This is a genomic window from Vibrio sp. HA2012, from assembly GCF_002812955.1.
GTDB lineage: Bacteria > Pseudomonadota > Gammaproteobacteria > Enterobacterales > Vibrionaceae > Vibrio.
In genome coordinates this window covers 1-52,271 of sequence record NZ_PFXK01000013.1, presented here as the reverse complement: position 1 = coordinate 52,271, position 52,271 = coordinate 1, and the positions used below count along the sequence as shown (strand labels likewise).

The 52,271-nt window shown below is 47.3% G+C and carries 50 protein-coding genes, 1 tRNA gene, 1 rRNA gene and 1 riboswitch; of the genes, 19 read left to right on the top strand and 33 right to left on the bottom strand.

What is annotated here, in order from left to right:
• Nucleotides 1-484 precede the first annotated feature (484 nt).
• Complete coding sequence (locus tag CSW98_RS17080; RefSeq protein ID WP_100801687.1) at nt 485-934, top strand: RNA recognition motif domain-containing protein; 450 nt, start codon at nt 485-487, stop codon at nt 932-934.
• Here the strand turns inward: CSW98_RS17080 and murI are convergent.
• A complete protein-coding gene (murI, locus tag CSW98_RS17075) occupies nt 903-1,697 on the bottom strand; it encodes a glutamate racemase (RefSeq protein ID WP_100801686.1) in 795 nt (264 codons plus the stop codon). The two genes, CSW98_RS17080 and murI, sit on opposite strands and share 32 nt — an antisense overlap.
• A gap of 125 nt (nt 1,698-1,822) precedes the next feature.
• On the bottom strand, nt 1,823-3,640 hold the full coding sequence (locus CSW98_RS17070) for a TonB-dependent receptor domain-containing protein (RefSeq protein WP_100801685.1): 1,818 nt from the start codon (nt 3,638-3,640) through the stop codon (nt 1,823-1,825).
• Nucleotides 3,641-3,660: 20 nt separating this feature from the next.
• Nucleotides 3,661-3,873: riboswitch (cobalamin riboswitch) on the bottom strand.
• Between the two features lie 129 nt (nt 3,874-4,002).
• On the opposite strand from CSW98_RS17070, the gene trmA reads away from it, so the two are divergent.
• Nucleotides 4,003-5,115, top strand: coding sequence for a tRNA (uridine(54)-C5)-methyltransferase TrmA (gene trmA / locus CSW98_RS17065; protein WP_100801684.1), 1,113 nt, complete (start codon nt 4,003-4,005; stop codon nt 5,113-5,115).
• Nucleotides 5,116-5,201: 86 nt separating this feature from the next.
• Here trmA and CSW98_RS17060 read toward each other — a convergent pair whose 3' ends face one another.
• The 3 genes from CSW98_RS17060 to lexA are packed head-to-tail and all read right to left on the bottom strand — an operon-like array spanning nt 5,202 to nt 6,887.
• Complete coding sequence (locus CSW98_RS17060; RefSeq protein WP_100801683.1) at nt 5,202-5,609, bottom strand: YijD family membrane protein; 408 nt, start codon at nt 5,607-5,609, stop codon at nt 5,202-5,204.
• Nucleotides 5,610-5,623: 14 nt separating this feature from the next.
• On the bottom strand, nt 5,624-6,241 hold the full coding sequence (gene fabR / locus CSW98_RS17055) for an HTH-type transcriptional repressor FabR (protein ID WP_100801682.1): 618 nt from the start codon (nt 6,239-6,241) through the stop codon (nt 5,624-5,626).
• 22 nt (nt 6,242-6,263) lie between these two features.
• Nucleotides 6,264-6,887, bottom strand: coding sequence for a transcriptional repressor LexA (lexA, locus tag CSW98_RS17050; protein WP_100801681.1), 624 nt, complete (start codon nt 6,885-6,887; stop codon nt 6,264-6,266).
• A 246-nt stretch (nt 6,888-7,133) separates the two neighbouring features.
• On the opposite strand from lexA, the gene plsB reads away from it, so the two are divergent.
• Nucleotides 7,134-9,578, top strand: a complete 2,445-nt coding sequence (plsB, locus tag CSW98_RS17045) for a glycerol-3-phosphate 1-O-acyltransferase PlsB (protein WP_100801690.1) — start codon at nt 7,134-7,136, stop codon at nt 9,576-9,578.
• A 64-nt stretch (nt 9,579-9,642) separates the two neighbouring features.
• Here the strand turns inward: plsB and ubiA are convergent, their stop codons facing one another.
• Nucleotides 9,643-10,497: a 4-hydroxybenzoate octaprenyltransferase gene (ubiA, locus tag CSW98_RS17040; protein WP_100801680.1), complete on the bottom strand. Its 855-nt coding sequence runs from the start codon at nt 10,495-10,497 to the stop codon at nt 9,643-9,645.
• On the bottom strand, nt 10,484-11,053 hold the full coding sequence (locus CSW98_RS17035; RefSeq protein ID WP_100801679.1) for a chorismate lyase: 570 nt from the start codon (nt 11,051-11,053) through the stop codon (nt 10,484-10,486). Before CSW98_RS17035 ends, ubiA begins: the two co-directional genes overlap by 14 nt.
• A 48-nt stretch (nt 11,054-11,101) precedes the next feature.
• On the opposite strand from CSW98_RS17035, the gene CSW98_RS17580 reads away from it, so the two are divergent.
• Together CSW98_RS17580 and CSW98_RS17030 are read left to right on the top strand one after the other, a co-directional pair.
• On the top strand, nt 11,102-11,239 hold the full coding sequence (locus CSW98_RS17580) for a hypothetical protein (RefSeq protein ID WP_157810404.1): 138 nt from the start codon (nt 11,102-11,104) through the stop codon (nt 11,237-11,239).
• Nucleotides 11,240-11,257: 18 nt separating this feature from the next.
• Complete coding sequence (locus CSW98_RS17030; RefSeq protein ID WP_100801678.1) at nt 11,258-11,677, top strand: flagellar basal body-associated protein FliL; 420 nt, start codon at nt 11,258-11,260, stop codon at nt 11,675-11,677.
• A gap of 49 nt (nt 11,678-11,726) precedes the next feature.
• On the opposite strand, the gene glpG is transcribed toward CSW98_RS17030, so the two are convergent.
• The 5 genes from glpG to ftsY all read right to left on the bottom strand — a co-directional run bounded on the left by glpG (nt 11,727) and on the right by ftsY (nt 16,888).
• The gene (glpG, locus tag CSW98_RS17025; RefSeq protein WP_100801677.1) at nt 11,727-12,548 is read right to left on the bottom strand and encodes a rhomboid family intramembrane serine protease GlpG; all 822 of its coding nucleotides are present in this window, start codon (nt 12,546-12,548) and stop codon (nt 11,727-11,729) included.
• Nucleotides 12,549-13,011: 463 nt separating this feature from the next.
• On the bottom strand, nt 13,012-13,869 hold the full coding sequence (gene rpoH / locus CSW98_RS17020; RefSeq protein WP_100801676.1) for an RNA polymerase sigma factor RpoH: 858 nt from the start codon (nt 13,867-13,869) through the stop codon (nt 13,012-13,014).
• 195 nt (nt 13,870-14,064) lie between these two features.
• On the bottom strand, nt 14,065-15,009 hold the full coding sequence (ftsX, locus tag CSW98_RS17015; RefSeq protein ID WP_443083673.1) for a permease-like cell division protein FtsX: 945 nt from the start codon (nt 15,007-15,009) through the stop codon (nt 14,065-14,067).
• Nucleotides 14,999-15,673: a cell division ATP-binding protein FtsE gene (gene ftsE, locus CSW98_RS17010; protein ID WP_100801674.1), complete on the bottom strand. Its 675-nt coding sequence runs from the start codon at nt 15,671-15,673 to the stop codon at nt 14,999-15,001. Before ftsE ends, ftsX begins: the two co-directional genes overlap by 11 nt.
• Before the next feature lie 33 nt (nt 15,674-15,706).
• Nucleotides 15,707-16,888, bottom strand: coding sequence for a signal recognition particle-docking protein FtsY (gene ftsY / locus CSW98_RS17005; RefSeq protein ID WP_100801673.1), 1,182 nt, complete (start codon nt 16,886-16,888; stop codon nt 15,707-15,709).
• A 213-nt stretch (nt 16,889-17,101) separates the two neighbouring features.
• Here ftsY and rsmD point away from each other — a divergent pair, with 213 nt between their 5' ends.
• Nucleotides 17,102-17,698, top strand: coding sequence for a 16S rRNA (guanine(966)-N(2))-methyltransferase RsmD (rsmD, locus tag CSW98_RS17000; protein WP_100801672.1), 597 nt, complete (start codon nt 17,102-17,104; stop codon nt 17,696-17,698).
• A 52-nt stretch (nt 17,699-17,750) separates the two neighbouring features.
• Nucleotides 17,751-18,356 (top strand): YhgN family NAAT transporter, encoded by a 606-nt coding sequence (locus tag CSW98_RS16995; RefSeq protein ID WP_100801671.1) that lies wholly within the window; start codon nt 17,751-17,753, stop codon nt 18,354-18,356.
• A gap of 17 nt (nt 18,357-18,373) precedes the next feature.
• On the opposite strand, the gene CSW98_RS16990 is transcribed toward CSW98_RS16995, so the two are convergent.
• From CSW98_RS16990 to CSW98_RS16970, 5 genes are all read right to left on the bottom strand, one after another.
• Nucleotides 18,374-19,006, bottom strand: a complete 633-nt coding sequence (locus tag CSW98_RS16990) for a lysoplasmalogenase family protein (RefSeq protein WP_100801670.1) — start codon at nt 19,004-19,006, stop codon at nt 18,374-18,376.
• A 378-nt stretch (nt 19,007-19,384) separates the two neighbouring features.
• Entirely contained in the window at nt 19,385-19,750 is a 366-nt protein-coding gene (locus CSW98_RS16985) for a DUF4145 domain-containing protein (RefSeq protein WP_100801669.1), read from the bottom strand.
• 82 nt (nt 19,751-19,832) lie between these two features.
• A complete protein-coding gene (arsJ, locus tag CSW98_RS16980) occupies nt 19,833-21,056 on the bottom strand; it encodes an organoarsenical effux MFS transporter ArsJ (RefSeq protein WP_100801689.1) in 1,224 nt (407 codons plus the stop codon).
• A gap of 126 nt (nt 21,057-21,182) precedes the next feature.
• Nucleotides 21,183-21,689: a cyclin-dependent kinase inhibitor 3 family protein gene (locus tag CSW98_RS16975; RefSeq protein WP_100801668.1), complete on the bottom strand. Its 507-nt coding sequence runs from the start codon at nt 21,687-21,689 to the stop codon at nt 21,183-21,185.
• Nucleotides 21,690-21,722: 33 nt separating this feature from the next.
• Nucleotides 21,723-22,724 carry an ArsJ-associated glyceraldehyde-3-phosphate dehydrogenase gene (locus tag CSW98_RS16970; protein ID WP_100801667.1) on the bottom strand — a complete coding sequence of 334 codons (1,002 nt, stop codon included), beginning with the start codon at nt 22,722-22,724 and terminating at the stop codon, nt 21,723-21,725.
• Nucleotides 22,725-22,948: 224 nt separating this feature from the next.
• Here CSW98_RS16970 and CSW98_RS16965 point away from each other — a divergent pair, with 224 nt between their 5' ends.
• The gene (locus CSW98_RS16965) at nt 22,949-23,929 is read left to right on the top strand and encodes an alpha/beta fold hydrolase (protein WP_100801666.1); all 981 of its coding nucleotides are present in this window, start codon (nt 22,949-22,951) and stop codon (nt 23,927-23,929) included.
• A gap of 129 nt (nt 23,930-24,058) precedes the next feature.
• Nucleotides 24,059-24,877, top strand: coding sequence for a Cof-type HAD-IIB family hydrolase (locus CSW98_RS16960; RefSeq protein WP_100801665.1), 819 nt, complete (start codon nt 24,059-24,061; stop codon nt 24,875-24,877).
• Between the two features lie 81 nt (nt 24,878-24,958).
• Here CSW98_RS16960 and CSW98_RS16955 read toward each other — a convergent pair whose 3' ends face one another.
• Genes CSW98_RS16955 through hemC form a run of 4 tightly spaced genes read right to left on the bottom strand, consistent with a single transcriptional unit; the run spans nt 24,959 to nt 29,129 of the window.
• A complete protein-coding gene (locus CSW98_RS16955; protein ID WP_100801664.1) occupies nt 24,959-26,143 on the bottom strand; it encodes a heme biosynthesis protein HemY in 1,185 nt (394 codons plus the stop codon).
• The gene (locus CSW98_RS16950) at nt 26,140-27,366 is read right to left on the bottom strand and encodes a uroporphyrinogen-III C-methyltransferase (protein ID WP_100801663.1); all 1,227 of its coding nucleotides are present in this window, start codon (nt 27,364-27,366) and stop codon (nt 26,140-26,142) included. The genes CSW98_RS16955 and CSW98_RS16950 overlap by 4 nt, the downstream gene beginning before the upstream one ends.
• Nucleotides 27,353-28,114 carry a uroporphyrinogen-III synthase gene (locus CSW98_RS16945; RefSeq protein ID WP_100801662.1) on the bottom strand — a complete coding sequence of 254 codons (762 nt, stop codon included), beginning with the start codon at nt 28,112-28,114 and terminating at the stop codon, nt 27,353-27,355. Before CSW98_RS16945 ends, CSW98_RS16950 begins: the two co-directional genes overlap by 14 nt.
• A gap of 58 nt (nt 28,115-28,172) precedes the next feature.
• The gene (gene hemC / locus CSW98_RS16940) at nt 28,173-29,129 is read right to left on the bottom strand and encodes a hydroxymethylbilane synthase (RefSeq protein ID WP_100801661.1); all 957 of its coding nucleotides are present in this window, start codon (nt 29,127-29,129) and stop codon (nt 28,173-28,175) included.
• A 349-nt stretch (nt 29,130-29,478) separates the two neighbouring features.
• Between hemC and CSW98_RS16935 the strand changes: the two genes are divergently transcribed.
• Nucleotides 29,479-32,007: a class I adenylate cyclase gene (locus CSW98_RS16935; RefSeq protein ID WP_100801660.1), complete on the top strand. Its 2,529-nt coding sequence runs from the start codon at nt 29,479-29,481 to the stop codon at nt 32,005-32,007.
• A gap of 13 nt (nt 32,008-32,020) precedes the next feature.
• On the opposite strand, the gene cyaY is transcribed toward CSW98_RS16935, so the two are convergent.
• Nucleotides 32,021-32,335 carry an iron donor protein CyaY gene (gene cyaY / locus CSW98_RS16930; RefSeq protein WP_100801659.1) on the bottom strand — a complete coding sequence of 105 codons (315 nt, stop codon included), beginning with the start codon at nt 32,333-32,335 and terminating at the stop codon, nt 32,021-32,023.
• Between the two features lie 84 nt (nt 32,336-32,419).
• On the opposite strand from cyaY, the gene lptM reads away from it, so the two are divergent.
• From lptM to CSW98_RS16895, 7 genes are all read left to right on the top strand, one after another.
• Nucleotides 32,420-32,542, top strand: coding sequence for an LPS translocon maturation chaperone LptM (lptM, locus tag CSW98_RS17930; RefSeq protein WP_443083672.1), 123 nt, complete (start codon nt 32,420-32,422; stop codon nt 32,540-32,542).
• 26 nt (nt 32,543-32,568) lie between these two features.
• On the top strand, nt 32,569-33,822 hold the full coding sequence (gene lysA / locus CSW98_RS16920; RefSeq protein WP_100801657.1) for a diaminopimelate decarboxylase: 1,254 nt from the start codon (nt 32,569-32,571) through the stop codon (nt 33,820-33,822).
• A 9-nt stretch (nt 33,823-33,831) separates the two neighbouring features.
• The gene (dapF, locus tag CSW98_RS16915) at nt 33,832-34,662 is read left to right on the top strand and encodes a diaminopimelate epimerase (RefSeq protein WP_100801656.1); all 831 of its coding nucleotides are present in this window, start codon (nt 33,832-33,834) and stop codon (nt 34,660-34,662) included.
• A gap of 101 nt (nt 34,663-34,763) precedes the next feature.
• Nucleotides 34,764-35,429, top strand: coding sequence for a DUF484 family protein (locus CSW98_RS16910; RefSeq protein WP_100801688.1), 666 nt, complete (start codon nt 34,764-34,766; stop codon nt 35,427-35,429).
• A 4-nt stretch (nt 35,430-35,433) separates the two neighbouring features.
• Nucleotides 35,434-36,393 carry a tyrosine recombinase XerC gene (gene xerC, locus CSW98_RS16905; protein ID WP_100801655.1) on the top strand — a complete coding sequence of 320 codons (960 nt, stop codon included), beginning with the start codon at nt 35,434-35,436 and terminating at the stop codon, nt 36,391-36,393.
• Nucleotides 36,394-36,404: 11 nt separating this feature from the next.
• Complete coding sequence (gene yigB, locus CSW98_RS16900; protein ID WP_100801654.1) at nt 36,405-37,121, top strand: 5-amino-6-(5-phospho-D-ribitylamino)uracil phosphatase YigB; 717 nt, start codon at nt 36,405-36,407, stop codon at nt 37,119-37,121.
• A gap of 142 nt (nt 37,122-37,263) precedes the next feature.
• Complete coding sequence (locus CSW98_RS16895) at nt 37,264-39,771, top strand: bifunctional diguanylate cyclase/phosphodiesterase (RefSeq protein WP_100801653.1); 2,508 nt, start codon at nt 37,264-37,266, stop codon at nt 39,769-39,771.
• On the opposite strand, the gene cysQ is transcribed toward CSW98_RS16895, so the two are convergent.
• From cysQ to CSW98_RS16850, 9 genes are all read right to left on the bottom strand, one after another.
• Entirely contained in the window at nt 39,741-40,526 is a 786-nt protein-coding gene (cysQ, locus tag CSW98_RS16890; RefSeq protein WP_100801652.1) for a 3'(2'),5'-bisphosphate nucleotidase CysQ, read from the bottom strand. The genes CSW98_RS16895 and cysQ overlap by 31 nt on opposite strands.
• A gap of 21 nt (nt 40,527-40,547) precedes the next feature.
• Nucleotides 40,548-41,153 (bottom strand): adenylyl-sulfate kinase, encoded by a 606-nt coding sequence (gene cysC / locus CSW98_RS16885; protein WP_100801651.1) that lies wholly within the window; start codon nt 41,151-41,153, stop codon nt 40,548-40,550.
• Between the two features lie 19 nt (nt 41,154-41,172).
• Nucleotides 41,173-42,900 carry an SLC13 family permease gene (locus tag CSW98_RS16880; protein ID WP_100801650.1) on the bottom strand — a complete coding sequence of 576 codons (1,728 nt, stop codon included), beginning with the start codon at nt 42,898-42,900 and terminating at the stop codon, nt 41,173-41,175.
• 5 nt (nt 42,901-42,905) lie between these two features.
• Entirely contained in the window at nt 42,906-44,333 is a 1,428-nt protein-coding gene (cysN, locus tag CSW98_RS16875) for a sulfate adenylyltransferase subunit CysN (protein ID WP_100801649.1), read from the bottom strand.
• A gap of 23 nt (nt 44,334-44,356) precedes the next feature.
• Nucleotides 44,357-45,265: a sulfate adenylyltransferase subunit CysD gene (gene cysD / locus CSW98_RS16870; RefSeq protein ID WP_100801648.1), complete on the bottom strand. Its 909-nt coding sequence runs from the start codon at nt 45,263-45,265 to the stop codon at nt 44,357-44,359.
• 12 nt (nt 45,266-45,277) lie between these two features.
• Nucleotides 45,278-46,693 (bottom strand): siroheme synthase CysG, encoded by a 1,416-nt coding sequence (gene cysG, locus CSW98_RS16865; RefSeq protein WP_100801647.1) that lies wholly within the window; start codon nt 46,691-46,693, stop codon nt 45,278-45,280.
• A gap of 206 nt (nt 46,694-46,899) precedes the next feature.
• Nucleotides 46,900-47,661 carry a phosphoadenylyl-sulfate reductase gene (locus CSW98_RS16860; protein WP_100801646.1) on the bottom strand — a complete coding sequence of 254 codons (762 nt, stop codon included), beginning with the start codon at nt 47,659-47,661 and terminating at the stop codon, nt 46,900-46,902.
• Nucleotides 47,654-49,369, bottom strand: a complete 1,716-nt coding sequence (gene cysI / locus CSW98_RS16855) for an assimilatory sulfite reductase (NADPH) hemoprotein subunit (RefSeq protein WP_100801645.1) — start codon at nt 49,367-49,369, stop codon at nt 47,654-47,656. Before cysI ends, CSW98_RS16860 begins: the two co-directional genes overlap by 8 nt.
• Nucleotides 49,369-51,183: an assimilatory sulfite reductase (NADPH) flavoprotein subunit gene (locus CSW98_RS16850; RefSeq protein WP_100801644.1), complete on the bottom strand. Its 1,815-nt coding sequence runs from the start codon at nt 51,181-51,183 to the stop codon at nt 49,369-49,371. The genes cysI and CSW98_RS16850 overlap by 1 nt, the downstream gene beginning before the upstream one ends.
• A 179-nt stretch (nt 51,184-51,362) precedes the next feature.
• On the opposite strand from CSW98_RS16850, the gene CSW98_RS17665 reads away from it, so the two are divergent.
• Together CSW98_RS17665 and cowN are read left to right on the top strand one after the other, a co-directional pair.
• Nucleotides 51,363-51,533 (top strand): hypothetical protein, encoded by a 171-nt coding sequence (locus tag CSW98_RS17665; protein WP_198517363.1) that lies wholly within the window; start codon nt 51,363-51,365, stop codon nt 51,531-51,533.
• 170 nt (nt 51,534-51,703) lie between these two features.
• Nucleotides 51,704-51,913, top strand: a complete 210-nt coding sequence (gene cowN / locus CSW98_RS17925) for a N(2)-fixation sustaining protein CowN (protein WP_198517362.1) — start codon at nt 51,704-51,706, stop codon at nt 51,911-51,913.
• A gap of 61 nt (nt 51,914-51,974) precedes the next feature.
• Here the strand turns inward: cowN and CSW98_RS16840 are convergent.
• Nucleotides 51,975-52,065, bottom strand: a tRNA-Ser gene (locus CSW98_RS16840).
• A 125-nt stretch (nt 52,066-52,190) separates the two neighbouring features.
• Nucleotides 52,191-52,271, bottom strand: a 5S ribosomal RNA gene (gene rrf / locus CSW98_RS17920); the annotation flags it as partial.

Sequence of the window (52,271 nt, the reverse complement as noted above, 5' to 3'; positions counted from 1 at the left end):
TGATTACTCATTCAATTTGGTCACTCAGTTCATTGAAATCCAGTTGATTCTTTAGAATCATCTTCGATTGTCATCAACGAGTGCCCACACAGATTGATAGGTTTAAATTGTTAAAGAGCGCCTAGCTTTCTGCTTTTCGCATCGGCTAGGGGTGCGTATAATACGCTTCAATTTCTTTGAGTCAAGTAGTTTTTTTAACTTCCTTTTCTCATGTCCCGTTCACTTTATGTGACCTGCGCCTCACTCCGTGTCGGTGATGCGGCATTATAGGGAGGATCTTTTGGATCGCAAGATCTTTTTTTCAATTATTTTTTCATTCGTTGAAAAAAACAGCAACAAGCTGTTTTCTGGATAAAATTTCAACATTTGAAGGATGTCACATCAATAGGTTGGAAATCCTCCACTCTTATACGTAGTATTCATAGAGCTGTTAATTTGAATAACAGTTATTCTAATTTCACTTATATAGACGTTGTATTCTGATATGAACTCTAAAAATACTTATTTACTATTAATTATTCTTGCTGTCCTTGGTGCTGTGGGTCTTAGCCAGTTCCCAAATATTTCTCCAGCTCTGGCTTTTGTTCTTGGTTTAGCTATTTCAGCTTTTGTGCTTAAGCCGGCTCAGTCATCTCCTGCTGAAAAAACAGACAGTAAGCCTTCCACCAAAACCTTATATGTAGGTAACCTGCCATATAAAGCTAATGAGGGTAATGTACGTGAACTATTCTCTGAGTACGGAGAAGTCTTTGCTGTTCGGTTAATGAAAGATAAAAGGACAGGTAAACGCAGAGGGTTTGGATTTGTTGTCATGGCCAGTGCCGACGTTGAAACTGCCATATCCGCACTGAATGAAAAGGATTATATGCAAAGAACATTAAAGGTTCGTGTTGCCAATGACCCTAAACATCCGGAAATAGAAGCATCTCAATAGGATCAAATCCTAATTCTGTGGTATATCGGTTTAGTGTAGCCTTAGAGCCTAAGGCTGCACTGCAGTATATATTGTATCTTTTGTTTGCTTTTCTTTCTGTTGCTTCCGATATTAATGACTTTACTCTTCTTGCAATTGCTGCTCCAGAATCAACCAGCATGATTTTGTCATCAAATGCTGCTGATATTTCATCTTTGATCAGTGGAAAGTGAGTACACCCCAATACTGCAACATCTACTTTTTCTGCCAGTGGCGATAAGATCTGCTTAAGCTCACCAATATCGACCGGTTTTCCACATAATTTTTCTTCCGCTATATTCACCAGCCGGGTAGAGCCCAATAGTTCTACGGGTTTATCGGGAGAAAAATTATAGATCAGATGCCGGGTATATTCTCTTTTCACAGTAGCTGGTGTCGCTATAAGGCCTACCGCTTTATTCGATAGTAATGAGGCAGGCTTAATCGCCGGCACAACTCCAACAACAGGAATACTTAATATTTGTCTTAAACGAGGAAGAACAATAGTACTGGCAGTATTACAGGCAATCACGACCAAATCTACCCCCTGCGTCTGCACCATGTTCTGGATTAATAGCTCAACCCGATACAACAAAACATCAGGCTTCAACTCTCCATATGGATAAGCTTTATTATCAAATAGATAAATATAATCTAAATTTGGGAGTAACGCTTTTACCTCTTTAAATACGGAAAGGCCACCAACACCAGAATCGAAGATAAGTACTTTGGGAGTTTTAGGCATTTCCGACGTCACTGCTTATTGTGTTTAGATGAGTAGCAATAATCATACTCTAGAGATAAAAGTTAGCAAGATTTGCAGAAATAAGAGGGAAGGCCCTTCCCTCTGGATTTTGCTTTAAATGAATTCTAGAACTGGTAACTAACCGTAGCGTAATAACTACGTTCAGCGGTGTTATACTCTTTGGATACTACATAATCTTTATCAAGGAGGTTCTCAATTTTACCTCGAAGAGTAATATTATCTGTAACAAAGTAACCCGCTGAAATATCAACTAGAGAATAGCTACCTAATTTATCGTCATTGTCTGCATCATCATACGATTTACCTTGATAACGATAACTTGCATCTAATTGCCAGGCTTCCCCGAAGTAGCTAACTTGCCATTTGACTGACTCTTTAGATCGACGTACTAGTTGGTTGCCCGTTTCTCGGTCTTCTGGATCCATATACTCTAAGATTACGTTATGATCCAATACCCCAGTATTGAAGCTACCCGATAATTCTATACCGCGAATCCTTGCTTCTGAGACATTGTCAGGAATATTCCCCCAGACTATAAGGTTTTTAATCTCCTGTTGGTATAAAGCTGCACGAAATTGAATTATATCTAGATCAGCTTCGAATCCGAACTCTGCACTTTCAGACTCTTCTGGTTTTAAATCTGCGTTCCCCCCATAACAGCCATAGGATGGAAAACAGGTTACAGGATAATATAAATCATTAAGTGATGGAGCCTTAAACGCAGAACCGGCACTGGCTGTCAATCTGTAACCAGAAGCAGGAGCCCAGGCAAAACCAAGTTGCCAGGTATTATTCACACCATACTCTTCATTATCATCAGATCTGATATTTGCTTCTGCCTGTACAACATCTGTATCATAAAAGCCCATCAGATAATAACCGGTATTACTTTGATCTGTTTTCTCATAGGTGCTTGTTGATTCGGAGATATCACTTTTGTACCAATCTATCCCTCCACCAATGGAGTAAATATCATTAAACTTGTACAAATTTTGCCAGTTTATTGTCTGTCGATCTGTTTGAGTAGTACCGTCATTACCCGTGTCATAAGTCTTATCTCTATCAGTGTTCTCTGAGATCGTTAAACTTGATCTAACTTGCTCTCCTGTATACTCAGCACCAACCGAAAAGTTAGAGATGATCACATCTTTATTGGATTCTTCAGGACTATCAAATTCAACATGTCCATCGTGGTAATAAGCTGTTGCTCTCAAAGAAAATTTTGAGGTTATGTCACCACCTAGCTCTGCAACTATATCTCTGTTCTCGTAACCATCATCATCTTCTTGACCACTTGTACTACTCGCAGAAAAACCATCAGAATTTTCTTTATTTACTACCACTTTTCCCCATAACTTGTCAGAGATTTCCCCTGCAGAAGATACTTTACCCACCCGATAACTATTACTGCCTACTCCAACAGAGAATTCTGACAATTTCTGCCCTTTCTGATAGTCCGTAATAATATTGATAACTCCACCCACAGCATCAGCACCATAAACAGCCGCACGAGAGCCTCGTATATATTCTATACGTTCAATCCCTGTTAGTGGAATTGACCCAAAATTACCGGATCCAAGAGTAGCACTCCCCATACGTACGCCATTCAAAAGCATGAGTACATGACTGGAATTTGTGCCTCTGACATAAACACTCTTTGTTTGGCCAATACCACCACCACCTGATACCTGGATACCTGGCAAACGGCTAAGAACTTCCGTAAGTGACTTAGCCTGAATGGAATCTATTTCTTCTTTTGTAACAACTTCTACCGGTGTGATCACATTTTTAATTGACTGCTCAAACCGGTTCGCAGTAACAACTAAAGTCTCTACATCGTCTGACGACACACTTTGTGCTTGAGAAAAAGAGGTATAAGAAAGAAGCGATACCACGGCTATCGCTAGATATGATTTTTTCATTGTATGTTCCTAAATCGCGTAGTTTCCTTTATGCACTGGCAGGTATTCGGACTTAAGAGCACAATAAGTTACTTATCACCTGACATCTCACTTCCCGCTAAATAGCAGTGTGTAGGTTTCCCCGTAGATGCTCGTTCTCTTTTACCGCTGCGCGTCAGTTCCGGTATCTCACCGGATTCCCTTTAACAGACTTTCCTTTCGGAAAAACTGTGACCAGCGTCAAAGCGGATAGTAGACGGCTAGCCATCTAATGTCTAGTGCTATTATTGATACAAATGTAAGAAAGCCAGACAGGACTGGACAAGCATATTCAATTGACTAAAATCTGCGCTCCCTGTTTGAACATAAGTAAAGGCACTTTCATGGCGAATACAGATATCAATACCACTTCCTATCAGCAACAGCTGGAAGACAAGAAACAACGGCTGACTCAGATGTTCTTGCCATATTCTGTACCTACACTGGAAGTGTTTGAATCACCAGAACAACATTACCGTATGCGCGCTGAATTCCGGGTTTGGCATGAAAGTGATGAGCTGTACTACATCATGTTCAATCAGGAGACTCGCGAAAAATATCGGGTAGATCAATTTCCGGCAGCCAGCAAACTGATAAATGACCTGATGCCGGTACTGATGGAAAAAATGAAACATAATGATGCCCTGCGCCGTAAATTGTTTCAGGTGGATTTTCTGTCCACTCTCAGCGGAGAAGTGCTGGTATCTCTGCTTTATCACCGCCAGTTGGATGATATCTGGACCAAAGAAGCAAAAGCATTAAAAGCAGAATTAATCCAACAGGGATTTAAGCTGAATATCATCGGCCGGGCTCGTAAAATGAAGATAGTGCTGGATCGTGACTATGTCATAGAGAAGCTAAATGTTAACGGTGATACCTATATCTACCAACAGGTAGAGAACAGTTTTACTCAGCCAAATGGCACCGTAGCCCAGAAAATGCTGGAATGGGCTGTTGACTGCACTAAAAACAGCTCTGGAGATCTACTGGAGTTATATTGTGGGAACGGCAATTTCTCTCTTGCGCTGGCACAAAACTTTGAACGCGTACTGGCAACCGAACTGGCTAAACCATCAGTACATTCAGCTCAGTACAATATCGCTGCCAATAAGATTAATAACGTACAGATCATCCGCATGTCGGCTGAAGAATTTACTGAAGCGATGGAAGGAAAACGTGAATTCAATCGCCTGAAAGATGCAGGTATCGAGCTGAAAAGCTACAACTGCAACACTATCTTTGTTGATCCACCAAGAGCAGGAATGGATGAAGACACCTGTCGTATGGTTCAGGGGTATGAAAGGATCCTGTATATTTCCTGTAATCCAGAGACACTGAAGGATAATCTGAATATCCTGAGTGAAACCCATACCATAAGCCGCTTTGCCCTGTTTGACCAATTTCCCTACACCCACCATATGGAAGCAGGTGTGATGTTGGAGCGCAAACCGGAATAATCTATCTACTGACAGCAAAAATAAAGGCTTAGCATACTATTACTAAGCCTTTATTTTTATAAAATAGCCATTAACTGATCAGCAGGCTACTCTCCTTTCTTCTTTATATACCCCAGCTTTCTGCCGACCCATAGCAACAAAAGCAGAGTAATCATAATCGCAAAAAAGTTAGAGCCAATTTCTGGGTGCTGAGCCTTGAGAAAAGCGGAATGACCAAAGATACCGACAAAGAAACAAGCTAGCCCAATCATCGGAATATCCTCAGCGACCGGATTGCGCAGATAATCCTGATAAAGCATCTGCAAAGAAAGTACCAGTGCAATCACTGCAAAGATGGAAAAAGCCACGGCACTGTGCAGAAATGAAGAAAGAATAGCGTTACTGCACATCCCGGCAATAATGGCGAGAATAAGCGTTTTTCTTTCTGAACATCTCACCGTTTTAGAGCTGTGGTCAGAAGAAGAAAATGTTTCTGGGGAAGATTCGTGTGGCATAGTCAGATCCTGTCTTATTGTCTTTCGCGTTCTTTTCTGTACCAGTATGCACCTTTTGATATCATTCGTAACTGCATTACCAGTCTTTCTGTGAGCTCATCTCTTTCATCTTTATTCAGATCCAGCGCTTCAGCACCTGAGCTAAAGACTAAGATTACTGAAGCCTCGGCCTGAGTAAAAGCCTCATCCCTATTCATTCCGGTACTAATTAGATATTCTGTTAACTCAGCAGCAAAATGTTGCATTTCCCGCGCAACTGCAGCACGAAAACCAGCAGAGGTTCCGGAGCGTTCACGTAACAGCAGACGGAACACGTTCGGGCTGCTTTCGATAAACTCCATAAAGGTATCCACAGAGGTACGGATCACACTGCCTTCTTTCGCAATACGTTGCCGAGCCTGACGCATCAGTTGACGTAGAAGTAATCCACCCTCATCCACCATGGTCAGACCCAATTCTTCCATATCCTTAAAATGTCGGTAAAAAGACGTCGGTGCGATACCGGCTTCTCTGGCAACTTCCCGCAGACTCAGGCTGGAAAAACTGCGATCCGCACTCAATTGCCTGAAAGCTGCATCAATCAGCGAACGACGGGTTTTCTCTTTCTGCTGTGCACGAATGCCTGTTGCCATAAATTCCGGGTTCCAATCCTGTTTACATCCAATCCGTATTACGGATAATCCCAACGGCAACGCCTTCTATCGTTAATTGCTGAGAAGAAAGATCAACCCGGATAGGCTGAAATGCTTCATTCTCTGCGTGTAGTAATACCGTTGCCCCCTGACGTTCCAGTCGTTTTACCGTTACGTCATCATCAACACGGGCGACCACGACCTGCCCGTTGTGTACATCCTGAGTTTTATGTACCGCAAGCAAATCACCATCCATAATCCCGATATCTTTCATACTTTCGCCATACACCCGAAGTAAAAAATCAGCCTGGGGACGAAACATAGCCGGATCAACCTGATAATGTGCTTCTACATGTTCCTGAGCAAGAATCGGTTCACCAGCTGCTACACGACCAATAAGCGGCAGGCCTTCTTCTTCATTTGCGGCTTCCTCCTGAAGCAAAATACGGATACCACGTGATGCTCCGGGAATAATTTCAATTGCCTGCTTCTTAGCCAAAGCTTTCAGATGCTCTTCTGCTGCGTTGGCAGAACGGAAGCCTAGTTCACGGGCAATCTCAGCCCGGGTAGGTGGCATACCTGTCAGTTCAACTTTATCTTTGATCAGGTCAAAAACCTGCTGTTGTCGTGGAGTTAACGGCTTCATAAATCACCTGTCTGTTTATACAGTTAACTGTGAGTATATCCAGTGTTTTATTATTTTGAAAGCTTGTACTGCTTTTTATTCCTTTATCAGTGCAGGAATTTCGCATAATTTCCCTCTGATTCTATTTTTCCATTAACAGGTTAGACCAGTATCTGGTATCCTTGCTGCGCTTCTTATTCGAGCCACCTGTAATAACCGGCTCCGGTGAGTGAGCCTGTGTATATAACTTCTGAGGCAATGAATCTGATGTATTCAGAACGAAATGTTTTCCGTTCACTACTGAAACTGCCAGTTTCAGTATTAGTAAAAAGTAGTGCAATTCCGTCTGATCCTATCGAAGACCTGCATATTGACCTGAGCAAACCTATTGTCTACGCACTGCCGTTTTTTTCCCATACTGACTTGTTAACCGTACAGGCTACAGCCGTTAAAGCCGGACTTCCTGATCCGCTGTTACCACTAGAAATCAATGGAAAACTGTTAAGCCGGGTTGTGTATATCAGTGCCAGCTCCACCCTACTAAATGATGACAAACATATCCCGAGTGCCTCCGTTGCTCTTTTTTCTGAACTGTTACGTATGCACAGAGATAATCCGGTACTGGATATTCAGGTCATTCCGACCACAGTACTGTGGGGAAGAAAACCGGGAAAAGAAGGACAAAAACATCCTTATCTACGTCCGATGAACGGTTTGCAGAAAAGCAAAGCTGTACTTCTCTCAGGAAGAGATTGTATGGTTCGTTTCAGCCCCTGTGTTTCGCTACGCTATATGGCTGACTCTCATGGTTCGGATACAACAATTGCTCATAAACTTGCACGAGTAGCACGTATCCATTTCTCCCGGCAAAAGCTGGCTGCATCGGGACCTAACCTACCCGACAGAGAAAGACTGTTCCGCCGCCTTCTGGCCTCACAAGCCATTCAACAAGCCATTGAAGAAGAAGCAAGAAGTAAAAGTACCAGCATCGAAAAGGCCTATAGAGAAGCACACAACATTCTGGATGAAATCGCTTCAGACTTTTCCTATTCACTGGTAAAAAAAGGTGATCGTTTTCTGGGATGGCTGTGGAATAAGCTCTATCAGGGACTGCATATCAGTAATGCGTCGACAGTACGACGTCTGGCTCAGGATGGTCACGAAATTGTCTATGTCCCCTGCCACCGAAGTCATATGGACTATCTGCTGCTGTCTTATGTGCTCTATCAGGAAGGCATGGTACCGCCACATATCGCTGCCGGTATCAATCTGAATTTTTTTCCGGCAGGTCCAATTTTCCGTCGGGGCGGAGCTTTCTTTATCCGTCGCAGCTTTAAAGGTAATAAACTGTATTCGACCATTTTCCGTGAATATCTGGCAGAACTGTTTGCCAAGGGCTATTCAGTCGAATATTTCAGTGAAGGCGGACGTTCACGCACCGGACGTCTGTTGCAGGCAAAAACCGGGATGCTTGCAATGACAATTCAGGCAATGCTGCGCGGGCTTAACCGTCCTGTCACTCTAGTACCAGTTTATATCGGCTATGAACATGTCATGGAAGTTTCAACTTATGCCAAAGAGCTGCGGGGAAAACGTAAAGAAAAAGAGAATGCCGGTCAGGTTATTAAGGTACTGGGCAAACTGAGAAACTTTGGGCAGGGATATGTCAACTTCGGAGAACCGATTCCGCTGAATCAGTACCTGAATGAGCATGTACCGGACTGGACGCAGGATATTAATCCAGTTGAAGCCCCACGACCAAAGTGGATGACCCCCATCGTAAATCAGTTGGCAACGAAAATGATGACCCACATTAACGATGCCGCCGCCGCCAATGCACTGACCCTGTGCGCGACAGCACTATTGGCATCACGTCAGAGGACGCTTACCCGGGAAACGCTGATCACCCAGATTGATTTCTATCTGTCATTGCTACGCAACGTTCCCTACTCAGCGACCATTACTGTCCCATCTCAATCGGCAGAAGAACTGGTCCAGCATGCTGAAGCATTAAATAAGTTTGAAACCGAAACCGATACACTGGGTAATATTATTTCTCTGGATCGTCATCAATCCGTACTGATGACCTATTATCGTAACAATATTATTCATCTGTTTGCCTTGCCTTCACTGATTGCTCAGTTGATTGTTCGCAATCAGACTATGCCATTGGATGAAATAAAAACGGTGATTCACCAGCTCTATCCTTTCCTGCAGAATGAGCTGTTTATTCACTATCAGGATGATGAACTGGATGAGGTAGTAACCGCTATTATTGCTGAATTTATGCAACAAAAAATGGTTACTGTCGAAGGCGGTCAGGTACGACTGAATCAGAAAAACATTCAGCCTCTGATGTTACTGGCTCAGACAATAGCAGAAACTTTGCAACGCTACGCTATCGTTATTAATCAGTTAGTTTCATCACCGGAGCTGGAAAAATCAGCTCTGGAACAAAAGAGTCAGGAAATTGCTCAGCGTCTCGGACGCCTGCATGGTATTAATGCTCCGGAATTTTTTGACAAAGGTGTATTTGCTTTTATGTTCAGTACCCTGAAAGAGCACAACTATCTGCAACCGGATGGTAAGGGAAACGAAGCGAAAGCTCAGCAACTGGCGGACACACTGTCGTCCCTGTTGCCTACGGAAATAAAACTGACCATTCTGGAAAGCATTTCATCAGCAGGCAGCTCAGCAGATATATCCGCATAAACACATTTATTGATTCTGTCTTACCCATTCCGGTGAGACAGAATCAATTTCCTGTCTTTACTTTCTATATAACCCCTAAAAAAACGGCGACAGACAGCAGCATTCCCACATAATTATTATTCAGAAAAGCCCGGAAACAGTTATCCCTTTCACGCTGGCGGATAAGAACATGCTGAAATATAAACAGCAATGCAGAACCAAAGACTCCCGCATAAAATACCGTATCAAGCTGCATCCAGTTTCCCAATATTACCAGAAGAACTAACATCAATAACTGTAGTCCGGCGATAATTGTCCAGTCAAAACGGCCAAATAGAATAGCCGTCGATTTAATCCCGATTTTCAGGTCATCATCACGATCAACCATAGCGTATTGGGTGTCATAAGCTACGGTCCATAGCAGGTTAATCACAAACAACAACCAAACCTGAGCTGGCAACTGATTTGATTGCGCAGCCCACGCCATCGGAATAGCCCAACTAAAAGCCAGACCAAGAAATAACTGTGGCAGATGCGTAAAGCGCTTCATAAACGGATAAACTGCGGCCAGCAGGATACCGATATACGACAGCCTGATCGTCAGACTATTCATAGTCAGCACCAGAAAAAAAGCCGCTAGAGACAGCAGAACAAACAGCAGAATAGCCTCGTAAGGTGCGACTTTTCCAGCAGGCAGAGGACGAGACTGAGTCCGCTTAACATGCCCGTCAAAATCTCGATCCGCATAATCATTGATGACACAACCAGCAGAACGCATCAACAATACCCCAAGCATAAACACCAGCAGGATATCTGGTTCCGGAATTCCACCCGCTGCCAGAACCAATGCCCATAGTGTCGGCCATAACAGGAGTAATGAGCCAATAGGTCGATCCATACGCATAAGCTGCCAGTATGCTCTGGCTTTAATCATGCTCATAAGGACTCTCCTTTATATAAATAGGCGAACCTGGCAAAAATAACTCTGCCACCAAAACAGGAACCTGATTCACCCATATGCGGGAACGACGGGCAACCAGACAACCCGTGTCTGTGCCGACAATCCGGCAAACCTGCACAGCATCCCGTCGGACGTCCCGGGCAGAAAACAGTGTCAGCCCGAGCAACTCATTATCCAGAGGTACCACGTCTGCCGGTTGTCTGTCTGCAAAATCTACCGGGATCAGGCTCCGACCTATCAACCAGTTCTGATATTGGCCATCAGCGATTTCAGCTCGTAACAGTGCTTCTCTCATTAAGCAATCTTCACTGTTAAGCAAACTCCGTTCATCTTGGGTCAAAGACTCACTGGCTATCGGCCGGTGACTCACCCAGCCCAGCTCCAATCTGATACATTCCCCAGCCAGACGACGGGAAAGGGATCCCATTTCGCTCAGCCAGACAGAAGAAATGTCATCAGAGAAACGGAAACTGTCAATATCTTGCCAATTGGCCTGTTGTAGAGCGGTAATGTACTGCGAAATCGGCTCTGTCATAGCGTACTTATAAATTTCAGTGCAAGGTCGGGATTATAGGTTAAAATAATGTTAGCTATTATACTTGATGTTTCCGTTAAAAAAGCAGCAAAATATAGCCTTAGCCAGATTAATCCGGAAAACTCCGTTCTGCCGGAAATCATCATGGCTACATTGCAACAAACGTCATTCAGAAATCGCCATTAAGATTAAAGATACCAAAATATGTTAACTCGCTACCTGACCCTGTTTTTATGTATGACCAGTCTAGTGTTTTCCTCCCGGATCCTCGCGGAAGATACTCCTGCCGAACTGGCTGGCCCACAATTTGCTTACTTTACTCTGGCACCGGATCTGACTACCAATTTTTATACAAAAGGAAAAAAACTGGGGTATCTTCAGGTACGCATCGACCTTATGGTCGCTGACGCAACCTATATCAGCGCACTGGAAAAACACCAACCATTAATCCGTGATGCCATTATTGAAAAAATCGGTGAACAGCCAGAAGATAAAATCAAAAATCTTGCCGGCAGAGAAGAACTGCGCAAGGAACTGATGGAATATCTGAACGATATTTTACTGGCCGAGACAGGCCGGACACTGCTAACCGATCTCTTGTTTACCAAGTATCTGTATCAGTAAGTATATGACCACGGCACGTCATCTGAACATGAAAACGTGCCATATATTTTCACCTGGAACTGTCTTTCCAGCCCAGCGCGACGCCGGACAGAAGCCCCGCCAGATGAGCCGTATTGGCAATAGCCATATATGACTGAACGTATCCTAGCACTAGCCAGACCAACATAAAAATGACAATCGGTTTCGAAATCGATAATCCTTTTTCCGGAACCCGGCAGCCCATGACCCATAAATATCCCATCAAAGCATACACGACGCCAGACAAACCACCAAAATAAGCGTCATCCATCCAAAACTGCCCGGCACCGGACAGAGCCGCAGACAGGAGAAAGAGTTGTAGCAACTTGCCTGAACCGGATCTTTTTTCAATACTTCCTCCCAGTTGCCACCACCAGAGCAAATTAAAAACAATATGCAACACAGAGAAATGCAGCCAGGCATGAGACACCCAACGCCATAGCTGCCACTGTTCATCTGCTTGAGACGGAAAATGCAGAGCTGCAAAGATCTGCTGCTCAAATCCCATCTGAATAAAGACAAAAATCACCGCACACACGCCCATAATAAGCAATGTGAATAAGCCAGCCTGCGCCCGCAGCAATGTTGTTATATTCGGGCTGTAATAGCTGAACTGACGTTTTCGTGATTCAGCTAGTGCCCAGGAAGCTGCCTGATATCTTCTGTCTGCTGGATTATCCAGAAAGCGTTTTAATTCAGCTTCCGTTTCGGTCTGATGCTCAGTATGCCTTAGCCATAAGGCCACCCGGCCTTCTCCTTCTGGCATCATATCTATCTCTATCCGGCGTGATGCCATATAGTCAATAAATGCCTGTGCCATTCTGGGATTATTAAGTACAACTAATCGAATCATCTGCAGTATTGCCTGTTACTGGGTGTATTGCATGTAATACCATACACTGGTTAGGAGAAACAAGGTCACCACCTATCCAGAGCCGGATAATCCAGAACGCCTTCCGTTCTTATCCACCAGAGATCAATATTCCACCAAATGTGGATAACTCTGTGAATTACGTTGATAAAGTGTTTATCCGGATCAGGATCCACAATATGTAGTAATGATCCTTTTTATTTTGTGAGTAATAGTGAAAGTATCCCCAGTAGAAAAAAACCTTACAGCCCCTGATACACCCCCTTTTCTGACAGTTAAGGAATATTTTTATCACAGAGTTATTCACAGGCCGCATCAGAAAATCGATCCTGTCTGAGGAATCGAATTCCGCTTTTATGATCCCTTTGCTGCAAAAAATAAAAAGCCGGGATCACATTCCGATCCCGGCTTTTTATTTCATAATTGTATACCTGAGAATACTGGCTTAGATATCACCAACAGCCAGCTTCAGCTTCTTCATTGCATTTTTCTCTAATTGTCGGATACGCTCAGCAGAAACACTGTATGTTTCAGCCAGCTCCTGCAACGTTGCTTTCTTATCATCCAGCCAACGGGAGCGAACAATATGCTGACTACGCTCGTCCAGAGTTGACAAAGCATGAGCCAGACGATTGTTGGTATGAGCTTCCCAGTTATCAGCTTCTATATTTTCAGCTACATCTGAATGTTTATCTTCCAGATACAGCACCGGAGCAGAATAACTTGCAGCTGAATCATCATCTTCTGTCGGCATTTCAAAAGTTGCATCCTGTGCCGCAAGACGGGATTCCATTTCACGAACTTCTGCGGGTTCGACGCCCAACTCCCGCGCTACGGTTTCCACTTCGCTATTATTAAACCAGCCAAGACGTTTTTTAGACTTACGCAGGTTAAAGAACAACTTACGCTGAGCTTTTGTCGTCGCAATTTTAACAATACGCCAATTACGCAGTACGTATTCGTGAATTTCGGCTTTAATCCAATGGACTGCAAAGGAAACCAGACGAACACCTACCTCTGGATTAAAGCGTTTTACTGCTTTCATCAGGCCGATATTACCTTCCTGGATAAGATCCGCCATAGGAAGTCCGTAGCCAGAATAACCACGTGCTACGTGAACAACGAATCGAAGATGAGAAAGAATCAGTCCTTTCGCCGCTTCAATTTCACCTTTGTAATGTAACCGCTCTGCCAGTCCGCGTTCTTCCTCAGCCGTCAGCATAGGATAGCTGTTTACCGAGCGGATATATCCGTCAAGACTATCTTGGGAAACCAGAGCCATTGAATACGTTTGGTTTGTCATTCCGTTCCTCGTTCGTCTCTACATCAGAGAAATTATTAACCCACCAATACTGAACCTTCTTGGATGAAGATTCAAGCGGGGGAAATAATTATCCATAGATCTTTTTGCTATACAAGTGCAAAGTATAATAATAAGTCGAAAATGTGAGCCCGTCTGACCAGTGTCATAGTCAGACCGCAAAGAAAGAGTTTCTGACTATACCGGTTCGATGGCTTTCAGATGTCGCTGTGCCGATAGCTTTGCAGCAATAAAACCGAGAAAAGCTCCCAGCATCAGCAAAGCAAAAGATTCATCGACATTCAGACCAAGTAGACGAAAATGGCTATCGTAAAGAAGTGCCAGCCGTTCCACCGCACCATTCAGCAATATAGTTATGACAGCCGTTAGTATCCATGCCCATACAGCACCAATGACACCAAACCAGACTCCGGAATACAGATAAGGACGCAGAATAAAGCTGTCTGTCGCACCAATCAGTTTCATTACCTGAATTTCTTCTTTATGAGCCAGTACCGTAAAACGCAACGTGTTGCCGACAATTAGAAAGACAGCAGACAGCATCAGTACCGCCAGAACCACAGCAACCGTCACAGCGAGTGCACGAATTGCATTCAGACGTTCCATCCAGTCCTGATCCATCCGCACATCCGCAATATCATCCATACTGCGAACACGCTCAGCCAGAGTGCGAAGCGCCTGATCCTCAACAATATTGGGTGAAATGACCATAACCGCAGGCAGCGCATAATCACTCAGCAGAGCAAGGGCATCTTCAAACCCAGCATACTGGCTCAGGTCACTCAACCCCTGCTGAGAAGAAATATATTCAATAGAAGCCACTTCCTGCCAGCGCTCCAGCTCATCTTTCAGCACCATCGCCCGGGCTTCCGGTGTATCATCCTTCAGATAGACACTGAGTTGTGACGGACTGGCAACCCCTTGTGCGACCTGTGTAATATTTTTTCCCGCCAGATACAGGCTTGCAGGCAGAGCCAGCGCCATAGCAATCACTGCCAGTGTCAGAATGCTGCCCAGCGGCCGTGTCCACAAAGCAAAGAATGATCGCTTTGCCTGCAGCATATGCGCACGCACAAAGCCTGTACGTTTAATCTCTGGTTTATTTCGGGACTTACTGGCCATAGCCATCCACCTCACTCAGAAAGCCATGATTCAGTTCAAACCGACGATACTGTGGCCGGGAGCTGACCAGACCGATATCATGAGTCGCAAACAGGATGGAGACCCCGGCACGGTTGAATTCTTCAAACAGTTGCAGCATCTCAGCGGAAAGATCCGGGTCAAGGTTCCCTGTCGGTTCATCAGCCAGTACCAAGGTTGGCCGGTTCACCACCGCACGGGCAATCCCCACTCGCTGCTGCTCTCCCCCGGACAGTTGCCCCGGCAGACAGCGTGCCTTATCCAGCAGACCGGTTTTATCCAACGCTGCCGATACCCTACGTTTGATATCACTTTCAGAAGCCGATTCAATCCGCATCGGCAAAGCGACGTTATCAAATACAGAACGATCCATCAGTAGCTTATGATCCTGAAAAACGATACCGAGATGACGACGAAGAAAAGGAATATCCCGGGATGAAATACGGGTAATATCATGCTGATTAAAGCTAATTTTTCCATCAGACGGACGTTCTATCGCGCAGATCAGTTTCAGCAAAGTACTTTTTCCGGCTCCGGAATGTCCCCCCAGAAAAGCCATTTCACCTTTACGCAGATGAAAATCAACTTTTTGCAGAGCCTGACGGCCACCTCGGTACACCTTACTGACTTGCTGAAACTTAATCACCCGTTTACTCCCTGCTTAACTGCTTGTTCCCGGTTACTCTTCCCTGCTGAAAAGGGCATCAATAAAATCTTGCGCAACAAACGGTCGCAGATCATCAATACCTTCACCAACCCCGATAAAACGAATCGGAATAGTAAATTGATCGGCAATCGCAAAAATAACGCCGCCTTTGGCCGTACCATCCAGTTTGGTCAATGTAATACCGGTAACCGGTGCAACATCGCTGAATAGTTTTGCCTGGCTGATCGCATTCTGCCCGGTACCGGCATCCAGCGTCAGCATAATTTCATGCGGAGCAGAATCATCAACCTTTTTCATCACCCGCACAATCTTACGCAACTCTTCCATTAAGTTACTTTTGTTTTGCAAACGTCCTGCCGTATCGGCAATGACCACATCGATACCGCGAGCTTTAGCCGACTCAATAGCGTCATAGATCACCGATGCACTGTCTGCACCGGTATGCTGAGCCACAACCGGAACATTGTTACGCTCCCCCCATACCTGTAGCTGTTCAACCGCTGCCGCACGGAATGTATCCCCCGCCGCCAGCATCACTTTCTTACCTTCATTCTGGAACTGTTTGGCCAGTTTACCTATAGTGGTCGTTTTACCCACACCGTTCACACCGACCATCAAGATCACATAAGGTGCTTTGCTGCTGTCCACCGTCAGAGGCTGCTCAACCTCAGCCAGAATCTCTGTCATTTCCTCTTTCAGCAGGCTATACAGTGCTTCTCCATCTTTCAGCTCTCTGCGATCTGCTTTTTCTGTCAGACTGCCGATGATTTTCATGGTAGTATCCATGCCTACATCAGCAATCAGCAGTTGCTCTTCAAGCTCTTCAAACAGTTCATCATCAATTTTTTTGCCTTTGAACAGCCCGAAAAAACCGGCACCGATATTCTGCTTGGTACGAGCAAGACTGCGTTTTAGCCGGGCAAAAAAACTCTCCGTCGGTTTTTCCTGCTCCTGCACCCGCTCAGGCTGAGATTCCGGATCGTTATCGTCTTCTTCTGCAAGATCCTCTACTGCTGTCAGGACTTCCTCTTCAGTAACTGCAACCCATGCTTCTTCAGCCTGACTGACTTCTGTAACCTGTTCTGTCTCTTCAGAACTCTCTACAGGCTGTTCTTTCTGCTCAACATTTGGGCTCGGCTCTTCATCACCAAAGCCCAACCATGATAATAATCCGCGTTTTTTCTTTTCCGCCATCCGGGTAAATCCTGACTCTGCCTGTTTATCTCTGATTAACTCTTTCTTTCTTCTCCGTCGATTTAGACCGAGAAATCTGACAAAGCTCTTGCTACACTCTGCCGGTACGAAATGATAGGGTCTGCTTGTTTCAGATTCTAACCCAGAAATCAAAAACCTGAGTATGAAACATTAACTCGCTAATAGTATCACTTTTTTACGGTCAAAAAATCTATGGTAAGGCATCGTCCACATCACTCTTCACAAAAAAGAACCACATCCGGCTTTATCCGGATTATCAGCGGACTATGGCGCGGAAGAAAACTTCCCGTTCATGACGCCGAAGGACTGCGGCCGACAACCGACAGAGTCAAAGAAACCGTATTTAACTGGCTGGCTCAGGATATTCCGCATGCTACCTGTCTTGACCTGTTTGCAGGTTCCGGCGGACTGGGCTTTGAAGCCGCCTCCAGACAAGCTCAACAGGTGACTATGCTGGAGATGAATCCGGTTGCCTGCCAGCAATTGCAGACCAATATCAGTACGCTTAAAACAGATCGGATCAGTGCTCTGAATACGGATGCACTGGCATACCTTCGCCAACCGGGCAGCCCGTTTGATGTCGTATTTATCGATCCGCCTTTCCGCAAGGGGCTACTGGACGAAACCGTGCAGTTACTGGAAGCAAACGGATGGCTGTCACCCACCGCACTGATTTATATCGAAACAGAAAAAGAGCTGTCACTACCGTCTTTACCGGTCAGTTGGTCTCTGCACCGGGAAAAAATAGCCGGACAGGTCTGCTTCCGCTTATTTACACGCGGCATATGAAGCATTAGTGTATGCACACTCACTGCCAAGCAACCTGTTTAAGAGAACCGCTATGGATATAATTTCAGCCTCTGTCATGCTGTTTCTGATTATGGATCCTATGGGAAACCTTCCTGTATTTTCCTCTGTTTTACGTCATGTGGAACGGAAAAGAAGACGCGTCGTGCTGATCCGGGAACTGGGTATTGCACTGATTGTTATGCTGCTATTTCTGTTTGCCGGTGAGAATATCCTTAACTTTCTCTCTCTGGAAAAAGAAGCCATCTCTATATCCGGGGCCATTATTTTATTCCTGATCTCTCTGAAGATGATATTTCCGTCCAAAGATTCTCAGTTTGGCCTGGCCGCAGGAGAAGAACCTTTTATTGTTCCTCTGGCAATACCCATGCTTGCCGGCCCTTCTATTCTGGCAACACTGATCCTGATTGCCCATCAGGAACCGGGAAGAATGGCCGACTGGACCATCGCTCTGGTATTAGCCTGGGCAGCATCTTCTCTGATCCTGATGTTTGGCGAACTGTTTGAACGTATCGTTGGACCCAAAGGTCTGGCAGCGATTGAGCGACTGATGGGAATGCTGCTGCTGATGATATCTGTGCAGATGTTCCTGAACGGTATTTTCAGCTACTTTTCCCATATGGGGACCTCTGCACAATAACGAATACAGCGTAACCGTTACATCAGTACCGATGCAGTGATGAGTGACTGAGACAGAAAATATGTACTGTCCAGCAGCACATTTCCTTTTCTGGCCGGCTGTTCTTCATGCTTAAACGCATGGCCGACACAGCAGAAAAACAGCAGAGAAGCACCGAGGCAGGCATAATGTGCCGACAAGGTATCCTGCCTCATCCAGACTTCTGCTGCGCCCCAGGTCATATGTATCAGACCGGATCCAAGCAGTACTACCGGCAGTGCAATGCCGGACAATCTGGGCAGTCCCAGCAGAAACAGGATCACAAATGCGGCATAAAGCATGGCAGGAAGCCATAGACTAAGAGGACCGGACACCTGTCCCCAGAAAGCCTTACTGTAACAAACCGAAGCCACAACGAAGACAAAAACTGCAGGCTGGTAAAACCTTTCCGATAAAATAAAAATCAGATTACCAATCAGAGACATCAGCAAACCAGCCGTCACCCATTTCGCAGAAAGGGACTGGCCTTCACTGATATCCTGTACCAGAAGTGTTGCTATCAGCAATATCACCGTCAGTAATTTAAAAAGCGCAGATACTCTATTTTTATCCATCCAACCAGCGGAAACGTACACCGCTCCCGATAATCCGACAGCCAGCCAAGCAAACATAAAATCCCCTGAAAAAGTACTTATATTATTTATTGCCGACTCTTGAGCATTAAGCGGCTTTTTATCCGGAACAACCGGATTCAGTGATTATAAAAGCAAGCAAGCGTATGCTGTTTATAAGTTAACCGTTAATTATAATATGCTTGACTACCCAACTGATATTACTAGAGCTTTCTCTCAGGAATCAACCCGACAACGTCAAAATCATGCTTTAGGTTTTAAAAACACAAATAGCGTTAACAGAGATAAATTCAGTTTTTTTATCTAAACAAAAAATAAAAATAAGAATAGAAATCTAAAACATAAAGAAGCCACTACACATCTAGCTGCATAGATAGGGTTACAACAGAAAGTTACGACAGAAATTCCGGCCAAAAACTACAGGTGAGTCGACAGTATGTCCCAGTGAACATAATAAAAACTTAATGCCAGAACCGTTATGGTCAGTAGTAATAGCATAACGACTCCCCAGATAAAGCGGCTGGCTCGGGGAGTCAGTTCTTTCTCGCATTCATTGCACACACGGATAAACTGTTCTTTGTCATCCAGACAAAAGTCATCTTCATGCACTATCTTATTCCGGATAGTCGCGATATAACGTAACTTAGCAATAACATCATGCGGAAGACGTTCTTCACTGCTACTGATCAGTTGATGTAGCCCCCGGCCGTCTGCGTGATAACGGATACGAAGCAACTTTTCCAGACGTCGCGTCCGTTTAACCACTTTTTCAATATCTGACATAGTGTAACGCCCTCTTCCTGATGTTATTTTTCAGTTTCCGCCTTTAGTATAGAGCATGCATGTCAGATAAAAATCAACAAAATCAGCAAATAATCTCTTTAGTTTGTATTTTTGGCAGATAAAAGGAGATCAGCGTTGTAGCAACCAGAAACATAAAGGAGCCCCACAAACACGCTGCCAGTCCTGCGATCTGGAATATCCATCCGGACAAAATAGTGCCAATAAGACGCCCCATCGCATTGGCCATATAGTAAAAACCGACATCCAGAGATACACCATCGCCTTTGGCATAGCTGACAATCAGATATGAGTGCAGAGAAGAATTGACAGCAAACACCGCACCAAACAACATCAGTCCGGCGATAATCACCAGTTCAGGCCGCCAGCCACTCTGCACGCCGTAGGCTATCAGCCCGGTTACCACCGCAAGCAACAGAGCCCAATATAAAGCCGCCGATCCATCCGGAATTTTTCCCTGTGCTTTACCGGTGATCGTTGGTGCTATCCCCTGCACGATACCATAAGCAATGACCCATACCGCCAGAAAACCGCCAACCCAGAGATGATCCCAGCCAAAAACTGAACCAAGATAAACCGGAAGTGCCACGACAAACCAGATATCCCGGGCTCCGAACAGAAACATTCGTGCTGCGGACAGAATATTAATACTGCGAGACTTAGAGAAAATATGTTTAAACTTCGGCTTATTTTTTGCCTTACCCATATTACTTTCCAGCCACAGCAGGCTGCCGCACAGAACCAGTGCCAGCATAGCAGCCATAAGCAAGACAGAAACACGGAATCCGACAAATGAAAGCAATAGCCCTCCGATAAAAAAACCGCCCCCTTTCAGGGCATTCTTCGAACCGGTAAGAATAGCAATCCACTTATACAGTGCTCCCTGCTGATCGTCGGAAACCAGTGTTTTAATGGCACTCTTGGCGCTCATCTTATTCAGATCTTTGGCAATACCGGATACCGCCTGTGCAGCCATTACCCAGGGGATGGTCAACCATACTCCGGGAACAGCCAGCATAAGCAATGCTGCTATCTGCATTGCCAAACCGATGTTCATGGTACGATTCAGACCAAGCCGGGCTCCGAGCCAGCCACCTAATAAGTTTGTGACCACACCGAAAAATTCATAAAAAAGGAACAACGAGGCAATTGCCAGTGTGCTGTATCCCAGATCATGAAAATACAGCACCACCAGCATACGCAGAGCTCCATCTGTAATGGTGAAGTTCCAGTAGTTGAACGTCACCAGCATATACTGGCGCACACTCTTATTCAGGTTTGCAAACATAGACTCCGATCCGCCATTTTTCTTACAAAAAACATGAAAAACAGGTTCTCTCTGCTTTTGGATCATAGTAGCCCAAAAGCTCAGAAAGCCTTTCATTTCTCGTGTTGTTCACCGGGACGTATACAGTTATTTCGCCAGCTTTTCAGCAACACCATCAATGTAATCAAGCTGCACCTGCTTGGTAAATGCTCCGGGACGCAGCGCTTTTACTTCCGTCTTAATGGTATCCAGATCCCATCCCCGTTGCAGCAGGACATGTGCCGCCAGCAATCCAGTCCGTCCGGATCCTCCCATACAGTGCAGTGCAACCTTACCGCCCTGATCCAGTATCGACTGCAATTCAGGGCTGTTCCGTTGCCAGCCAGTATCAAAGTCACTGTTTGGTGCACAATCATCTTCGATCGGCTGATAACACCAGCTCATACCCAGCTCCTGAGTCAAATCTGGCAGTTGTGCAACACCTGCCTTTTCCATTTCTTCGTAACTCAGAGCAGTAACAATCGCTCTAACACCCTGCTGTTTCAATTGTTCAAGAGAAGCTCTCAGTGCTGTGCCTTTTGTGCCGGGACAAGCCGTTAATACCAATGCGGCATCGGTGTTATCGATAGATAATTCCCAGGTAGGATGTGTCATGATGGATCCTTTTCGTTACTGTTTATGTGTGACTTACGCCAGACCTACTTTGCGTACCAGTTCTGCGGTACGGGTCGCATACCCCATTTCATTATCGTACCAGGCGTAGATTTTCACCATTCGGGAACCGACAACCATGGTAGATAAAGCATCCACAATCGTTGAACGCTGATCGCCTTTATAATCCACCGATACCAGCGGACGCTCTTCAAATCCCAGAATTCCCTGCAACTCACCTTCAGAGGCTTCTTTCAGCAAGGCATTAACTTCTTCCGCTGTGGTATCACGTTTTACATCAAAAATAATATCGGTCAGAGAAGCATTTGCCAGAGGTACACGTACCGCATGACCGTTAATCTTATTCTTCAGCTCAGGGAAGATTTCCACAATCGCTTTTGCTGAACCAGTTGTCGTCGGGATCAGACTCATCCCACAGGCACGGGCACGGCGCAAATCTTTATGTGGTGCATCCAGAATCGTCTGGGTATTGGTCAGATCATGAATCGTTGTGAAGGAAGATTGCTCGATGCCCAGCTTTTCATGGATAACTTTTACCACAGGTGCAATACAGTTCGTCGTACAGGAAGCGGCCGTCACGATCTGATGAACTTGCGGATCAAAGATATGCTCATTCACACCGACCACAATATTGGCAACACCCTCTTCCTTCACCGGAGCTGAAACCACAACACGCTTCACCCCCTGAGCGAGATACTGATTAAGAAACGCAGCCTTACGGTGCACTCCGGTAGATTCAATCACGACATCACAACCAGACCAGTCTACCGCATCAATATGACGTTCGCTGGTCACACGGATACTTTGTCCGTTAATCTGCATAGCAGACTCTGTTGCCATAACCGGATGATGCCAGCGCCCCTGAACCGAATCAAACTCAAGAAGATGCGCCAGAGTCTCAGCATCACCGGCAACGTCATTGATCTGTATAAATTCCAGTTCTTCCCAGTCAAATGCGGCACGCAATGCCAGACGACCGATACGACCGAAACCATTAATTCCGACTTTAACAGCCATATGTACACTCCTCTTTAATCGATAAGTTTTAGTTGCCTTATATATGACAAATTCCGTATATATGAAATATCGAATATACTCAGATAAAAACTGACCTGAGTCAAGTACAGAATAGCCAGTGCCCAAAAAATAGCGCTTATTTTTATATTTGTTTTCCCATATTAACTATGCTACCGGAGTGCTATTCTACTGCTTTCATCAGATTAGCTTCACACTCCCGGACTATGCAGCCACCAATACCTTATACACAGGAATACAACTTTCTGCAGATGATGCAGGGACCCGTTCATCAACTCTGGCAACAGCGAGAAGAAGGGTTCCTTCCTGCTACCGGTGGGAAAAAACTGTACTGGATCCGACTGACTGCGCCTTCTAATACCAAAGCCATTGTAGTAGTCAATGGGCGGATGGAGTCTGTGTGGAAATATCAGGAACTGTTTTACGAGCTGTTTTCTCACGGATTTGATATCTACTCCTTCGACCATCGGGGACAAGGGATGTCTGACAGGCTGCTGACCCACTATCCTGAACGGGGATTTGTTGAAGATTTCAATCACTATGTAGAGGATATGAAATTGCTCGTACAGCATTTCTCGATGAATGCATACCAGCAAAAGTTCCTGCTGGCGCACTCTATGGGAGGGACTATAGCCACCCGCTATATACAGACAACACCGGATCATCCGTTTAACCGTATTGCCCTCTGTGCTCCGATGTTTGGCATTAATATTCCGGCTCACCTGAAGCCGTTCAGCCGTCCTTACAGTTGGCTGCTAAAAAGCATACACCCCGTTGAAACTTATGCCCCCGGACAGACAGATTATCAGTCAAAAGGCTTTGCAAATAACCTTCTGACTCACAGCCAGAGCCGCTACCGCTGGTTTCGGGATCTTTACACGATGCTGCCAGAACTGCAGTTAGGTGGTTCGACAATACATTGGGTCTGGCAGAGTCTGAACGCCATCCGTTCCTGTATTCGACAAACCCGGAATATCCACATACCGATACAGATCCTTCAGGCTGGAGAGGATGAAATTGTCGATAATCAGGCACAATACCGGTTTTACCGCCGTCTGAAGAGAACCAATTCCCACAGCGTATTTACCCGGCTAGAAGGCAGCCGCCATGAAATCCTGTGCGAACAGGATCTTATCCGCAATCAGGCCTTACGTATTATTACCGCTTTCTTCACTCAGGAGCCTTAACGCTGCCCTTTCGGCAAAAAAAGAGGAAATATGATGAAATATTTTACCCTCTTTTTCCTGATTATTTTCGCATACACTAGCGCTGTCTGTTTATCCAACAGTACGCTGTAAGTTTAAAGAGAGGATCCTATGACCACAGATACAGAGACCACATTCAAGATTGTTGCTTCAGACCTTGACGGTACTCTTCTGGCACCAAGCCACCAGCTAAGCGAATTCACCAAAGAAACTCTCCGCGAACTGAACCGGAAAGGGTATACCTTTACCTTCGCGACCGGCCGTCATCATATCGATGTATCCGGTATCCGGGGACAAGCCGATATCCCGGCGTATATGATTACATCTAATGGTGCCCGCGTGCATGATCAGAACGATCAGGTGATGTTCAGTAAAGATGTACCTGAAGCACTGGTACAGCCGGTTATTGATCTGATAAAAACTGATCCGGCCATGATTATTCATATTTATCAGGATGATCGCTGGCTGCTGAGCCGTGAAGAAGAACAGCTTAAAGAGTTCCATAAAGACTCTGACTTTCCCTATATGCTGTTCGATGTGGACAATGCACCATCAAAGCACGTAGTAAAAATATTCTTTACTTATCAGGATCATGACTATCTGGCCCGCTATGAAGATAAGCTAAAGTCACAGTTCGGTGACCAGCTCTATATTGCTTTCTCCAGTCCATGGTGTCTTGAGGTCATGGCTCCGGGTGTATCCAAAGGTGCAGCTCTGAAAGCCGTCGCTGAGTCTATGGGGCTGAGCCTGCAGAATTGTATCGCATTCGGCGATGGTATGAATGATGTAGAAATGCTTTCAATGGCAGAAAAAGGGCTACTGATGGAAACCGCTCACGAGAAAGTAAAAGCGGCACTACCGGATATTGAACAGATCGGTTCCAATGTCAACGACTCAGTTGCCCACTATCTGGAAAAACATCTGTTTTAAACCGATATCCTTTCAGGGACTCTGTCTGATAAAACATAAGCCCGGAGCCGGGCTTATGTTTTATCAGTAAACCATCAGTGATTATCGTCTGGCTTCCAGTAATGTCAGAGCCTGACGAGAAACATCACCTGCAGCCTGTGACATATTCTGCTGTTCAAGAGCATCGGCCAGATAAGCATAATCCGTAACATCGGCTCGTACCGACAGCGCCTTCTCCAGATACTGCTGCGCTTTATCCCACTGTTTTTCCCGCATATAAAACTGTGCCAGCACACTGTTTGCCATCGCATTAGCCGTATCTTTTTTCAGCACAGATTCCAGCAAAGAGATCACACCAGAGGTATCCGGCAGATCCATCTCCGGGAGCAATTTCAGTAAGGTGTCATCTGGGTTCTTCTTCAGCACATCCTGTACAATGCGGAAAGCCTCCTCATCAGCATGACGCTCAATCAGCAGGTTCACCATATTAACCAGCAGATCCGGTTCTTTTTTCCGCCTGCGCGACAACGTATTCCAGTGCGCCATCAGCCCGGCACTGCCTTTATCCGCTGCAATTTCGGCCAGTATTCCGCAATGGGCTTGCTCTTCCAACTGCTGCTGTTCCTGTAATGACACCTGCTTCACTTTTGTCAGCTTAGGCAGTAGTTCCAGTAGAGGCTGCCACTGTTCCAGATGCACATACACAGATTTCAGCAAATTCAGAACGATAGGGTTATTTGCGTGCTGAACTTTAAGCACAGATAAGGTTTCCAGAGCCAGAGGGTACTGACCTTCCTGGATCTGCTGTTTTGCCTTAGTCAGGGCAACAGCCAGTCCTGCATGCTCCTGCTCTGCAGCCAGCTCCAGATAACGATCCCGCTTGGCCGTATCACCCATTCCCTGAGCGGCTTCCGAGGCAATCAGATAACAGAGCAGCGGCATATCATGATGCTCTGCCAGACGAGTCACCTTTCTTTCAGCCATCTGCCAGTCACCTTCCAGCAATTTAAGAATCCCTTCATTGGTCTGACGGCGGGCTTTTTTCAGCTTGCGCACACTAAACCAGTTCCAGGTACGGGAACTGGCATGCAGGGATTTTTTAAGCAGAAACTCCAATCCGAACAATAGCGCCAAAAGCGCGATCACCAAAACAACCAGAGTAGTCACACTCATTTCAGTTGTCGTACCGGCTACAGAGATCAGCACATACCCCTGCTGCCCCGCGAACTGTGTTCCGGCAAACAAGCCCAGCCCCAGCACAACAAAGAGGAAAATAGCCCGAATCATTGTTTCTCCTCCTTAATAATGCTGGTGATATCCCGGCGCAAACGTTCACGAATTACATCCGTCAGAACCTTTTGTGATACCAGTTTCACCGGGTACTCCACCCGAATATTCTGACTGCTCAGAGCTGTCAGTGTCTGATTAAAGGTGACCACTGCCTTATCATCCATCTTAAAGAACTGTTGTGACCATTGATTTGCCTGCGTCAAAGCCATCTGGTAGATATCGCTGTTTTCGTCGTATACGGCACTGATAGCCGTTTCCAATTTACCTTTAATATTTTCTCTCAGATAGAAGTCCTGCTTGGGTGACAGCAGGGGAATCACGTTGCCGTCACGGGTCCGGAAAGTAATAAACTGCTCCGAAAAGTCTTTCAGGGAGGTCAGCAGGTTCTCTTTCCAGTCCTGAATATCCTCAGACACTTCCTGATGCACTTCCTGTGGAGCTTCCGGAAGAATCGCATTAGCCAGCGGCAGTTTATCTACCTGTTGCTGCAAGCTCATCAGCCGCAGAGCCAGCCCGTCTTTATCAATCAGTGGAACGGCACTCAAAACGGTAATATCTTTAGCCATCTCTTTACGTAACGGGACCAGACTCGGATCATTCAGGGCTGAAATACGCTGATCTGCACTTTCCATCAACCGGGTAGCACTGACCACATCCTTTTCCAGAAACAGCTTCCTGCCCGCCAGTTTCACCAAATAATCAGCCTCAGCCAGCAGCCAGTCGTTCGGACGCCGCCCCTTAATTTCTGACAGAGCCATCTGCAGGCTATGGATACTTTTATCCTGCTGCCCCATCGTAATCCGGGTACTGTCGACTGTGCTTTGTATTGCCGACTGCAACGCCGCTTCACTCCGTGACAGTTGGTCACTGACTTTGTTGAGCTGCAACTGTAACTCTGTGACCTGAGTCTGGTACTGCTGCGCTTGTTGCTTGATCAGGTAAGCACCACCGCCACCAATACACAACGATAACACAATGGCCAGAGCACCCAGTTTCCCCCCGGTTTTGCCTGATTTCACTTCAGGTGAGGGGACTGCTTTTCTGCTTTTCTGTTTCGGCAGCGGTTTATTCTGCTCTTTAACGGCAGTATCAGTGTTCGTATCCTTCTGAGCGGCTGAGACAGGGCTTTCTTCACCCGGCTTTTCCCGGCTGCTCTGCTCCTGACTCTCTTGTACAGGTTTCTTTTCAGGTTCAGTTTGCTCGTTATTATTGCTTGTCATGCGCTTTTCCTGTCAGGTGTAACGACTGTATCGCCGCCAGTAAGTCGCGGTTTGCCGCACTACCTACCGTAATTACATGTTGAAATCCGATGTCTGTTGCCAGAGCCGCAATACGCTCACTCGGCACAATTAATGTTCTGTTATAAAGCCAGCGTCTGTATTCTGCCGGAATATTGCTGCAAAAAAGCTTTAGCTGTTCTGCACTGGTTATTACTATATGTGTGACGCTTTGCTGTTGCCAGATGTTAACCTTAGAGTGTCCATGAAATGGAATAGGTTGACGTTGGTATACCTCACAATATTGCACACTCGCTCCACGAGCCTGCAACTGCTGCGCCAGCAGTTCCCGTCCGCCGTTTCCTCTCAGAATAACGATGCTCTTCCCCGTCACATCCTGTAAAGACGGTATAAGCAGCAAATGTTCACTGTCACTGATGGCCGGACAGAGAACTTCCCGGCCACATACTTTGGATAAAGCCTGTGCTGTTTTGCCTCCTACCGCCAGATAAACTGCCTGCTGTGACCATCCTAAGCCTGCCTGCCGAAGTAGCTGGTCAGCCCACTCCACAGCAGGCATACTGATGGCAATAATAATTTCAGCACAACAGATCTGCTGTTCTTCTTCAATAGAAAGCCGTCCCTCCGCATAACGGATCAGAGGCTGATACAGGCTTTTAATGCCACATGCATCAAGGTATCCGACAAGCCTGCTGCCTTCCGGTTCAGGTCTGGTGATCAGTATCGTCATATTGTTTTGCCAGTATGAGTCGTCACTGCCTGTTATCCTCCCCCATCAGAAGGTAACTTTAGTGCTCACTGTATAACTTATCCAGAATGGCTCTGGCACCAAGCTCCAGCAGTTCTTCAGCAACTCGTCTGCCCAGAGCTTCAGCGTCACTGCGGTGGCCTGTTTTCTCCGCCCTAACAATATGGCTGCCATCTGGTTCACCAACCAGTGCCCGCAGCCAGATCCGATCGCCTTCAAGCTGAGCATAACTGCCGATGGGTACCTGACAACCGCCGTTCAGAGTCAGGTTCATTGCCCGCTCGCAACGCACCCTGTCTGCCGTATCCCGGTGATTCAGAGGAGCCAGCAATTGCAATATACGCTCATCATCCAGACGACATTCAATACCCACAGCCCCCTGACCAACAGCTGGCAGCGACTGCTCTGGCTCAAGAATGCGGGTAATACGCTCGTCCAGTTGCAAACGTTTAAGACCAGCTGCAGCCAGAATAATAGCATCATACTCCCCCGCATCCAGTTTGCTCAGACGAGTTCCTACATTACCACGCAGGTCTTTGATGTGCAGATCAGGACGAGCCTCTTTAAGCTGACACTGGCGCCGCAGGCTGCAAGTTCCAACAACAGATCCCTGTGGTAATGCATCAATACTGTCATAGGTATTGGAAACAAATGCATCTCGCGGATCTTCCCGCTCACAAATAGTTACCAGCCCCAGCCCTTCCGGAAACTCAACCGGTACATCTTTCATCGAGTGCACTGCAATATCAGCTCGCCCTTCCAGCATCGCCACCTCTAGTTCCTTAACAAACAGCCCTTTTCCTCCGACTTTTGCCAGTGGTGTATCCAGAATAATGTCTCCCTGTGTGACCATAGTCACCAGTTCAACACTCAGGCCGGGATGGATAGTTTCAAGTGCCTGTTTGATATAATGAGCCTGCCACATCGCAAGAGGGCTCTTACGTGTCGCAATTCTTACCGGTGTGGCATAAAGCGCTGCTGAAGAGAAGGATTGCATATCGGATTACTATTTGTCAGTGATAAAAACCCATCCTACCATTCTCTTTTACTGCCTCGCAGCAATTGATCCGGCTTAGGACAGAAATTGCTAATATTTTCAGCAAATCGAACAATTAGTGTGACCAAATTCTCAATTATGCACTAGACTATTACTAACCCCGAAGCGAAAAGTTAGAGACTGTGCCTAAGCCCTGACGTTAAATTTTATATCAGATCAGGCCTAACGGCGTGGTCGCATTTTCTTTACCTCGAGGCTGAAAAATGTTAGATTGATCACGTTTTGTTTTAATATTTGGTTATAAAGCAAACAAAATCAGTATTAAGGCTTTTCAATCAAGGAATTCCTCTTGCAGGCTTATACCCAAACGGTCATTCATCGACTTGATAATCTCAATCAGCAGCGCATCGAGCGTGCGCTGGCACTAATGGATGTCCAGAGCCAGCAAGTTTTTCATCTGATCCCTGTACTGCTGCATTTTAATCACCCTGCCATTCCGGCCTATTACTGCAAATCCGTTCCTACTGGCATCTTCAGCTTTGAGCCTAATGATATCCAACAACAGTTTATCGACCAGTTGCTTCTGACTCAGAAAGAACCCGTTTGTGTTACAGATTCTCCGGCAATACTGGCGCTGTACACAATGGGAAGCACCTCCTCTATCGGTCAAAGCACTTCCAGCGATTTGGATATCTGGGTCTGTGTATCTCCTCAAATGAACAGCAACGAACGTGCTCATCTGAGTAACAAATGCATGCAGATCACCGAGTGGGCAAAAGGCTACGGGGTCGAAGCGAACTTTTTCCTCATGGATGAAGAACGCTTCCGTAATAATCACTCTGAAGAGATGACCGGTGATAACTGTGGTTCCTCACAACACCTGCTACTGTTGGATGAATTTTATCGCACAGCAGTACGCCTTGCCGGTCAACGTCTGCTATGGCATATCGTTCCGCCGGAAATGGAAGAGTGTTATGACGAATACGTCGCACAACTTTGCCAGTCAGAAGTTGTTAACTGCAACGAATGGATCGATTTCGGCCAGTTGCACCGTATCCCTGCAGAAGAATACTTTGGCTCCAATCTCTGGCAGTTGTATAAGAGTATCGACTCACCTTATAAATCGGTGATAAAGGCTATTTTACTGGAAGCCTATTCCTGGGAATATCCGCATACACAGTTATTGAGTCTGGACAGCAAACGTCGTTTCTTCGCCCACGACCCGAACCTGTGTTGTATGGACGCTTACTTCCTGATGCTGGAGAAAGTAACCCGCTATCTGGAACGCATCCATGACCACACCCGGCTGGATCTGGTTCGCCGTTGTTTCTACCTGAAGACACATGAAAAACTCTCCCGGGAATCCGGCAACGGTACAGTCTCATGGCGACGTAGAGTGATGGAAGACATGGTTCAGGACTGGGGTTGGGACACAAGCACAGTTCAAGAGCTGGACAACCGACGTAACTGGAAAGTCGAACAGGTAAAAATCGTGCATGACAACCTGTTAGATGCCCTGATGCAAAGTTACCGTAATCTGATTCAGTTTGCCCGGCGCAATGATATTACCTCCGCAATCAGCCCACAGGATATCAGTATACTAGCACGTAAACTGTACGCCGCTTTTGAGGTTCTTCCCGGTAAAGTTACCCTGCTCAACCCTCAGATATCACCAGACCTGCATGAGTCAGATCTCAGTTTTATTCAGGTTCGGGAAGGTCGTAGTAACAAGGCTGGCTGGTATCTTTATAAACAACCGCCAACGCCCTGCCAGATGATCGGCCAGAAGTATCTGGAACATAATGAATATCTGAGCAAGCTGGTTGCCTGGTCCTTTTTCAACGGGCTAATCACTGAATCGACTCACCTGCACTCTCTGGTTAAAGATGCCGATTTGGATATCGATAAGTTCTACCAGATGGTCAGTGACCTGCGAAATACCTTTTCTCTGCGTAAGCGCCGGCCGAGTATGCAGGCTTTGGGAAGCCCTTGTGAAATCAGTCAGTTAACTATGTTTATCAACTTCGAAAATGATCCAACCGTCACGCTCAGCAATAAAGCACTGAAGGTGAATCCGAAAGATGTGGATATTTTTAGTTTCTCTGAGGAACAGATGAGTTTGGTCGGCAGTGTTGATCTGGTCTACCGTAACTCATGGCATGAGGTTCGTACCCTGCATTTTACCGGTGAAACCGCTATTCTGAACGCGCTCAAAACCATACTGGGCAAAATGCATCAGGATGCACTTCCCCCGGAATCGGTCGATGTGTTCTGTTACAGCAAAAACCTGCGAGGAGTGATCCGCAACGTGGTCTATCAGCTGTTAGCCGAATGTATCCAGTTACGTTTAAAACCGGTTGAACCTCAAAAACGCCGCCGCTTTAAAGCCATCAAAATTGCCAATCAGACGTTTGGCCTGTTCTTTGAGCGCCGGGGAGTCTCCGTACAAAAACTGGAAAATCCCGTCGATTTTTACAAAAGTATCTCTATCAATAAACTGACCGGCTCACCACTTTCTCTGCTGGATAAAGAGCAGGATTATGATATGCCCGAAGTCATTGACGGCTTTGCCAGTGAAGGACTGGTTCAGTTCTTTTTTGAAGACAGTGAAGCGGGGTTCAATATCTATGTACTGAATGAAGTCAACGATGTTGAAATGTATCACCAGTTCCACGGCAGCAAAGATGAAATTATCAGTAACGTTAACCGCTTCTATACCTCGAGTACTCTAGGTAAGAATACGGAACAACAGCCAGTAAACTTCAATCTGCCACAGTTTTATCAGATCGTACATCCGCATGATGGCAACAGCTATGTGGTTCCTTACCGTAACGACAGTTCCGTTACCTCTCGACCATCAAAAGCAGTTAACGCCTGACAGAGTGGCGATCTCAGACCCACTCGATGTCCTCGTCACTCTGCCTGTTGCACTCTTCTTTCACTAATGACAGCAGTTCCTTACCAGTTCGGGAACAGATCCACTGCTTATTCTGGTAGGAAAAATGATATCCGCCAGACTTTGAGGCCAGCCAGATTTCATGCATCGGCTCCTGTTTATTAATGATGATCTGACTACGGTTATCCATCTCCAGCGTCATCACATTGCCATGTACCTCATAATCCATATCAGCTCCGGAATTATCCACCATTTCTTCTATATCAGAGAGCACCTGATCCGCAAGTTGGTTAAATTCGGTATCATTCATCCTTTATGTCCTATTGCTTTTCTTATTGGTAGTGCGATTATAGGGGGCATTGGTTTATTAATCACGACTTACGCGAATAACACTATGAAAAAGACCCTCTTAGCACTTTGTTTACTTTCTGCCCTTAGCCTTACTGGCTGTGGCCAGACCGGCCCGCTGTATATGCCTGCTGACGATACCCAAAGTGAGCAGAGCGAGTCTCAATAACCGTCGTAAGAAAAAGGAACAGAGAATTGGATTACTTTAATTATCAGGATGATGGCCAGCTTTGGGCCGAAAATGTTGCTGTTTCAAATCTGGCAGAACAGTATGGCACCCCACTGTATGTATACTCCCGTGCAACACTTGAGCGTCACTGGAATGCGTTTGATAAAGCCGTCGGCACACATCCGCATCTGGTTTGTTTTGCCGTAAAGGCGAACGGCAACCTTGGCGTACTGAATACACTAGCACGTCTGGGATCTGGTTTTGACATCGTATCCGGTGGTGAGCTGGAACGGGTTGTCGCAGCCGGTGGTGACCCATCGAAGGTCGTATTCTCCGGTGTAGCCAAAACAGAGGCTGAAATGAAACGGGCACTGGAGCTGAACATCCGCTGCTTTAACGTAGAGTCAGAACCGGAACTGGAACGACTGAATAAAGTAGCCGGTGACATGGGAGTAAAAGCACCAATCTCTCTGCGTATAAACCCGGATGTGGATGCGAAAACCCACCCTTATATTTCAACTGGACTGCGTGACAATAAATTCGGCATCGCGTTCGAGCGAGCTCCGGAAGTCTACAAATTCGCTTCCAGTCTGGAAAACCTGAACGTCGAAGGTATCGACTGTCATATCGGCTCACAGCTGACCGATATCGACCCTTTTATTGATGCAACAGATCGTCTGCTGGCGCTTATCGATCAACTGATTGCCGACGGTATTCAGATCAAACACCTGGATGTCGGTGGCGGACTTGGTGTTGTCTATCGGGATGAAATGCCTCCACAGCCGTCCGACTATGCCAAAGCCCTGTTAACCCGTCTGGAGAATCACCCGGAAATCGAACTGATCTTCGAACCTGGTCGGGCCATTGCAGCAAACGCTGGTATTCTGGTGACTAAAGTTGAGTTTCTGAAACCGACTGAATTCAAAAATTTTGCCATTGTCGATGCCGCGATGAATGACCTGATGCGTCCGGCTCTTTATCAGGCGTGGCAGGATATCATTCCGTTGAAACCACGAGACGGCAAAGCCATGACTTATGATATTGTTGGTCCGGTATGTGAAACCAGTGATTTCCTTGGCAAAGACCGTGCTCTGGTACTGGAACAGAATGACCTGTTAGCAGTACGCTCTGCCGGCGCCTACGGTTTTACCATGTCCTCCAACTATAACGCCCGGGTACGGGCTGCAGAGGTGATGGTAGACGGCAGCAAAGCTCATCTGGTACGTCAACGTGAAGAAATCAGCAGCCTGTGGCAGCTGGAACAGATTCTGCCGGAGTAAACAGACACAATGCATTTCCATTTTTCTAAAATGCATGGGCTCGGCAACGACTTTATGGTTGTTGACTGTATCACCCAGAATATATTTTTCTCTCCGGAGCTGATCCGTCGTCTGGCGGATCGACATACCGGAGTTGGCTTCGACCAGTTACTGGTCGTCGAAGCCCCTTATGATCCGGAAACCGACTTCCATTATCGTATTTTTAATGCTGACGGCAGTGAAGTAGAGCAGTGCGGTAATGGTGCGCGCTGTTTTGCCCGTTTTGTACATATGAAAGGGCTGACCAATAAGTACAACATCCGGGTCAGTACTAAAAAAGGAAAAATGGTACTCCAGATTGAAGATGACGATCTGGTCAGGGTAAACATGGGAGAGCCTGTTTTTGAACCAGCTAAAATCCCGTTCAAAGCCAAGCAAGCAGAAAAAACCTATATTCTGCGGGTTGCTGATCAGACTTTATTCTGTGGTGCAGTTAGCATGGGTAATCCCCATGTTGTGACCACGGTAGAAAACACTGATACAGCCGATGTCGAAACTCTGGGACCATTACTGGAATCCCATGAACGTTTTCCTGAACGGGTTAACGCCGGTTTTATGCAGATCGTTAATCGCAATGAAATCCGCCTTCGGGTCTACGAACGAGGTGCGGGAGAGACACAAGCCTGTGGTAGCGGAGCCTGTGGAGCTGCAGCTGTGGGCATGATTCAGGGTACTTTGGATGACAAAGTCACTGTGCATCTTCCGGGAGGCGATCTGATCATCCAGTGGCAGGGACCAGGAAATCCACTATTTATGACCGGTCCTGCCGCACACGTCTTTGACGGCCAGGTAAATTGTTAGTTACCTGAACCGAAAGTAACACTATTCATATAACCGTAAGAGGATTTGTTTTGTCTAAGACAGAAGATGCGCTGGCGTTTGATACAGGCTCGGAAGCAACCATTGCAATACCGGAGCCGGATAGCCTGACAGCCGAAGTCGTTGCCAAGTACCTGAACGATTGCCCAGACTTTTTTCTGCACCGAAAAGACCTGGTAGAAAAACTGACCCTTCCTACCCGTGAGCAAGGCACGGTATCTCTGGTAGAAGTGCAGTTGAAACGTCAACGGCAGAGGATCAGCGAGCTGGAAGAAGAAATTACGCAACTTATGTCTTTGGCGGCCAATAATGATCGCACCTTCTATGAGTTTATGGATCTGCAGGAACAAGTGCTGAAATCCACATCGGTCAGTTCTATGATCGACTGTATTCACCATAAGGCAGCAGCACTAAAGCTCAGAGCCTATGTTCGTCTGAAAGACGCACCAGAAAGTAACTACCGGATACCGGAAGAAAATCTGCTGCAATTTTCAACCAACCATTTTAATGGTAAGGAAGCCTATCTGGGTCGCTTACGCAAAAGTGACCGAGAACTTCTGTTCGGGGGGCTTCCTGTACCAGAGTTAGGTTCTTATGTCATTCTGCCCCTGAGCAAGGGCTCTCCACAAGGGGTTCTGGCTTTTTCCAGCAGCGACGGTGGATACTTCCAGCCACATATGGACACTCTGTTCTTGCGTCATCTTGCTCTGGTTGTTTCCCATCTTCTCATCACGATGCAATGGCAGTAGTTTGATGAGTAAGCACTCACCTGCAACGGATAATGCGACCCTCTTGGTTCTGCCGGATACACTGGAAGAACCGATACAACGCTTTCTGGATTATCTGCAGAATGAACAGGGACTAAGCCATCACACACGGAAAAATTACCGCCATCAATTGAGACTCATTGCTGAGCTGTTATATCGCTCCGGTATCAGTCACTGGCAACAAGTTGATCCGGCTAAAGTCCGCCAGCTCATAGCCAAAGGTCAGGAAGCCGGGATAAAAGCCAGTAGTCAGGCAACCCGCCTCTCTTCACTACGCAGCTTTTTCGACTTTCTGCTCCTTAAGAATGAGCTGACTGCTAATCCAGCTAGGGGAATTGCCGCACCAAAGAAAGACAAGCCTCTGCCAAAAAATCTGGATGTGGATGAAATAGATCAACTACTGAGTGTCAATGAAGAAGACCCGCTTTCCATCCGGGACAGAGCTATGATGGAGCTCATGTATGGTGCCGGAATCCGCCTGGCCGAAATGATCAGCCTGAATGTAAAAGATATCCTGCCGGACAGCGATGAAATTAGGGTCACAGGGAAAGGAAATAAAGAACGCAAAGTTCCATTTTCCGGACTGGCTCGCGAATGGGTAAACCACTGGCTGAGTATACGTAGCAAGATACTCAGAGATCCTGATGAACAGGCATTATTTATCTCTAAGCTAGGCCGACGTATTTCCCCCAGAAATGTGCAGAAACGTATGGAAGAGTGGGGGCAGAAGCAACAGGTCGCCAGCCATATCACCCCCCACAAATTGCGCCACTCCTTTGCTACCCATATTCTGGAATCCAGCAATAACCTTCGGGCAGTGCAGGAACTGCTGGGACATGAAAATATCTCCACCACGCAGATCTACACTCACCTGGATTTTCAACATCTTGCTCAGGTATATGATCAGGCTCACCCCAGAGCAAAAAAAGACAAATCCAGTAGATAGACGGGCTCAGCATGCAATTTTACAAATGTCTCTCTCCCATCCATGCTATCACTTTTGACCTTGATGATACCCTTTACGATAACCGTCCGGTAATTAAACGGCTGGAAAAAGAGATGCTGATCTGGCTACATAGCCACCACCCACTTTCTGCAGCATTATCTGCGGATAAATGGCATCAGATAAAACAAAATATTGCAGACACAACCCCAGAGATCCGACACGATGTCACACTGTGGCGCACTCAGCAAATTAAACAGGGACTGATACAACTCGGATATTCAGAGCTAAAAGCCAGGCAGGCTTCTGAAACAGCCATTCAACACGTGCTCTGGCTGCGTAATCAGATTGATGTGCCGAAGGATACACACCGGGTAATGGCTGAGCTGGCCAGACACTTTCCTCTGGTAGCCATTACCAATGGTAACGTCAATCCACATAAAATAGGACTGGGTGATTATTTTCAGTTAATTCTGCAAGCAGGGCCGGATGGCCGCTCCAAGCCTTTCTCTGATATGTTTTCTCAGGCAGCCGATTTTCTCTCCCTGTCTCCCCGGCAAATCTTACATGTTGGCGACCACTTACGTACCGATGTTACCGGAGCACTGCAGGCCGGATTTCAGGCTTGCTGGATTAATAACCAGAAGCGGCAAATAAAACATGAACCGGAAAGCAGATTGCTGCCTCATCTGGAGATAAATCAGCTGGAAGAATTGCTGGTGCTTAGGTAGCTGTTCTGAAAATTTTGAACCAGACAGAAAATTTCAGAAAAAAATACTATTATTAGTAAAAAGTGATCTGTCACTAGTTATATATTCAATTATTTACGGCATAGTAATCAGCTAACTAAATGTAAAGTATCCGAACCATTAAATGCAATCGATTTCATTTGTAGTATCCAATGTGGATCAGCTGCAGGAAAAACTGAACACCCTCAGTAATAACATCGGGGAATCTGTACTTATTCAGGTTTATTCAACACAGTCACCACGAACTGTTGTTGAATACAGCTGCTTGTTAACTCAGGCATACCCGGATGCAGCGATCATAGGCCAAAGCTCCCGCTGTCTGATTCGGGACGGTGAACTCTGTTCATACGGAACGCTCATTTTATTGACTACCTTTTCTACCGTTCACCTCACCCATGCCTTCCAGCTTTATTCTGATGACTATACCGGAGACAGCCTTTCTCTGGTAAACCGACTGCAATTGGCCCCGAATACCAGAGCAATCATTAGTTGTGCTGACGCAGTATCAGCCAATGACCACCAGCTTTATTCGGCATTTGATACCTATGCACCATCCGTCCCGGTAGGAGGAGGCATAGCCGATACCACAGAGCACGGTCACTGGGTTCTTAGTGGCTGTCACATTATTCAAAACGGCTATGCCGCTGTCGCCATGCATGGTAAACAACTGCATGTATGGCAAAATCATTTTCATGAATGGAATCCTATCGGTCGCCGTTTTACAGTGACAGCCACCGAGGGTAACCGGGTTATCTCTCTGGATAACCTCCCGGCCTACAACATTTATAATCGCTATCTGGCAGACGGAACCCCTGTCAGCTTTCATCAACTACAGAATTTCCCTCTGTTACGCGGAGAACATGACCAGCAAAATATCTTCTTCCCAGTCCGGCTGTGTGATGACGGAGCCATTACTTTTCAGGAACCGGCAGATAACCAACATCCGCAGCTATCCGTCGGGGATGAAGTCCGTTTTTGCTATAATCACCCTAGTCTGACCATAGAACAGGTTCGTCTTAACGCTTATCAGCTTAGTGAGGAATTTCCTGACAGTATTTTCATCTATAACTGTTCTTCCAGACTAACGTTTATTTCCGATAACAGAGAGCTCACCCCTTTTGACAGCATCAGTGAAGCTCAGGGTGTCTATTGCGCAGGCGAACTATGCCGGGATCATAAACGGCAAAAAATCATGCACCACAGTCTCACCTATCTGGCGATGCGCGAAGGTGACATCTCTCCGGAACGTTCTCCGGCAACCATTCCGGAAAATAACAATCCGGTTTCCCCGCTGTTTTCCCTGATCCGAAATGCAATCAATGATGTGGATAACATGCAGAAGAATATGGAGCAGCAACTGGCAGAAAAGACTCAGAGGCTGACGGAAAGTTACCGTATAGAGCACAGAACCAACCTGCCGAACAGGGTCGCATTAAAAGAACGGCTTGCTTCCATGCTGCTTAATGAGCACCTCATCTGCATCAAGCTGAACAATTTTACGCAGATCAATGAAAAATATGGCTACCAGGTAGGAGATAATCTGCTGCGAGATCTCAGTGCGTACTGTAAAGAGCAACTGCAGGAAAAACTCGGCCATGTCTGCCAGCTGTTCAGCGTTGGAGTAGGTGAATGGGCCGTACTGTTCAAATCTGCGTCCAGTAGTGCCACATTACGGAAGCAGTTTTATGCATTCGCCGATCAGATAGAACATGTCAACTTCAAACCACACGGACTGCCCGAGATTGATTACCTGTCCATTTCAGTGACCGGAGGGTTATTCAGTCGACGGGATTATCCGGGGCTTCCTGTGGACGATATACTGCTAAAAGCAACCGAAGCCCGCCGTCATGCAATGAAGAATAACCGTCATATGTGCAATGCCAGAGAACGACAGCACGAACTGGACTCGAAACGCTCACAGCTTAGCTGGCTATCCTGCGTCAGCCGTGCTGTCGTAAACAATCAGGTACTGACCTATACCCAGCCAATCGTTCACGCACATGATCATAAATTGTCTTCTCTTGAATGTCTGGTACGAATCAGAGAAGGCGAACAGATTATTTCTCCAGGAGAATTTCTTCCGGTAATTGAAGGGACACACATGTATACCCGTCTCAGCCGGCAGATGATTGACCGGACTTTCAGGCTGATGAGACCCCGCAGTGAATCCTTCTCAGTGAACCTATCTCCACAGGATATGATGAGTGACAAAACCATCCAACTGCTGGAGAAAAACCTGCTTATGATGAACAACTCAAGCAGAGTTGGTCTGGAAGTACTGGAAACAGAACAGATTAAAGACTATGGCCGAATGATAGAAGTGTGTGACCATTTGCGTAATCTGGGTGCCCGGATTATTGTGGATGATTTTGGTTCCGGCTATTCCAATATCGATGAAATTATTAAGCTGGAACCACAAATTATAAAGATTGACGGCAGCCTGATCCGAAATATTGATGTCAATCTGCGACAGAGAAAAATAGCGCAGACAATGATACAGCTCTGTCATGTTTTCGGCGCACAAACTGTTGCCGAGTTTGTACATAATGCAGAAGTTTGTACTATCGTCGAAGATATGGGCATAAATTACCTGCAGGGCTACTATCTGGGTCGTCCGGAACTGCTGGGGTAATCCCCTAAGGCATATACTGATACCTCAAAATACGGATTCAGTAGCGCTTCACGGTGATACTGCAAAGGCCGCCCGTCAAGCTGAGTAACTTTCGCTCCGGCACTGTCAGCAATACACTGGCCGGCAGCAGTGTCCCACATCATGGTCGGCCCCAGACGTGGATAAAGTTGTGCTTTGCCTTCTGCCACCATACAAAACTTCAGTGACGATCCGACAGACAACACCCTGTGTTCCCCCAGTACTTCCAGATAACCGGCCATTTCTGGGCTAGGATGAGAACGACTACCAACCACTACCGGAACAACAACCTGCGTAGTCACCCTGATTTGCTCACGCCCGATACGGTTTTCCCGCCATGCCTGTTGCCCGTCAGCAAGCCAGCCTGTTGCCAGAGCCGGAGCATAGACAACACCCAGCACAGGTTTACCAGCGTTAATCAGCGCAATATTGACTGTAAACTCCCCATTTTTACGGATAAATTCTTTTGTTCCATCCAGAGGATCCACCAGCCAGAACGTATCCCAATACTTTCTCTCCTGCCAGTGAGCATGTTCCGACTCTTCAGACAAAACCGGAATATCCGGCGTCAATATCTGCAGCCCATTCATAATAATCCGGTTGGCGGCTTTATCCGCAGCAGTCACTGGGCTTTTATCAACTTTTAACTCAACCGCAATGTCATCAGCGTAATAACGCATAATTTCAGCACCGGCTTCCAGAGCCAATAAATAAACCGATTCCAACAATGATTTCATTATAACTCCTTTACCACCCGACTACAGCACTTGCCGGAGCGTTAAGACCTCAATACAATCATCCACCAGCTGAGCCACTGTTTTACTCCCCGCCTGCAAGTGAATTTCCGGAGCGTCCGGTGCCTCATATTCAGAATCAATACCAGTAAACTGTTTGATTTCCCCGGCACGGGCTTTCTTATACAGACCTTTCGGATCGCGCTTTTCACACTCATCCAGAGGCGTATCAACAAACACTTCCAGAAACTCGCCTTCACCGAGCATTCCGCGAACCAGATCCCTTTCGGCACGGTGCGGAGAAATAAACGCACTCAGCACAATCAGACCGGCATCCGCCATCAGCTTGGCAACCTCACCGATGCGGCGGATATTTTCTTTCCTGTCCGAATCAGAGAAGCCCAGATCCCGACACAAGCCATGACGAATATTGTCGCCATCCAGAAGATAAGTATGATGACCACGCTCAGCCAGTTCATTCTCAAGCGCGCCCGCTACCGTTGATTTACCCGCTCCGGAAAGCCCGGTAAACCAAAGTACACAGGGCTTCTGCTTCTTCAGGCCGGCACGTTGTTCTTTATCCACCTGATGCTGGTGCCACACGATATTGTCAGCCTTTTCCGCTGTCATACAAAACTCCATAATAAAATTAGAAAGGGAACAACCGGGGGATCAGGGTCAGTACCAACCCAGAATACACCAAAGACACTGGCAGCCCTGTGCGCAGGTAGTCTTTCATCTGATAATTACCCACACTATAGACCAACAAATTTGTCTGATACCCGTAAGGGGAAATAAAACTAGCACTGGCACCAAACAGAACCGCCATGATAAACGGCATCGGATCGGCTCCGTAACCAACAGCCAGACTGTACCCCAGCGGAAATGCCAGTGCCGCCGCTGCATTATTGGTGACCAGCTCCGTCAATACTAACGTCAGCAGATACACGGCAATTAGAGCACCATACATTCCCCAGCCATTAAACAGAGAGATAAACAGATCGCCCATTTTGGCTGACAAGCCACTGCTGATCATCAGTTGTGCCAGCGACAATGCCGAACCGACAATCACCACGATATCCACAGGAAAACGCCGACGCAGTTCACTCAGGGTTGCCATACCGCTCATCACCAGCAGTAACAGGTATCCGGCCAGACCTTTCACCAGCGGCACCCAGTCCAGCAGAGCCGCCAAAATGACGACGGCAAAACCAGCAAGCGCCAGCATGCTACGGTTAGCATCCAGCCGGGCGCTGGAATCCAGGCTGTTCACCAGCACAAACTCCCGCTTCAGGCTTGGCTGTTGCTGGTTAAACTCTTTACCCGGCACTACCACCAGCGTATCTCCGGCGCACAGCTCGATGTTGCCTAAACCACCCGCCAGACGCTCATGACCGCGGCGAATAGCCACCACCACCGCGTCAAACTGCTCACGAAAGCATGCATCCTTCAGGGTTTTGCCCCGGATAGAAGCCGAATGGCTGACAATCACTTCCGCCAGATTCTGACCGTTCATATGGTGCTGACCGAACAGTTTCAGGCCTTTGATCTCCTGTAGCGTGGTCACACTTTCAATATCGCCACAGAACAGCAGCACATCGCCCTCTTCAAGGTGGGTTTCCGGGCAGACCGGCGCAATGGTGTGACCGTCACGGATCAGCTCTGCCAGAAACAGGCGACGCAACGCCCGTAACCCATTTTCATGCACCGTTTTACCCGCCAGCAGCGAGCCTTTCTCTAACCGGGCTTCCAGAAAATAAGGCAACTCATCCTGTTCATTATCATCCCGGTCAGGCAGTAAGTAGCTGAACGGAATTAAAATAGCCAGACCACCAAACAGTACCGCAACCCCAATAACACTGGGAGCAAAAAAGCCCAGAGCCGGCAGACCAATATCTTCTACAAAGCTGCTGATAATCAGGTTGGTAGAGGTACCGATCAGGGTCAGTGTTCCCCCCAGAATTGCTGCGTACGACAGCGGCAACAGTAACCGGGATGGAGCATGATGGTGATTACGTTTAATCGCGCCGATCAGCGACACCACCACCGCGGTATTATTGGTAAAAGAAGACAGAAACGCCGTCGACAGACCTAGCTTAGCGATAACATAAGCCTGCTTTCCGGCAGAAATCTGCTGACCCACCCAGCTAATCAGACGGGTCTTTTCCAGCGCAGTAGAAGCAAGGATCAGCAGAACCAGCGTCAGCAACGATGAATTGGTGAAATTCGCCGCCAAATCAGCCAGGTCCATCAGCCCGGTCTGAAAAGCAACAAACGCTGCCCCGGCAAACAGAAATGCCGGCTTAATGCGCGTCACCAACAGGCAGGTAACTATCACCCCTAACATCGCCAGAACTGTTCCCTGCTCTACCGTCATGCTCATTACCCCAGCAGTCTGCCCAGATTACGGGTGGCTTTGTACGGGAAATATTTTTGCAGCAGTGCCTTCAGCTCTGTTTCAAACGCTTCCATATCTGCTTCATCTGTTTCGGTTTCTTCCAGTGCTTCGCGAATCATACCGGCACCAACAGTCACGTTGGTCAGACGGTCGATCAGAATAAAGCCGCCGGTATCGGCACAATCCAGATAACGGTCAAACGGTACCTGAGAAGTCAGGCTCAGTTCACACTGACCAATCGCATTCAGCGGCAGGCTGTCAGCGTCAAAACGTTCCAGATTGTTGATGTTAACCTGATGACGGATCGCGTCCACAGAACCAATAGTTTTCTTACCGGCCACCTTAATATCGTACTGACGCCCCGCCTCCAGTGGCTTGTCAGCCATCCAGACGATATCGGCCAGCAGACGATTACTGGTGGCAACTTCCGCTTTCTCCGGCACAATCAAATCACCGCGGCTGATATCAATTTCATCTTCCAGCGTCAGCGTGATTGCCTGACCAGCCTGAGCACTCTCAAGCTCTCCATCAAAGGTAACGATCTGCTTCACCCGCGATTCTTTACCAGACGGCAGCGCTTTCACCCGGTCACCCACTTTAATTTCGCCCGCGGCTAATGTGCCGGAAAAGCCACGGAAATCCAGATTCGGACGATTCACATACTGCACCGGGAAACGGAACGCTCCTGCTGACTGTTTCTGCCCAATCTCTGTGGTCTCTAACAGCGTCAGCAGAGACTCACCCTGATACCACGGCGTTTGCTCACTCAGATCAACCACGTTATCGCCTTCCAGCGCCGACAGTGGCACCAGCTGAATATCAATTTCGGTGTTCAGCTTAGCGGCAAATGCTAAGTAATCCGCTTTGATGCTTTCGAAACGCTCCTCAGAAAACTCCACCAGATCCATCTTGTTCACTGCAACGATAAAGTGACGAATACCCAGCAGGCTGGCGATATACGAGTGACGTCGGGTCTGATCCTGCACCCCTTTACGGGCATCAATCAGGATAACGGCCACATCACAGGTGGATGCCCCCGTTGCCATGTTACGGGTGTACTGCTCATGTCCCGGAGTATCGGCAATAATAAACTTGCGCTGTTTGGTCGAGAAATAACGGTACGCCACATCAATGGTAATGCCCTGTTCACGCTCCGCCTGCAGGCCATCCACCAGCAGTGCCAGATCCGGGCGCTCACCGGTAGTACCGACCTTCTGACTGTCGGCATGGATAGCCGCCAGCTGATCTTCATAAATCTGCTGAGAATCATGCAGCAGACGACCAATCAGCGTACTTTTACCGTCATCCACTGAGCCACAGGTAAGAAATCTCAGCAACGATTTGTGCTGATGCTGTTGCAGATAGGCTTCGATGCCCAGCTCTGCGACTTGCTGTTCAATAATGCTGTTCATAGTCGTTCCTTAATCCTGTTAACTTAGAAGTATCCCTGACGCTTTTTCAGCTCCATCGATCCGGACTGATCGTGGTCAATGGCTCGTCCCTGACGCTCGCTGGAGGTAGCCACCAGCATCTCTTCAATGATTTCCGGCAAGGTCGCCGCTTCCGATTCAATAGCGCCGGTCAGTGGATAACAGCCCAGCGTACGGAAGCGCACGCTCTTCTGTTCAATCTTTTCGCCCGGCTGCAGCTCCATACGGTCGTCATCGGCCATGATCAGCATGCCGTCACGGTCAACCACCGGACGTACTGCCGACAGATAAAGCGGCACGATATCGATGTTTTCCAGATAGATGTACTGCCAGATATCCAGCTCGGTCCAGTTAGACAGCGGGAACACGCGAATACTTTCGCCTTTGTTTACCTGCCCGTTGTAGGTTTTCCACAGTTCCGGACGTTGGTTCTTCGGATCCCAGGTGTGGTTTTTGTCACGGAATGAGTACACCCGCTCTTTCGCGCGCGATTTTTCCTCATCACGACGGGCACCACCAAAGGCTGCATCAAAACCGTACTTATTCAGCGCCTGCTTCAGACCCTGGGTTTTCATAATATCGGTATGCTTGGAAGAGCCGTGGACAAACGGGTTGATACCCATTTCCATACCTTCCGGGTTTTTGTGTACCAGCAGGTCAAAACCGTACTTCTCTGCGGTCCGGTCACGAAACTCAATCATCTCTTTGAATTTCCAGTCCGTATCCACGTGCAGCAGCGGGAACGGGATCTTGCCCGGATAAAAGGCTTTTCTTGCCAGATGCAGCATTACGGAAGAATCCTTACCGATGGAGTACATCATCACCGGATTATCAAACTCTGCCGCAACCTCGCGAATGATGTGGATACTTTCAGCTTCCAGTTGCTGAAGGTGAGTTAACTGTTTCTGTTCCATAACTTTTCCTGCTTAAACTAAACCGACAACAGCCTGAGAGGATGGCTCTGAAGCCTGATCCTGCGTACCAAACCAATGTAATTTTTCAGATAATCTGACCACTTCCCCAACCACAATCAGAGAAGGTGAAGCCGCACCTTCTGCCAGTTCGGCCAGCTGATGCAGTTCTCCGGTCAGTACTTTTTGTTGTTTCTGAGTCCCACGTTCGATAATTGCAACCGGGGTATCTGCGCCGCGCTGATGTTCCAGCAACTGCTGCTGAATATGGCTGGCTTTCATCAGCCCCATATAGATCACCAACGTTTGTCTGCCCCTAGCCAGTGTTGACCAGTCCAGCTCGTCGCCATCTGGTCGGCAATGTCCGGTAATAAACATCGCGCTTTGCGCGTAATCGCGGTGAGTCAGCGGAATACCGGCATAAGCGGTCGCACCCGCTGCTGCGGTAATACCCGGCACCACCTGAAATGGGATGCCAGCTTCAGCAGCGACTTCCAGCTCTTCGCCACCACGGCCAAAGATGAACGGGTCACCACCTTTCAGACGAACCACCCGTTTGCCCTGCTGGGCGTAATGCACCAGCAGGCGGTTGGTCTCATCCTGCGGCACGCTGTGGTGTCCGGCGCGCTTACCGACACAGACCAGATCGGCATCTCGGCGCACCAGCTCCATGATTTCGTCAGAGACCAGATAGTCATACAGCACGACATCCGCCTGCTGCATCAGCTGCAATGCACGCAGGGTCAGCAACCCGGCATCACCGGGGCCACAACCGATCAGAGCAATTTCTCCCTGAGGGGTCGGCTCATGGATACTCTGTTCCAGCACCTCGGCAGCCTGCTGCTCTTTACCGGCAGCAATCAGCTCAGCAAAGCGACCGCTAAATGCCTGCTCCCAGAACTTACGGCGTTCTGTTACCGAGCCCAGAGACTGTTTCAGGCGGTCACGAAAACCACCCGCAACCCGGGCCATACTGCCCAAGTGCTGAGGCAACAGCGCTTCCAGCTTTTCCCGCACCAGCCGCGCCAGTACAGGGGCTTTACCTGAGGATGAAATCGCCACAATAAGGGGAGAGCGATCTACGATGGACGGCACAATAAAGCTGCAACGAGGGGTATCATCCACTACATTGACCAGCACCTGGCGCTGATTGGCAGACTGATAAACACGTGCATTCACTTCTTTGCTGTCCGTTGCTGCAATGGCCAGAAACACCCCATCCAGATGTTCCGGCGAAAACTCATTCGCCAGAAGGGTCACTTTCCCATCCGCTACCAGAGCCTGAAATTCGGCATTCAGCTCAGGGGCAACCACCCGAACAGCAGCACCGGCTTTCAGCAGCATGCGGGTCTTACGCCACGCAACGTCACCACCACCTACAATCAGGCAAGGCCTTTGCTTCAGGTCAGCAAATATTGGCAGGTACTCCATCCATCTCTCCTCGATACTTTTCACTAGAGGCATTATGGCAAGGGTTTATATTTCCAGAAATTCTAATATCGAATTCTTTATTCCAAATAGTTACTAAAATTAATACGGACGACGGTAAGAAGACGAAGTTTTAGCCACAATCAGTGGGTTAGAAGTAATAAGAAAAGGCTTACGCTGAACAGGTAAGCCTTTAAGTTGAAGAAAAATCAGATACCGGAGCCGTTGACCTCACCGTCGTCTTCATGCAGGCCACATTCACGTTTCAGGCCGAAGAAACGAGTTTCCTCTTCGCTCATGCCCGGTTCCCATTTTTGCGTGGTATGCGTATCGCCGACCGACAGGTAACCCTGATCCCATAGCGGGTGATAAGGCAGGTCATGCTCTTTCAGATAGTAATGCACATTTTTATTGGTCCAGTCGATCACCGGCAAAAACTTAAACACACCATTCTGAATTGCCAATACCGGAAGGCTGGCTCTGGAACCGGCCTGCTCACGTCTCAGCCCGGAAAACCAGGTACCGGCTTCAAGCTCATTAAACGCGCGACGCATTGGCTCCACTTTGTTGAGTCGGTTATATTTTTCAATCCCTTCAACACCCTGTTCCCACAGCTTCCCGTAACGGGCTTCCTGCCAGGAAGGGCTTTCCGTGGCCCGGAATACCTGCAGGTTCAGTTGCAGCCGTTCAGCCAGTTGATCGATAAACTGATAGGTTTCCGGGAACAGATAACCGGTATCGGTGAGGATCACCGGAATGTCCGGCTTTTCCTGCGTCACCAGATGCAGCATCAGTGCGCCCTGAATACCAAAGCTAGAGCTCAGAACAAAGTTACCATCCAGATGCTCCAGCGCCCAGCGAACACGCTGCTGCGCTGTCATTAACTCCAGCTCCGCATTGATTTCTGCCAGGTGGAGCACTTGCTCCACCTTCGGCAAATCCAGCAGATCCGCTAATTTATAATCAGGCATGAAAATCCCTCTTTGATACCACGACCTCAGGCACAATCCCTTTACGGATAACAAAGTCACCAAACACTTCGTTTTCCTGACGCTCTGCGGCCCACTGGCCAATCAGGCTGTCCAGTTCTTCCAGAATCTGCTTGTCGGTAATGTTTTCTTTATACATCTTCGGTACGCGTGTACCCGCCTTGTTACCGCCCAGGTGCAGGTTATAGCGGCCCGGCCCTTTACCGACCAGACCCACTTCCGCCAGCATGGCGCGGCCACAGCCGTTCGGACAGCCGGTTACCCGCAGGATAATGTGCTCTCCGGTTAATTCATGCTTATCCAGCAGCCCTTCTACCTCGGTCACAAAGCCCGGCAGAAAACGTTCTGCTTCGGCCATTGCCAGCGGACAGGTCGGGAAAGACACACACGCCATAGAGTTCTTGCGCTGCTCGCTCACGCCATCATCAATCAGGCCATGTTCACGGGCAATCTGCTCGATCTGCGCTTTATCCGCACTGTCTACGCCAGCGATGATCAGATTCTGGTTAGCCGTCATGCGCATATCGCCCTTATGGACCTTGGCGATTTCCGCCACACCTGTTTTTAAAGGCTTACCCGGATAATCCAGCAGACGGCCGTTTTCGATAAACAGCGTCAGGTGATGCTTACCATCCACCCCTTCCAGCCAGCCGATACGATCACCGCGCTCGGTAAATTCAAACGGGCGGCTTGGTGCAAAGCTCACACCGGCACGCTTCTCAACTTCCTGCTTAAAGGTGTCGATACCCACGCGATCCAGCGTGTATTTTGTCTTAGCATTCTTACGGTTAGAACGGTTACCCCAGTCGCGCTGAGTTGTCACCACCGCTTCCGCAATCGCCAGCGTATGCTCCAGGCTGATAAAGCCAAAATCATCGGCACGGCGCGGATAAGTTGACGTATCACCATGGGTCATTGCCAGACCACCGCCTACCAGCACGTTAAAACCAACCAGCTGGCCTTCTTCGGCAATGGCGATAAAGTTCAGGTCGTTGGCATGCACATCCACATCATTCTGCGGCGGAATAACCACAGTCGTCTTGAACTTACGCGGCAGGTAATTACTGCCCAGAATCGGCTCTTTGTCGCTCTCTTCAACCTTTTCTCCGTCCAGCCAGATCTCAGCATAGGCTCGGGTTTTCGGCAGCAGGTGCTCACTGATTTTCGTCGCCCAGTCGTACGCCTGCTGATGCAGCTCAGATTCCACCGGATTCGACGTACACAGCACGTTACGGTTTACATCCCCGGCGGTAGCTATGGAATCAATACCAATTTTGTTCAGGGTCTGATGCATCTGCTTGATGTTTGGTTTCAGCACGCCGTGGAACTGAAACGTCTGTCGTGTCGTCAGACGGATACTGCCATACATGGTGCTCTCTTCAGCAAACTTGTCAATCGCCAGCCACTGTTTAGGGGTGATCACCCCACCCGGCATACGCGCACGCAGCATCACGTTATGCAACGGCTCCAGCTTCTGCTTGGCGCGCTCAGCACGGATATCGCGGTCATCCTGCTGATACATGCCATGGAAACGGATCAGCTGGAAGTTGTCGGCAGTAAAGCCGCCGGTCATATGATCCTGTAAATCCTGTTCAATGGTGCCGCGCAGAAAATTACTCTCGCGCTTCAGACGCTCATTATCAGCAAGTGGCCCTAACACTTCACCCAGTACTTCTTGTTGCTCGCTCATTAGTAGACATCCTTTTGATAACGTTTATCTTTGCGCAGCTGATTAATAAACTGCTCAGCTTCTTCGCGGTTTTTTCCGCCCTGCTCTTCAACAATGGCAATCAGCGCATCGTTAACATCTTTCGCCATTCGGGATGCATCACCACAGACGTAGATATACGCACCGTCTTGCAGCCACTGCCACACGTCGGTAGCGTTCTGCTTCAGTTTGTCCTGAACATAGACTTTTTCCTGCTGGTCACGGCTGAAAGCCACATCCATACGAGTCAGTACACCAGACTTGAGGTACTTCTGCCATTCAACCTGATACAGGAAGTCCTGCGTAAAGGTACGGTCACCAAACAGCAGCCAGTTTTTACCTTCAGCATCACGATTGTCACGCTCCTGAATAAAGGAACGGAATGGCGCAATACCAGTACCCGGACCAACCATGATCACAGGTTTGGCATCATCTTCCGGCAGCTTGAAGTGGGCGTTAGATTCAATGAACACCTTAACCGGGTCACCTTCTTCCAGACGCTGAGCCAGATAGCCTGAAGCACCGCCAAGACGGGTTTCTTCACCGTGAGCGTACTCCACCAGACCAATGGTCAGGTGCACTTCTTCATCCACTTCTGACTGACTGGAAGCAATGGAGTACAGACGCGGGGTCAGGCGGCGCAGCAGACCAGTCAGTTGCTCTGCCGTCAGCGCTGTTTTCTTCTCTGCCAGCACATCAACAATCTGCGTGGTTGAGGCATACTCTCTGAGCTTGTCTTTGTCACCCACCAGTTTTTCCAGACGCTTGCTGCCGGACAGTTCTGCGTACTTCGTCACCAGTTGAGGGTTGGCCGTTGTAATTTCGAACTTGCTGATCAGAGCCTGCTTAAGAGACAGCGTTTCATAGTCAACGGTCACCTCTTCATCACCCGTCAGGCCTACCTGAGCAACGACAGCATCCACTAAAGCCGGATCATTTTCATACCAGACACCCAGCGCATCGCCCGGCTGATAGGTCAGACCGGACTCATCCAGATCGATCTCGACATGACGGACATCTTTGCTTGAGTCACGGCCGGTGATTTTCTGGCTGGTCAGCAGAGTCGCCTGATAAGGGTTCTGCTTGGTGTATTGTGCTGTAGCGGCAGAGGTTGTCTGAGTGATCTCCGTTTGTGTCGTTGCCGTTGCCGGTGCTAGTGTTTCTTTCACCTTGTGCAGAGCCGCATCGCCCCATGCCGCAACGTCCGTTTCATAATCGACGTCACAATCAACACGGTCTAACAACGATTCAGCGCCCAGCTTCGATAAATACTCGTCAAAGTCTTTACCTGTCTGGCAGAAGAACTCATAGCTCGAATCGCCCAGCGCCAGAACGCCGTATTTCAGGTTGTTCAGTTTCGGGGCTTTCTTTGATTGCAGGAACTCGTGCAGCTCCATCGCATCGTCTGGTGCTTCGCCTTCGCCGTTCGTCGAAGACACCACGATAACGTGGGTCTCTTTGGCCAGGTTCTTACCTTTATAGTCACCGGCAGAAAACAGAGCAACGGGGATATCCTGAGCTATTGCCTTCTGTTCCAGCGCTTCTGCAACACCTTTGGCATTACCTGTCTGAGACGCATAAATAATGGTAAGTCTTCCGGCAGGCAGAGCCGCCACCGGAGCAGAAGAAACCGGTAGTTGCCCGCCTTTGACTGACTGATTCTGACTGAGTCCCCAAAGATAACCGCTGACCCAGGCGAACTGCTGTGGCGACATTTGTTCGGCTATTTGCTGCAACAGCTGAAGTTGCTGATCACCCAGCGGGCTGCTAAGAGCCGAGAGTTCCTTTAATAACATGACACGAGATTCCTATAACATTGCGTCCCGCCAGATTACCGATTTATGAAAATAACAAAAAAGAATAAATATGAATTTCTTATAACAAAAAGAAACTAATAGTAGGAATACACAAGCGCTATTCTCTAGCTCGTTAACTATAATTACATCAGTAGTCAAAACTAGAGAGGCGACTACAGATGGACTTTATAGATAAAATCCGCTTACGCGGTCAGGCTGAAGAAGACCTGTTCTTTGCAGAGCTGGATCGCCAGCTGATAGAAGCAATGCACGAAAGACTAAAGCATGAAAGCGAGGATAAGCCCAAAGACATACAGTCATCTATAGCAACTCAACACAGAGACAAATAGCTCACTAGCCACTTACTCTTGGTATTAAGTTTGCACTTACCCGTTAACGCCAGCAAGTCATAACCATACTCAGGAGGAATAATGGAAAACAAAGTGCCCGAAAGAAACCGGTATGTTTCTTTTGAAGGGATTCAGTGCAACCAAAATGCTGATAGTCTGATAGTCTGATAGTGATGCTGGAAAACAACCTAAATCAGAGAAAAGGCCAACAGCAATGGCACACCTACTTTGACAGTAAACGTCAACAACAGAAAAAATTCGGCCACGACAACCTGCATTTTATCGGCAACCAGATGAATTCACTGTATGAGTATTTAAAGCAATGTGACGATCAAGAGGCTCTCTGCTTATTGTATAAAATCGAACAGGAATGTTGTTAGATTTATTACAAAGCTGATATACAAAAAAGCCCGCTGATTTCTCAGCGGGCTTTTCAGATAGTGGCGGAGAGATAGGGATTTGAACCCTAGGATAGCTATTAACCATCGCCGGTTTTCAAGACCGGTGCTTTCAACCACTCAGCCATCTCTCCACAAATTGTCATTTTCAAATTAGTACATTGAAAATATTTGTTATCCGCAATACGAATAACTGTTTAGTTTTGCCTTTAGACTTCCCCTTAATAAAAAGGTCAAAATCTGAAAACAAGAAAGTAAAGCCTGGCGATGTCCTACTCTCACATGGGGAGACCCCACACTACCATCGGCGCTGTTGCGTTTCACTTCTGAGTTCGGCATG

What these genes read in the sequence shown, in the direction of transcription:
- CSW98_RS17080 (WP_100801687.1), top strand. Translation starts at nt 485, where the DNA reads ATGAACTCTAAAAATACTTATTTACTATTAATTATTCTTGCTGTCCTT.
- murI (WP_100801686.1), bottom strand. Translation starts at nt 1,697, where the DNA reads ATGCCTAAAACTCCCAAAGTACTTATCTTCGATTCTGGTGTTGGTGGC.
- CSW98_RS17070 (WP_100801685.1), bottom strand. Translation starts at nt 3,640, where the DNA reads ATGAAAAAATCATATCTAGCGATAGCCGTGGTATCGCTTCTTTCTTAT.
- trmA (WP_100801684.1), top strand. Translation starts at nt 4,003, where the DNA reads ATGGCGAATACAGATATCAATACCACTTCCTATCAGCAACAGCTGGAA.
- CSW98_RS17060 (WP_100801683.1), bottom strand. Translation starts at nt 5,609, where the DNA reads ATGCCACACGAATCTTCCCCAGAAACATTTTCTTCTTCTGACCACAGC.
- fabR (WP_100801682.1), bottom strand. Translation starts at nt 6,241, where the DNA reads ATGGCAACAGGCATTCGTGCACAGCAGAAAGAGAAAACCCGTCGTTCG.
- lexA (WP_100801681.1), bottom strand. Translation starts at nt 6,887, where the DNA reads ATGAAGCCGTTAACTCCACGACAACAGCAGGTTTTTGACCTGATCAAA.
- plsB (WP_100801690.1), top strand. Translation starts at nt 7,134, where the DNA reads ATGTATTCAGAACGAAATGTTTTCCGTTCACTACTGAAACTGCCAGTT.
- ubiA (WP_100801680.1), bottom strand. Translation starts at nt 10,497, where the DNA reads ATGAGCATGATTAAAGCCAGAGCATACTGGCAGCTTATGCGTATGGAT.
- CSW98_RS17035 (WP_100801679.1), bottom strand. Translation starts at nt 11,053, where the DNA reads ATGACAGAGCCGATTTCGCAGTACATTACCGCTCTACAACAGGCCAAT.
- CSW98_RS17580 (WP_157810404.1), top strand. Translation starts at nt 11,102, where the DNA reads ATGTTAGCTATTATACTTGATGTTTCCGTTAAAAAAGCAGCAAAATAT.
- CSW98_RS17030 (WP_100801678.1), top strand. Translation starts at nt 11,258, where the DNA reads ATGTTAACTCGCTACCTGACCCTGTTTTTATGTATGACCAGTCTAGTG.
- glpG (WP_100801677.1), bottom strand. Translation starts at nt 12,548, where the DNA reads ATGATTCGATTAGTTGTACTTAATAATCCCAGAATGGCACAGGCATTT.
- rpoH (WP_100801676.1), bottom strand. Translation starts at nt 13,869, where the DNA reads ATGACAAACCAAACGTATTCAATGGCTCTGGTTTCCCAAGATAGTCTT.
- ftsX (WP_443083673.1), bottom strand. Translation starts at nt 15,009, where the DNA reads ATGGCCAGTAAGTCCCGAAATAAACCAGAGATTAAACGTACAGGCTTT.
- ftsY (WP_100801673.1), bottom strand. Translation starts at nt 16,888, where the DNA reads ATGGCGGAAAAGAAAAAACGCGGATTATTATCATGGTTGGGCTTTGGT.
- rsmD (WP_100801672.1), top strand. Translation starts at nt 17,102, where the DNA reads ATGGTAAGGCATCGTCCACATCACTCTTCACAAAAAAGAACCACATCC.
- CSW98_RS16995 (WP_100801671.1), top strand. Translation starts at nt 17,751, where the DNA reads ATGGATATAATTTCAGCCTCTGTCATGCTGTTTCTGATTATGGATCCT.
- CSW98_RS16990 (WP_100801670.1), bottom strand. Translation starts at nt 19,006, where the DNA reads ATGTTTGCTTGGCTGGCTGTCGGATTATCGGGAGCGGTGTACGTTTCC.
- CSW98_RS16985 (WP_100801669.1), bottom strand. Translation starts at nt 19,750, where the DNA reads ATGTCAGATATTGAAAAAGTGGTTAAACGGACGCGACGTCTGGAAAAG.
- arsJ (WP_100801689.1), bottom strand. Translation starts at nt 21,056, where the DNA reads ATGTTTGCAAACCTGAATAAGAGTGTGCGCCAGTATATGCTGGTGACG.
- CSW98_RS16975 (WP_100801668.1), bottom strand. Translation starts at nt 21,689, where the DNA reads ATGACACATCCTACCTGGGAATTATCTATCGATAACACCGATGCCGCA.
- CSW98_RS16970 (WP_100801667.1), bottom strand. Translation starts at nt 22,724, where the DNA reads ATGGCTGTTAAAGTCGGAATTAATGGTTTCGGTCGTATCGGTCGTCTG.
- CSW98_RS16965 (WP_100801666.1), top strand. Translation starts at nt 22,949, where the DNA reads ATGCAGCCACCAATACCTTATACACAGGAATACAACTTTCTGCAGATG.
- CSW98_RS16960 (WP_100801665.1), top strand. Translation starts at nt 24,059, where the DNA reads ATGACCACAGATACAGAGACCACATTCAAGATTGTTGCTTCAGACCTT.
- CSW98_RS16955 (WP_100801664.1), bottom strand. Translation starts at nt 26,143, where the DNA reads ATGATTCGGGCTATTTTCCTCTTTGTTGTGCTGGGGCTGGGCTTGTTT.
- CSW98_RS16950 (WP_100801663.1), bottom strand. Translation starts at nt 27,366, where the DNA reads ATGACAAGCAATAATAACGAGCAAACTGAACCTGAAAAGAAACCTGTA.
- CSW98_RS16945 (WP_100801662.1), bottom strand. Translation starts at nt 28,114, where the DNA reads ATGACGATACTGATCACCAGACCTGAACCGGAAGGCAGCAGGCTTGTC.
- hemC (WP_100801661.1), bottom strand. Translation starts at nt 29,129, where the DNA reads ATGCAATCCTTCTCTTCAGCAGCGCTTTATGCCACACCGGTAAGAATT.
- cyaY (WP_100801659.1), bottom strand. Translation starts at nt 32,335, where the DNA reads ATGAATGATACCGAATTTAACCAACTTGCGGATCAGGTGCTCTCTGAT.
- lptM (WP_443083672.1), top strand. Translation starts at nt 32,420, where the DNA reads ATGAAAAAGACCCTCTTAGCACTTTGTTTACTTTCTGCCCTTAGCCTT.
- dapF (WP_100801656.1), top strand. Translation starts at nt 33,832, where the DNA reads ATGCATTTCCATTTTTCTAAAATGCATGGGCTCGGCAACGACTTTATG.
- xerC (WP_100801655.1), top strand. Translation starts at nt 35,434, where the DNA reads ATGAGTAAGCACTCACCTGCAACGGATAATGCGACCCTCTTGGTTCTG.
- yigB (WP_100801654.1), top strand. Translation starts at nt 36,405, where the DNA reads ATGCAATTTTACAAATGTCTCTCTCCCATCCATGCTATCACTTTTGAC.
- CSW98_RS16895 (WP_100801653.1), top strand. Translation starts at nt 37,264, where the DNA reads ATGCAATCGATTTCATTTGTAGTATCCAATGTGGATCAGCTGCAGGAA.
- cysQ (WP_100801652.1), bottom strand. Translation starts at nt 40,526, where the DNA reads ATGAAATCATTGTTGGAATCGGTTTATTTATTGGCTCTGGAAGCCGGT.
- cysC (WP_100801651.1), bottom strand. Translation starts at nt 41,153, where the DNA reads ATGACAGCGGAAAAGGCTGACAATATCGTGTGGCACCAGCATCAGGTG.
- CSW98_RS16880 (WP_100801650.1), bottom strand. Translation starts at nt 42,900, where the DNA reads ATGACGGTAGAGCAGGGAACAGTTCTGGCGATGTTAGGGGTGATAGTT.
- cysN (WP_100801649.1), bottom strand. Translation starts at nt 44,333, where the DNA reads ATGAACAGCATTATTGAACAGCAAGTCGCAGAGCTGGGCATCGAAGCC.
- cysD (WP_100801648.1), bottom strand. Translation starts at nt 45,265, where the DNA reads ATGGAACAGAAACAGTTAACTCACCTTCAGCAACTGGAAGCTGAAAGT.
- cysG (WP_100801647.1), bottom strand. Translation starts at nt 46,693, where the DNA reads ATGGAGTACCTGCCAATATTTGCTGACCTGAAGCAAAGGCCTTGCCTG.
- CSW98_RS16860 (WP_100801646.1), bottom strand. Translation starts at nt 47,661, where the DNA reads ATGCCTGATTATAAATTAGCGGATCTGCTGGATTTGCCGAAGGTGGAG.
- cysI (WP_100801645.1), bottom strand. Translation starts at nt 49,369, where the DNA reads ATGAGCGAGCAACAAGAAGTACTGGGTGAAGTGTTAGGGCCACTTGCT.
- CSW98_RS16850 (WP_100801644.1), bottom strand. Translation starts at nt 51,183, where the DNA reads ATGTTATTAAAGGAACTCTCGGCTCTTAGCAGCCCGCTGGGTGATCAG.
- CSW98_RS17665 (WP_198517363.1), top strand. Translation starts at nt 51,363, where the DNA reads ATGGACTTTATAGATAAAATCCGCTTACGCGGTCAGGCTGAAGAAGAC.